Source organism: Streptomyces sp. NPDC101234 (genome assembly GCF_044767525.1).
GTDB classification, from domain to species: domain Bacteria; phylum Actinomycetota; class Actinomycetes; order Streptomycetales; family Streptomycetaceae; genus Streptomyces; species Streptomyces sasae.
In genome coordinates, this window is record NZ_JBIWOA010000019.1 from 176,050 (window position 1) to 217,547 (window position 41,498).

Consider the following 41,498-nt stretch of genomic DNA (forward strand, 5'->3'; position numbering starts at 1 on the left):
CGACAGCTTCCAGGCCCGCCGGCTGTCCGTGCGGATGCGGGACGGCAAGAAGGTGCAGCCGCTCGCGACGCTCAACGGCACGCTGTGCGCCGTACCGCGCACGATCGTGGCGATCCTGGAGAACCACCAGCTGGCCGACGGCTCGGTGCGCGTGCCCGAGGTGCTGCGTCCGTACCTGGGCGGCCGGGAGGTCCTGGAGCCGGTGTCCCGGTGACCTTCCCCTACGGGCTCATCGCCACCGACCTCGACGGGACGCTGCTGCGCTCCGACGAGTCGATCTCCGGGCGCACCCGTGACGCGCTCGCCGCGGCCACCGCGGCGGGCGCCGCGCACATCGTCGTCACCGGCCGCGGGGCCCCCTGGACCCGGCACATCCTCGACGACCTCGGCTACGACGGCCTCGCCGTCTGCGCCCAGGGGGCGCAGGTGTACGACGCCGGGTCGCACCGGCTGCTGACGTCGGTGACGCTCGACCGGAAACTGGCCGGGATCGCCCTGGCCAAGATCGAGGCGGAGACCGGCCCGCTGCACCTCGCGGCGAGCCGCGACGGCCTCGACGGCGAGGTGCTGGTAGGTCCGGGATACGCGGTGACGGGGGCGCTTCCGGCGACCCCGTTCACGGACGTGGCGGACCTGTGGGCGGCGCCGCTGAACAAGATCTACATCCAGCACCCCGAGCTGTCCGACGACGAGCTGGCGCAGGTCGCCCGGCAGACGGCCGGTGGCTTCGTCACCGTCGTCATGGCGGGCAAGGGCATCGTGGAACTGCTCCCGCTCGGCCTGTCGAAGGCGACGGGCCTGTCACTGGCCGCGCGCCGGCTGGGGCTGAAGGCGGCCGACACGATCGCCTTCGGCGACATGCCGAACGACATCCCGATGTTCGCCTGGGCGGCTCGGGGGGTGGCCATGGCCAATGCCCACGAGGAGCTTCGCGCGGTGGCCGACGAGGTGACGTCCTCCAACGAGGAGGACGGCATCGCGGTGATCGTGGAGCGTCTGCTCGGCTGAGGTAGTGCGGTAACCGCGGGCCGGTGGGGGCTGGTCGCACCCACGCGGCGGAGCCGCATATCGACACAGCCCCGCGCCCCTTCGGGGCGCTGCAGCCGGGGCGTTCTGAAGGTTGCGGAGGATGCACGAATCGAACGTGCGCGGGCTTTTCAGACCCGACCATGGCTTAGCAAGCCAGTGCCTTACCACTCGGCCAATCCTCCGGGTGGGCGGCCCACGCGAGAGCGACCATCGCGTGCTCGAAGCGGCCGCCCCGGGCAGCTACACGGCGATCCGCCGCGGGCTGCCCTGACGGGAGCGGGACGTACTGTCGTGCATGGACATCGTCCGGCTCCTCTCCCAGACGGTGGGCTGACACAACAACTGTGCCTTCGGGCCGAGTTGGACGCTACTGATTTTCCGAGAGGCGAACCGCCTACCGGCGCCACCACTTGCGCCGCGCCTTGCTGAAGAACCACCCCGCCGGCGCCTCGTCCGACCGCCACGGCTGCGGCTCCGGTTCCTCGGCCTTCCAGCGTGCTGCGAGCATCCGCGCCCGCGCGGACGGCTCCGACGTCTCCGCGGACCGTATGAACTCCTCGTCCAGGACGAGGTCGTTCCAGTCGTCAGCCATCCCCGCGCCTCCTACGCAGTGCATCCCCTCTGACCCAGTGTGACCTGACGGGGGTGAAGCCCCCGTCAACAAGCCGGCCGTCTACTCCTCGCCCGCCAGCGTCAGCGAGCGCAGCTTCTGTCCCGCGTACCAGGTCGCCAGTACGGTCACCGCGATCAGCAGCACCGTGGCCGTCGTCAGCGACACGTCGGACGTCACCAGCTCGCCGCCGGTCACCTTGTGGGCGACCGCCAGGGACCACTGCTGGACGCTGAGCGTGCGCGCACCCGGGACCAGGGAGCCGAACAGGGCCTCCCAGACGAGGGCGTAGACGAGCCCGAACACGACCGCGTGCCGGGACACCGTGCCGAGGAGCAGGAAGAGCGCGGCGTAGGCGATCGAGGCGACGAGTGCGGCCACCGTGTAGGCGACGGCGATCTGCTGGCCGTTGCCGTTGAGGATGAAGCCCGCGATCAGGGTCGGCAGGGCGGAGAACACCATCGTCACGGCGATCGCCACGATCAGCTTGGTGAAGATGATCGTCGGTCGTTTGATCGGCTTGGACAGCAGGTACACCACCGAGCCGTCGTCGATCTCCGGGCCGATCGCGCCGGTGCCCGCGATGACGCCGATGATCGGCACCATGGTGGCGAGCCCGAGGCCGCCGAGCAGGTCGGCGGCGGTCTGGTCGTCGGCACCGGCCAGGGCACGGACGGCCACCGAGATCACGATCAACAGCAGGGGCAGGATGCCCAGGATGAGGGCCCGGCGGCGGCCGAGCAGGGCCCGGTAGGTGAGTCGGGCGACTGTGGGGTCGTACATCTTCGGCCTCCTACGCCGCGACCAGGTACGAGAACACGGATTCCAGGGACTCGTCGGACGGCGAGACCGTGAGCAGCCGGATGCCGTGGTCGCGGGCGACCTTCGGCAGCAGGGCGGTGAAGCGGCCGAAGTCGACGGCCTGGATGCGCAACGCGCCCTCGGTGACGTCCACTTCGATGCCCGAGGTGGAGGGGTCCGCGATGAGGGCGGCGGCGAGCGCGCGGTCGTCGCTGGAGCGGACCAGGTAGCGGTGCGGGCGGTCGGTCATCAGGCGGCGGATCTTGCGGAAGTCGCCGCTGGCCGCGTGCCGGCCTGCGACCACGACCTCGATGTGCCAGGCGAGTTGCTCGACCTCTTCGAGGATGTGGGAGGAGAAGAGGACCGTGCGGCCCTCGTCGCCCATCCTGCGCAGCAGGTCCATCAGCTGCATCCGCTGGCGTGGGTCCATGCCGTTGAAGGGTTCGTCGAGCAGGAGCAGCGACGGGTCGTGGACCAGGGCGGACGCCATCTTCACGCGCTGGCGCATGCCCTTGGAGTACGTCTGGATCTTGCGGTCCTGTGCGTACTCCATCTCGACCGTGGCGAGCGCCTTCTGGGCCGCCTTGGCGCCGAGGCCGTGCAGTTCGGCGTTGGCGACGACGAATTCGCGGCCGGTGAGGAAGTCGTACATCGCCTCGCGCTCGGGGACGATGCCGATGTGCTTGTAGATGGCCTCGTTGCGCCAGGTCGGCTGCCCGTCGAGGGTGACCGTGCCGGTGGAGGGAGCGAGGAAGCCGCCCATCATGTTGATGAGGGTGGACTTTCCGGCGCCGTTGGGGCCGAGCAGGCCCGTGACCCCGGGGCCGATGGTCATGGTGACGTCGTTGACGGCGACCACGTTGCCGAACCAGCGGGAGACATGGTCGATGGAGAGCGTGGTCACAGTCCCACCTTCTTGTAGCGGCGCAGCAGAAGGCCGTAGGCCGCGGCGATGACGCCGAGGACGACGAGCAGGTACACCGCGCCCTGGGCATGGGAGGGCCCGTCACCGGGGAAGGTGTTGGTGCCGCCGAGGAGGCCGGCGCTCAGGCCGCCGATCAGGGTGACCGGCGAGAACAGGCCGATCCACGGGACGGCACCGGCGCTGCCCCGGGAGTCCGCGATGGCCTGGAGGGTGGAGACGGCGCCGTAGGAGATGATCAGTACGGCGATCACGGCGGCGATGCCGAAGCCGCGGCGCGGGGTGATCGACGCGATGACCAGGCCGATGCCGGCGAAGAGCAGGGACAGCAGGGCCACCGAGACGAGCCCCTGGCCGAACCCCTTGGACTGGTGGGCGAAGTCCATCTTGGCGAGCAGGGCGCCCAGGTAGAGCACGAGCAGCGGAGCTCCGGTGAGGATGAACATCGCCGAGGCCAGGGCCGCGAACTTGGCCTGGACGTAGTCGGCGGTCTCGATGGGCCGCGAGAAGTACAGCGGGATGGTCTTGAAGCGCAGGTCGCGGGAGACCGCCTGGGGTGCCTGCGAGGCGACGTACAGGCTGATGACGGCCTGCATGATGATCGCGTACCGCGTGTAGGACACCGGCAGGTCGTGCGCCTTGGTGGCGACGGCGACGGCGACCATGATGGCCGCCGGCACGCACATCACCGCGAACAGCAGCATCGGCAGCACCTTGGACTTCACCGAACGGCCGAGGCCGTAGGAGCCGCGCAGGGTCTGCGAGTAGAGGGAGAGACGGGCGTAGCCACGGCCGAGGCGCGGGCCGTCGTAGCCGCGGTAGCCGATGTCGTGGATTCGGGACTGGTCACCCGCGGGGGTGGTCAGGGGCTGCTCAACCGCCATGGACGGCCGCCTCCTTCCGCTGCTCGTCGCTGTCGGTGAACACCTCGGAGATGTGGTGTCTGCGCTGCTCCATGCGCACCAGGCCGAGGCCGAGGTCGGCGACGACGTCACGGACGAGGTCGTACGTCTCCTCGCCCTGCGCGGTGAGCAGCAGGATGTGGCCGGCACCGGGCAGGCCGCCGCCGTCGTTGTCGGTGTCCACCCCGCGCGCGGTGAGCGCCTCGCGCACCGCGCGGGTGCCGTCGGGGTGCTCGTCGCTGTCGGTGACCTCGATCGCGAGGGTGGTCGTGCTCTGTGTGAAGTCCGTGGTGGAGCTGGAGCGCAGCAGCTTGCCGCCGTCGACGACGACCACGTGGTCGCAGGTGCGTTCGAGTTCGCCGAGGAGGTGCGAGGTGACCAGGACCGAGATGCCGAAGTCCGTGTGGATGCGGCGGATCAGGCCGAGCATCTCGTCGCGGCCGACCGGGTCGAGGCCGTTGGTCGGCTCGTCGAGGAAGACCAGCTGCGGGTCGTGCACCAGGGCCTGGGCGAGCTTCACGCGCTGCTTCATGCCGGTCGAGTAGCCGCCGATGGGGCGGTACCGCTCCTCGTAGAGGCCGACGTGGCGCAGGGTGTCCGCGGTGCGCTCGCGGGCCGCGGTGGGCGGCAGGCCGGACATGCGGGCCATGTGCACGACGAACTCGGTGGCCGAGACGTCGGGCGGCAGGCAGTCGTGCTCCGGCATGTAGCCCACGCGCTCGCGGATGGCGGCGCCCTTGGTCGCGACGTCGAGGCCGAGCACCTCGGCGCTGCCCTCGGTCGCGGGGGACAGACCCAGCAGGATCTTGATCAGGGTGGACTTGCCGGCGCCGTTGGCTCCGACGAGTCCGGTCACACCGGCTCCGATGTCCACGGACAGCCGGTCGAGCGCGGTCACCCGGGGGAACCGCTTGCTCAGGCTTTCGGTCGCGATCACAGTCACGTCGTCGAAGGTAGTGACCTGGACCACGCCCGGTCGTCAGACCCTGGAGCCGTCTTCACCTCACTCTGGAGTATTACGGGGCCCTAGGGGATCCCCTGCCTGAGAGCTACACGGGGTTGTCCACAGGTCGCGGCCCTCCTATTGACGCCGCCTCTAACAACTGTCACATTCACCAGTGTCAAGTTACGGACACGTACCGCAGTCGATGGGGACGGGGCGGATGACGACGGCACTGAGGGAAGAACGCGCCACGGAGCTGCAGGGTTTCCGGCGGGTCCAACGGCTCGCGTACGAGTGCGCGGAGGCGGTCGCCGCGCGGCTGGAGCCGGGCATCACCGAGCGTGAGGCGGCGCGGATGCAGCGCGAGTGGCTGCGGGCGCGGGGCGTGCGGGACTGGTTCCACCTCCCCTTCGCCTGGTTCGGCGACCGCACCGCGTTCGCGGACTTCCGGATACCGCTGCAGTTCTTCCCGAGCGACCGCCGGCTCGAGCCCGGGATGCCCTTCATCCTGGACATGGCCCCGGTGCACGAGGGCTACACGGCCGACATCGGCTACTCGGGCTTCCTCGGGATCAACCCCGTGCAGGACCGGCTGATGACCGACCTGGAGGCACACCGCGAGCTGATCCTGCGCGAGGTGCGCGAGCGGCGCCCGCTGCGTGAGATCTACGAGGACGTGGACCGTCTGATGGTCCGCCAGGGCTACGCCAACCGGCACCGCGCCTACCCCTTCGGCGTGATCGCCCACAAGGTGCACCGGGTGAGACAGCGCCGCTGGTCACCGCATCTCTTCGGCTTCGGCACCCAGTCCCTCAAGGGCCTCGCGGCCGACGCCCTGCACGGTCACCGGGAGGGCTGGTCACCCCTGTGGTCGCCGCACCGCTTCTCCGACCACCCGCCCCGGCCGGGCCTGTGGGCGGTCGAACCGCACCTCGGCTTCCGCGGCACGGGAGCCAAGTTCGAGGAGATCCTCGTGGTCACCGACTCCCGGGACCCCGAGCAGAGCGCCTTCTGGCTGGACGACGATCTGCCGCACGTGCGGCGCTGGGCGGAGGACAAGTGACGGCACTGGAGGGCGCGCGCGAGCGCCGGGTGCGGACCGGCGGCATCGAACTGTGCGTGGCGGAACTGGGCGACCCGGCACAGCCGACGGTCGTCCTCGTCCACGGCTACCCGGACAGCAAGGAGGTCTGGTCCGAGGTCGCGGGCCGCCTCGCCGACCGCTTCCACGTCGTCCTGTACGACGTCCGCGGCCACGGCCGCTCGACCGCGCCGAAGCCGCTGCGCGGCGGCTTCACCCTCGCCAAGCTCACGGACGACTTCCTGGCGGTGATCGACGAGGTCAGCCCGGACCGACCGGTGCACCTGGTCGGCCACGACTGGGGCTCGGTGCAGTCCTGGGAGTTCGCGACGGTGGGGCGCACCGAGGGCCGTATCGCCTCCTTCACCTCGATGTCCGGGCCGTCCCTGGACCACTTCGGGCACTGGATCAACGCGCGCGTGAAGCGCCCGACGCCGCGCAGGGTGGGCCAACTCCTCGGCCAGGGCGCCAAGTCCTGGTACGTGTACCTGCTGCACACGCCGGTCGTCCCCGAACTCGCCTGGCGCGGCCCGCTCGGCAAGCAGTGGCCGAGGATCCTGCAGCGGGTCGAGAAGCTCCCGTCCGGCAACTACCCGACCGCCTCCCTCCCCTCCGACGCGGCACACGGCGCCTGGCTGTACCGCGACAACGTACGGTCCCGGCTGCGCCGCCCGCGCGAGGACGCGTACGCGCACGCGCCCGTGCAGCTCATCACGCCCCTCGGGGACGCGTTCCTCTCCGAGCGGCTCTACGAGGACCTGGAACGCTGGGCTCCCCGGCTGACCCGGCGCACCCTGCCCGACAAGCACTGGATCCCACGCACGCGCCCCGACCAGGTGGCGGCCTGGATCGAGGAGTTCGTGAGGTCGGTCGAGGACGGCCGGGGCGCGGAGCCGAAGCCCGCCGACCGCCATGCCCAGCGGTTCGGCGGCCAGCTGGTCCTGGTCACGGGCGCGGGCAGCGGCATCGGCCGGGCGACGGCGTTCGCGTTCGCGGAGGCGGGCGCGCGCGTGGTCGCCGTGGACCGGGACGCGGAGGCGGCCGCACGCACCGCCGAGTTGTCCCGCCTGGTGGGCGCGGCGGACGCGTGGGCGGAGACGGCCGACGTCTCCGACGAGCAGGCGATGGAGAAGCTCGCGGAGAAGGTCCACCGCGAGTACGGCGTCCTGGACGTCCTCGTCAACAACGCGGGCATCGGTCTGTCGGGCTCGTTCTTCACGACGACGCCGGAGGACTGGCGGCGGGTTCTGGACGTCAACCTGTGGGGTGTGATCCATGGTTGCCGGCTCTTCGGGGCGCGGATGGCGGAGCGCGGCCAGGGCGGCCACATCGTGAACGTCGCGTCGGCCGCCGCGTACCAGCCCTCGCGGGCGCTGCCGGCCTACAGCACGTCCAAGGCGGCGGTGCTGATGCTGTCCGAGTGCCTGCGCGCCGAACTCGCCTCCCAGCGCATCGGCGTGACCGCGATCTGCCCCGGCATCGTCAACACGAACATCACGTCGACAGCCCGCTTCACGGGGGTCGACGAGGAGGAGGAACGGCGGCGGCGGAAGCGGTCCGCCCGGCTGTACGGGATGCGGAACTACCCACCGGAGAAAGTGGCTTCGGCGATCCTGGAGGCGGTGGAGCGGAACAGGGCGGTGGTGCCGGTGACTCCGGAGGCGCGGGGGGCCCGGGTGCTCTCGCGGCTGGCGCCGGGAGTGTTGCGGAGGATCGCGAGGGTGGAGCCGAAGTTGTGACAGGGGTGGCGTGAGGTGCGCATAGAAGACTTGGCCCGCCGCTCCGGGACCTCCGTCCGAACCGTCCGCGCCTACCAGGACAAGGGCCTGCTCCCCCGCCCGGAGCGGCGGGGCCGCGCCAACCTCTACTCCGCCATCCATCTGACCCGCCTCCACCAGATCGCCGACCTCCTCGCCCGCGGCTACACCCTCGCCTCCATCAAGGAGTTGCTCGACGCCTGGGACACCGGCCGCGGCCTCGGCGGCGTCCTCGGTCTCGTCACCGAGGCCGAGGGCCCCTGGACCGACGAGGAACCGGCCCGTCTCTCCCGCGCCGACCTCGACGCCCGTTTCGGCGGCACCCCGGACGAGGGGGCCGTTGCCGAGGCCCTGCAACTCGGCGTACTGGAACCGGTGGACGGCGACCCCGACTCGTTCCTCGTGCCGAGCCCCCAAGAGCTGGCTGTGGCCGTCGAGTTGCACGCGGCCGGGGTCCCGCTCACCGCGATCGCGGACCACCTGCGGGAGTTGAGGGTCCAGGTCGAGCACATAGCCGCCCGTTTCCTGGAGTTCACCACCGAGCACGTCTTCGCCCGCTACCTCGACGACCCGGACCACCGCACCGACGCGAAGGCGGCCGAGGCGGCCTCTCTCGTACGGCGTCTGCGGCCCCTCGCCCAGCAGACCGTGGACGCCGAACTGGCGCGGGCCATGCGCCTGTTCGCGACCCGGGAGGTGCGTCGGCACCTCGCGACGGGGGAGCGGCCGAAAACCTGGGACGAGACGCGTACCGTGGCCCTCCCGGCCGACACGATCCAGGCCGTACAGCGCCTCGTTGGCCCGGACCGCACTGCCGAGTTCATCGCGCTCGCCGCCGAACGAGAGGTACGGGCCCGCCATTTGGACGTCCTGACCGCACATCACCGCCCTGTTAACGATCTTGACGAAACACCGTGAATCGCCCAGCAGTTGTCCACAGCACGGCCAATTCCCCTGTGGATAACCTGACTTGGTTGTGGATCAAACCTCGGGCGAAAAATAAGTGCGTGATCCGCGTCTCTCCCGGCACCCTGGTGACATGAACGAGAGACACAACGAAGGAGGGTGGGACGAGCGGCGCACCGTGAAGGTGTCGAAGTACCTCTCGAAGCACCTTCGCCACCAGCCCGAACGCATCGGTCTCAGCCTCGACGAGGCCGGCTGGGTGGAGATCGACACACTGCTCGCGGCGACGGCGGCGCACGGCTTCCCGGTCACCCGCGAGGAGCTGGACCATGTGGTCGCCGCCAATGACAAGCAGCGGTTCGCGATCGAGGGCACCCGGATCCGCGCCAGCCAGGGCCACAGCATCGACGTCGAGCTCGGACTGCCCCCGGCGACCCCTCCGCCGTACCTCTACCACGGCACCGTGGCGCGGAACCTGGACGCGATCCGGACCGAGGGCCTCAGGCCCATGAACAGGCATGATGTGCATCTTTCTGCGGACCGGGAGACCGCGACGCGGGTCGGTGCCCGGCGCGGCCGTCCGGTCGTGCTGTCGGTCGACGCGGGCGCGATGCACCGGGACGGCCATGTCTTCCACATCAGCGCGAACGGGGTGTGGCTGACACAGGCCGTACCGCCGAAGTACCTGCGCTTCCCCGATCCGCACTGACCCCTGCATCATGACTGGTATGGACCATTCGGAGTACCAGGAGCGCCAGGAGCACCTTCCGACCACCGAGGCGGCCGTCACCGCGCTCCGCGCGATCGCCGCCGAGTACGGCCGCGCGATCGAGGTGACACACGACATCGGCGCCGACCAGACCTCGCGCCGCAGCGCGGCGGGCTTCGGCGTCACCCTGGACCCGGACGGCTCGCTGCCGCACGAGGCGTACGCCGAGTTCGGCGGGCGGCCCCGGGTGAGCGTGCGGCTCTACCCCGATGACGACGCGCTGATCACCGTCGACGGCGTCGAGTGTCACGACGTCCCGCGCGACGACGTGCCCGCGTTCCTGCGCTCCGTCTTCGGCGGTCTGGCCCATGTCCGGTCCCGCCGCTTCCCGCCCGCGGCCTGGCTGGTCGTGCCGCTGCCCGGGGACCGGACGTACAAGGAGTACCTCACCGTCGGCCTGCTCACGCCGTGGCTGAACAGCCGCATACGGTGACCGTTTCGTCCATCGCGGACGGGTCCCCTTAGTCTCGGACGCATGAGTCTGCGCCTGAGCACCGTGATCCTCCCGTACCGCCGCTGGAGCGAGGGCGGCGGTTCCGCCTGGACTCGGGCCGAGGAACTGGGCTTCCACACCGCCTACACCTACGACCACCTGTCCTGGCGCACCTTCCGCGACGGCCCGTGGTTCGGTGCGATTCCGACGCTGACGGCCGCCGCGTCCGTCACCGACCGGCTGCGTCTGGGCACACTCGTCACCTCGCCGAACTTCCGGCATCCGGTACCCCTCGCCAAGGAGCTGATCTCCCTGGACGACATCTCCGGCGGCCGCATCACCCTCGGCATCGGCGCGGGCGGCAACGGCTTCGACGCCACCGCGCTGGGCCAGGAGCCGTGGACCCCGCGCGAGCGCGCCGACCGGTTCGCCGAGTTCGTGCCGCTGCTCGACCGGCTGCTCACCGAGGACTCGGTGACGTACGAGGGCGAGTTCTACTCGGCCCACGAGGCGCGCAACATCCCGGGCTGTGTGCAGCGGCCCCGGCTGCCCTTCGCGGTCGCGGCCACCGGCCCCCGCGGGCTGAAGCTCGCCGCGCGCCACGGCCAGGCCTGGGTGACCACCGGCGACCCGAAGCTGTACGAGAACGGCACTCCCGAGGAGTCGGTCCAGGCGCTGCGCGGTCAGCTGGAAAAGCTCGGCGAGGCCTGCGCGGCGATCGGCCGGGACGCGGCGGAACTGGACAAGGTCCTGCTCACCGGCTTCACTCCGGACCGCGGCCGCCCGCTGGAGTCCCTGGACGCCTTCGTGGACTTCGCCGGCCGCCATCAGGAGCTGGGCTTCACCGAGCTGGTGATCCACTGGCCCATCCCCGACTCGGACTTCGCGGCCGAGCAGAAGGTCTTCGAGCAGATCGCCATGGAGGCCCCGGCCCAGCTGGGCTGAGCGCGGGTCCGAGCCGGTGGCCAGGACGGGGCTTCCAGGGCCCTTCGGAGTCGTCTGTGTCTCATCTGTGCACTGTGCCGCACTGCCGTGCGGGCATATGCGCGAGAATGGCGCGGTGACCTCAGCGACCCGACAGCCCGAGACCCCTGCCTTCGCGACCCCGCCCCGGCTGATCGCCACCGATCTCGACGGCACCCTGCTGCGCGACGACAAGTCGGTCTCCCCGAGGACGGTGGCCGCGCTGGCCGCCGCCGAGGAGGCGGGCATCGCGGTCTTCTTCGTCACCGGCCGCCCGGCCCGCTGGATGGACGTCGTCAGCGACCATGTGCACGGCCACGGCCTGGCGATCTGCGGCAACGGCGCCGCCGTGGTCGACCTGCACGGCGGCCCCGGCGCCCACCGCTTCGTCAAGGTGCGCGAACTGGCCCGGGAGAACGCGCTGGACGCCGTGGGGCTGCTGCGCGACGCCGTGCCGGGCACGGTGTACGCGATCGAGCAGACGTACGGCTTCCACCAGGAGCCGGCCTATCCCAAGCTGCACATGGAGATACCGGACCATCTGCTGGCCGCCGAGGAGATCCTCGCGGTCGACGGTCCGAGCGCCGGCGAGCCCGTGCTCAAGATCCTCGCCTACCACTTCGATCTCGACCCCGATGTCTTCCTCACCCGCGCCCGCCTCGCCATCGGCGACCGTGCCACCGTCACCCGGTCCAGCCCCAGCGCCCTGCTGGAGATCAGCGGTCCGGGCGTCTCCAAGGCCAGCACCCTCGCCCTGGAGTGCGCCGAGCGCGGTATCTCGCAGGAGGAGGTCGTCGCCTTCGGTGACATGCCCAACGACGTCGAGATGCTGACCTGGGCCGGGCAGTCGTACGCGATGGGCAACGCCCACCCCGACGTCGTCGCCGCTGCCTCGGGCCGCACCGTCGCCAACAACGAGGACGGGGTCGCGGTCGTGATCGAGCGGATGCTGGCCGCCCGCATCTGAACCCGACTGTCCGGGGCTAGGCCGCTCCCACCAGCGACTGTCCGGGGCTAGGCCGCTCCCACCAGCGACTCCGTCGCCGCCTCCCGCTCCGCCATCGCCCGCAGCGGCCCGGCCGCGGCGGCCAGCTCCGCGTAGGGTCCACGCTGCACCACCCGGCCCTCGCCGAGCACGATCACCTCGTCCACGGCGTCGAGCCCCGCCAACCGGTGCGTGATGAGGAGGGTCGTCCGGCCCTCGGTGGCGGCCAGCAGATCCGCGGTGAGCGCATCCGCCGTGGGCAGGTCCAGATGCTCGGCGGGCTCGTCCAGGACGAGCACCGGGAAGTCCGCGAGCAGCGCCCGGGCGAGCGCCAGCCGCTGCCGCTGCCCGCCGGAGAGCCGGGCCCCGTGCTCGCCGACGAGGGTGTCCAGCCCGTCGGGCAACCCGTCCACCCAGTCGAGCAGCCGGGCCCGGCCCAGCGCGTCCCGCAGGTCGTCCTCGGTGGCGTCCTTCCGGGCGAGCAGCAGGTTCTCGCGGACCGAACTGTCAAAGAGGTGCGCATCCTGGGCACACAGCCCGACCAGCCGCCGTACGTCGTCGCCGTCCATGCCGAACGCGTCCACACCGGCGAGTGTGTAGGAGCCCGCGTCCGGGTCGAGGAACCGCAGCAGGACCTGCGCGAGGGTCGTCTTGCCGGAGCCTGAGGGGCCGACCACCGCGACCCTGTGCCCCTCGGGGAGGGTGAGGTCGAGCCCGGCGAGGGCCTCCCGTCCCTGGCCCTCGTACCGGGCGGACAGGCCCTTCAGTACGACGGGGAAGGGCGTCGCGGGGGCCTGGCGCGGCCGCTCCGGCTCGTGCACGGGCTCGGGGGCGTCCAGCACTTCGTAGATGCGCTCGGCGCTCCTGTGGACCCGCTGCCGGTGCCGCGCGGCGAGCGGCAGCCCCAGTACGGCCTCGAAGGCGGCCAGCGGAGTGAGGACCACGACCGCCATCGCCACTCCACTCAGCCGGCCGTCGGCGACCCCCTGGGCGCCCAGCAGCGCGGTGGCCGCGACGGTGAGCCCCGTCAGCAGTGCGGTCAGCCCGTCACCGAGCGCGGTGGCGGTGGCGCCCCGCGAGGCGATCCGGGTGAGCGTGTGGTCGGCCCGCCGGGCTTCCTCCGTGCGAACGGGCAGCGCACCGGCGACCGTCAGCTCGGCGGTGCCGGTGAGCAGGTCGGTCACCCGGGTGGCCAGCAACCCGCGGGCGGGCGCCAGCCGGTGCTCGGCGCGCCGGGCCACGGCGGAGGTCACCAGCGGAACACCGACTCCGGCCGCCAGCAGCCCCACCGCGAGCGCGGCCCCGGCTTCGGGCAGGAGCCAGGCCGTGAACCCCACGGTCCCCGCGGAGACGGCAACCGCGACCCCGGCCGGCAGCAGCCAGCGCAGCCAGTAGTCCTGCAGGGTGTCGACGTCGGCGACCAGCCGGCTGAGCAGATCGCCCCGCCTGGCCGCCCGAAGCCCGGCGGGGGCGAGCCGCTCAAGGCGTCGGTACACGGCGACCCGCGTGTCGGCCAGCATCCGCAGCACGGCATCGTGCGACACGAGCCGCTCGCCGTACCGGAACACGGCCCGCCCGATCCCGAAGGCCCGCGTGGCCGTGACGGCCACCATCAGATACAGCACCGGCGGCTCCTGCGAGGCCCGCGAGATCAACCACCCGGAGGTCGCCATCAGCCCGACGGCACTACCGAGCGCAAGCCCCCCGAGCAACAGAGCAAGCAACAACCGCCCCCGCCGTGCCCCGGACGCAGCACGGACACGAGCGAGCACACTCCGGCGACGCACAGACGCGGACGCCACAGAGCCATACGCCACCCGCCCGGACAGCTCCACCGACCCACTGTCCAACCCACCGAGTCGCTCGGCCGCCACGCCTTCCAACCCACCGAGACGGTCGGCCGCCTCGCCTTCCAATTGACCGAGTCGGTCGGCCGCCACGCCTTCCAATCGACCAAGACGGTCAGCCGCCACGCCTTCCAACCCACCGAGACGGTCGGCCGCCTCGCCTTCCAATTGACCGAGTCGGTCAGCCGCCACGCCTTCCAATTGACCGAGACGGTCGATCGCCTCGCTTTCCAGCCCACCGAGACGGTCGATCGCCTCGCTTTCCAATTGACCGAGTCGGGTGGTGGGTGGGCGGAGGTTTTGGGGGTTCAGGGGGCGGAGCCCCCTGGGGGCCTCGCTGCCGGAGAGCCGCACCACGCGGTCCGCCGCCGAGAGCAACGCCGGCCGGTGCACCACCAGCAACACAGTCCGCCCCTCGGAGAGCCGTCGTACCGCCGCCACAACCTCCGCCTCGGTCGCCCCGTCCAGCGCAGCAGTCGGCTCGTCCAGCAACAGCACAGGCCGGTCGGCGAGAAACGCCCGCGCCAGCGCCAGCCGCTGCCGCTGCCCGGCGGACAACCCGGCGCCGTCCTCACCGAGCACGGTCCCGGCACCCTCGGGCAGCGCGTCCACGAACTCCAGCGCCCCCGCGTCCCGCAACGCCCGCCGCACGGCGTCGTCGTCCGCGTCGGGGCGCGCGAGCCGTACGTTCTCGGCGATCGTCCCGGCGTACAGATGCGGCCGCTGCGGCACCCACGCGATCCGCGACCGCCACTCCTCCAGGTCGACGTCGGCGAGATCGACTCCCCCGACCCCTCCGCTCCCTCCAGCCCCTCCGACCCGTACCCGGCCTTCCGTCGGCCGTACGAACCCCAGCAGCACGTTCAACAGCGTCGACTTGCCCACCCCGCTGGGTCCGACCAGCGCGACGGTCTCGCCCGGTTCGACGGTGAAAGAGACATCGGTGACCGCATCCGCCGACCGGTCCGGATAGCGGACCATCACCCCTTCGAAGGCCAGAGAGGCATCCGAGGGGACCGCACCCGCGCCGGACGCCGGCACCGGAGTCTCCAGCACCGCGAAGATCTCCTCCGCCGCCGCGAGCCCTTCCGCCGCCGCGTGGAACTGGGCGCCCACCTGGCGCAGCGGCAGATACGCCTCGGGTGCCAGCACCAGGATGACCAGTCCGGTGTACAGGTCCATGTCGCCATGGACGAGCCGCATTCCGATGGTCACGGCGACCAGCGCCACCGACAGCGTGGCGAGCAGTTCCAGCGCGAAGGAGGAGAGGAAGGCGATCCGCAGCGTCCGCATGGTCGCCTGCCGGTACTCGCCGGTGATCCGGCGGATGGACTCGGCCTGGGCCTTGGCCCGGCCGAACACCTTCAGCGTGGGCAGCCCGGCGACCACATCCAGGAAGTGGCCGGAGAGCCGGGACAGCAGCCGCCACTGCCGGTCGGTCCGGGACTGCGTGGCCCAGCCGATCAGCACCATGAAGAGCGGGATGAGCGGCAGGGTCCCGACGATGATCGCCGCGGAGACCCAGTCCTCCGTGACGATCCGCGCCAGCACCGCGACCGGCACGACCACCGCAAGCCCCAACTGCGGCAGATAGCGCGAGAAGTAGTCGTCGAGGGCATCGACACCGCGCGTGGCGAGGGTGACCAGCGATCCGGTCCGCTGCCCGCTCAGCCAGCCTGGACCGAGCGCCACCGCCCGGTCCAGGAGCCGCCCACGCAGTTCGGACTTGACCGCCGCGCTCGCCCGGTGCGCGGCGAGCTCGGTGAGCCAGGAGACCAGCGCCCGGCCGACGGCGACGCCCGCCAACAGCGCCAGGGGAGTGCGGAGTTCCGAGACCGAGTGGCCGTGCTGGAAGGCCCCGACCACCACTTCGGCGATGAGCATCGCCTGGGCGATGACCAGTCCGGCGCCGACGGCACCGAGACCGACGACGGCCACCAGGAAGAGGCGGGTGGCACGGGCGTAGCGCAGCAGACGCGGATCAATTGGTTTCACGTGAAACATGCCCTTCGGCCCAGGGAGGGTGTTTCACGTGAAACAGTGCGGATCATCGTGAATCACCCTGCCCGTCGGACTCAGTGCGCGGCTTCGGTCGCTATGTGCTGCGTGCCGATCCGCTTGCGGAACACCCAGTACGTCCACCCCTGGTAGAGCATGACGAGCGGCGTGGCGATCGCCGCCAGCCAGGTCATGATCTTCAGGGTGTACGGACTCGACGAGGCGTTGGTGACCGTGAGGTTCCAGTCCCCGTTGAGCGACGACGGCATGACGTTCGGGAAGAGCGACAGGAAGAGCATCGCCACGGCCGCCACGATGGTCACGCCGGACAGGGCGAACGCCCACCCTTCACGGCCGCGCAGGTTCGCCCCGAGGGCCGCCAGCAGCGCGACGACCGCCACGACCAGGGCCACCAGGCTCTTGGCGTCACCGCTGTCGGCCTGGGTCCACAGCAGGAAGGCCAGCGCCACCACGGCGGCGAGAAGACCGACCTTGGTCGCCAGCTTCCGTGCCCGTACCCGGATGTCACCGACGGTCTTGAGCGCGGTGAACACCGTGCCGTGGAAGGTGAACAGGGTCAGGGTCACCACTCCGCCGAGCAGGGCATACGGGTTGAGCAGGTCCCAGACGGTGCCGACGTACTCGAAGTGCCGGTCGATCTTCACACCGTGGACGATGTTCCCGAAGGCCACACCCCACAGGAACGCCGGGATCAGCGAGGTCCAGAAGATCGCGGTCTCCCAGTTGCGCTGCCAGCTCTCCTCGGGCCGCTTGGCCCGGTACTCGAAGGCAACACCGCGGACGATCAGGCAGACCAGGATGACCAGCAGGGGCAGATAGAAGCCGGAGAAGAGCGTGGCGTACCACTCGGGGAAGGCGGCGAAGGTGGCGCCGCCCGCGGTGAGCAGCCACACCTCGTTGCCGTCCCAGACGGGGCCGATCGTGTTGATCAGCACCCGCTTCTCCAGCCGGTCACGGGCCAGCAGCTTGGTGAGGATGCCGACCCCGAAGTCGAAGCCCTCCAGGAAGAAGTAGCCGGTCCACAGGACGGCGATCAGGACGAACCAGACGTCGTGAAGTTCCATGACTGCGTCTCCCTCGGCCTAGTACGAGAAGGCCATCGGCTTGTCGGCGTCACGGGCCTCGCCGCCGATCTTCGTGGGCGGGTTGAGGTCGTCCTCGGTGAGCTCCGGCGGGCCTGCCTTGATGTACTTCACGAGCAGCTTGACCTCGATGACGGCGAGGATGGCGTACAGCGTGGTGAAGGTGATCATCGAGATGAGGATCTCGGCCTGGGAGACACCGGGGGAGACCGCGTCACGGGTCTGCAGAACGCCGTAGACGACCCACGGCTGGCGGCCCATCTCGGTGAAGATCCAGCCCCAGGAGTTGGCGATCAGCGGGAAGCCGAGGGTCCAGATCGCCACCAGCCAGTACAGCCTGCCGAGCTTGGGGCTGAGGGCCTTGTTCCTGAAGAGGACCAGGTTCGGCACCTCGTCCTCGCCGACCCGCAGATGCTGCGGCAACATGAACTTCTTACGGGTCAGCCAGAGTCCGACGATGCCGATGGCGAAGGACGCCATACCGAAGCCGATCATCCAGCGGAACGCCCAGAAGGTGACCGGGACGATGGGCCGGTAGTCGCCGGCGCCGTACTTCTGCTGCTCGGCCTTGTTGGTGTCGTTGATGCCGGGCACGTACGAGTTGAAGCTGTCGTCGGCCAGGAACGAGAGCAGGCCGGGGACGGACAGTTCGACGGTGTTGTGGCCCTTGCTGACGTCGCCGTAGGCGAAGATCGAGAAGGGCGCCGGCTTCTGGCCGTCCCACAGGGCCTCGGCGGCGGCCATCTTCATCGGCTGCTGCTTGAACATGACCTTGCCGAGGGTGTCACCGCTGATCGCGGTGAGCATGCCGGCGATGACGACGGTGACCAGACCGAGCCGCAGCGAGGTCTTCATCACGGTGATGTGCTTCTTGCGGAACAGGTGGAAGGCGGCGATGCCGACCATGAACGCGCCACCGGTCAGGAAGGACGCGGTCAGCGTGTGGAAGGCCTGGGCCAGCGCGGTGTTCTGGGTGAGGACCGCCAGGAAGTCGGTGAGCTCGGCCCGCCCCTTCGCCTTGTCGATCTTGTAGCCGACGGGGTGCTGCATCCACGAGTTGGCCGCGAGGATGAAGTATGCGGACAGGATCGTGCCGATGGAGACCATCCAGATGCAGGCCAGGTGGATCTTCTTGGGCAGCTTGTCCCAGCCGAAGATCCACAGCCCGATGAAGGTGGACTCGAAGAAGAACGCGATCAGTGCCTCGAAGGCGAGCGGGGCGCCGAAGATGTCACCGACGAACCGTGAGTAGTCCGACCAGTTCATGCCGAACTGGAACTCCTGCACGATGCCGGTGACGACCCCCATCGCGATGTTGATCAGGAAGAGCTTGCCCCAGAACTTGGTCGCCCTGAGGTACTTCTCCTTCTCCGTGCGCACCCAGGCGGTCTGCAGACCGGCCGTGAGCGCGGCCAGCGAGATCGTCAGCGGAACGAACAGGAAGTGGTAGACGGTGGTGATGCCGAACTGCCAGCGCGCCAGTGTCTCCGGCGCCAGAGCCAGGTCCACGTCGTCAGTCTCCTTACGTCGCCGTAGTACAGCGGCAGGTGCCCCTTTTGTCACGTACATCACGGACCAAACGGGACGCGCTTGTGAATGCATTCACATTCACAAGCCATTATGACGCACTGATTATCGAAGGACGAAGGGGGGTCGCACTTGAGCCGTTCGGCCCTCTCCGGACACAGCCGTACGGGGCCGCCCGGCCTCGGAACACCGGCCGTGCGACCCCGTACGTGTGGACCTGCCAGGGCTAGAACTCCTTGCGGAACGCCTCCGCCACCTTCAGGAAGATGTCGTTCGCCTCGGTCTCGCCGACCGTCACCCGCACGCCCTCGCCCGGGAACGGCCGGACGACCACACCGTGCTCCTCACAGAGCCCCGCGAAGGCCGCCGTACGCTCCCCCAGCCGCAGCCACACGAAGTTGGCCTGGGTCTCGGGCACCGTCCAGCCCTGGGCGCGCAGCGCCTCGACCACACGCTGCCGCTGGCACACCAGCGAGCCCACCCGGCCGAGCAGTTCGTCCTCGGCCTGCAGGGAGGCGATCGCCGCGTCCTGGGCGATCTGGCTCACGCCGAACGGCACCGCCGTCTTGCGCAGCGCCGCCGCCACCGGCTCATGGGCGATGGCGAAGCCGACCCGCAGCCCGGCGAGACCGTACGCCTTGGAGAAGGTCCGCAGGACGCAGACGTTCGGCCGCTCACGGTAGAGCTCGACACCGTCCGGCACCTCGGGGTCGCGGACGAACTCGCGGTAGGCCTCGTCAAGGACCACCAGCACATCGCCCGGCACCCGGTCGAGGAACCGTTCGAGCTCGGCCCGCTTCACGACCGTGCCGGTCGGGTTGTTCGGGTTGCAGACGAAGATCAGACGGGTGCGGTCGGTGATCGCGTCCGCCATCGCGTCCAGGTCGTGCACATCGCCGGGCGTGAGCGGCACCTGGACCGAGCGGGCGCCGCTGATCTGCGTGATGATCGGGTACGCCTCGAAGGACCGCCAGGCGTAGATCACCTCGTCGCCGGGTCCGCTGGTGGCCTGGATCAGCTGCTGGGCGACACCGACCGAGCCGGTGCCGGTGGCGAGGTGGGAGAGCGGGACGCCGAAACGGTCCGACAACTCGTTCATCAGACCGGCGCAGGCCATGTCCGGGTAGCGGTTGAAGGCGGCAGCCGCCGCGGTGACGGACTCCATCACACCGGGCAGCGGGGGATAGGGGTTCTCGTTGGAGGACAGCTTGTAGGCGACCGGACCGTCAGCCGCGGCGGGCTTGCCCGGCTTGTAGGTGGGGATACCCTCCAGCTCGGCGCGCAGCTTGGGGCTCGTCTCGCTCACCGCAGTCCTCCTCGCGACCTCCGGCGGACCGTCCGCGCCGCCGGCATCCAATACTGCTCACCTTATGAGGATTCGGCCCCGCTGCGTACAGCTGCGGAGCCGGCGAGAAGCCGGGCCACCTGACCTCATCCGCCCCACAGGCATCACGGGCATCACCGTACGAAGGCGCATTTATCGGGGGCGCGCCCTACATATATCTACGCGCCGGTGGCTCACGCCGTGGCGCGCATCACCCGTGAAGGTGAGTTGAGACCTCTTCGAAACATCGAGCACTTGGCAGGCCCATCCGTGCCGACAAGTCACGTCTCACCATTGGATCGTTCAACTGACTTTCTTTCTAAGGTAGTTGACCCTATTTGACCTTGCAGAAACGTGCCTGTCAACGCGTGCATATGCGTCCGCACTACCCCACCGCATGAGCCCTACTATCGGCTCGCCATGACAGCAGCAGGGAAGCACCAGGTGAGCCGCGCGGAAACCTCTCGGCGAGGCAGCCGGCCGGGCCGGGCCGGCATCAGAGACGTGGCCGCCGCCGCCGGAGTCTCCATCACGACCGTCTCCGACGCCCTGAACGGCAAGGGCCGGCTCCCGGATGCCACCAGGCGCCACGTCCGCGAGGTCGCCGACCGGCTGGGGTACCGCCCCTCGGCCGCCGCCCGCACCCTCCGTACCGGCAAGTCGGGACTCATCGGCCTGACCGTGACGACGTACGGGGATGAACCTTTCACCTTCACCGAGTTCGCCTACTTCGCCGAGATGGCGCGGGCGGCCACCTCGGCCGCGCTCGCCCGCGGCTACGCCCTGGTCATCCTGCCCGCGACCTCGCGCCACGACGTGTGGTCGAACGTGGCCCTGGACGGCACGGTCGTCATCGACCCCTCCGACCAGGACCCGGTCGTCAGCGAGCTGGTCCGGCAGGGCCTGCCGGTGGTCTCCGACGGCCGCCCGGCCGGCTCGCTCCCGGTGACCGCCTGGGTGGACAACGACCACGAGGCCGCCGTCCTCGGCATCCTCGACCATCTCGCCGACGCGGGCGCCCGCCGGATCGGCCTGCTCACGGGCACGACGACGGACACGTACACCCATCTGTCGACCACCGCCTACCTGCGCTGGTGCGAACGCGTCGGCCAGGACCCGGTCTACGAGGCCTACCCGGCGCACGACCCGTGCGCGGGCGCCGTCGCCGCCGACCGGCTGCTCGCCCGCCCGGACCGCCCCGACGCCGTGTACGGCCTGTTCGACCCCAACGGCACCGATCTGCTCGCCGCCGCCCGCCGCTACGGGCTGCGCGTCCCCGACGACCTGCTGCTGGTCTGCTGCAGCGAGTCGACCGTGTACGCCAACACCGAGCCGCCCATCACCACGCTCTCCCTGAAGCCGCGCCGCATCGGCACGGCGGTCGTACAACTGCTCATCGACGCGATCGAGGGGGTCGATTCGGACCAGCCCGTCGAGCAGGTGATACCGACCGAACTGATCGTGCGTACCTCCTCCCAGCGACGGCCGCAGCGCACGACGGTGAGCCCGCCGCGGGCACCGGAGGAGGGGTAGCACGGGCACGCCGAGAGCCGGACGGCGCACCCGCCGGGCGTCGTCGGATGGCGGCCGGCAGGTGAACGGCGGATGGACGAACCCCTGCCCAACCGGGGCGAAAGCCGCGCCGAACCGGAGTCCCGCCCGGATTCACCACCCCTGGGTCATCACACGGCGCGACGGGCATTCCTATGATGGGCCCACGACACCGCGGGCCGCTGCGACCAGGCAGTCCGATGCGGTGCAGATGCGGCGTGATGGTGGAGGGGTCTGATGACTCAGGGGGCCGGTCAGGGACCCGAGACGGAGCGAACGGCGACGTTGCGCGACTTCCGGGTGCCCGCGTACGTCAACGAGACCGGTCCGTACGTCGACAGCACGCATCCCGGCGACGTCGTCCCGCCGCTCGACGAGGCGTACCCGGAGGGCTATCCGGACGGGTACACGCCCACCCAGCGCGACCTGCCGGTCATCAACCGCGGCGACACGCTCCAGATGCCCGTCGAACCGGCCGCCGCCCCGGTCGCGCAGGCTGCGGCCGGCCCCGGCCCGCTGTACGTCGTCGGTGACGTGCACGGCTACTTCGACGAGCTGATCAGCGCCCTGCGGGAGCAGGGGCTGATCGACGCGGACGGGCACTGGTGCGCGGGCACCGCACGGCTGTGGTTCCTCGGCGACTTCACCGACCGAGGTCCGGACGGCATCGGCGTCATCGACCTGGTGATGCGGCTGTCGGCCGAAGCGGCCGCCGCGGGCGGCTACTGCAAGGCGCTGATGGGCAACCACGAGCTGCTGCTGCTCGGCGCCAAGCGGTTCGGCGACACCCCCGTCAACTCCGGCGCGGGCACCGCCACCTTCCAGGCGGGCTGGCTGCTCAACGGCGGCCAGAAGACCGACATGGACCGGCTCCAGGACCACCACCTCCAGTGGATGGCCCGCCTGGACGCGGTCGAGGAGGTCGACGGATATCTGCTGGTGCACTCGGACACCACCGCCTACCTCGACTACGGCGACTCGATCGAGGCGGTCAACGACACCGTCCGCGAGACCATCACCCGTAACGACGCGGATGAGGTCTGGGATCTCTTCCGCAAGTTCACCAAGCGCTTCTCCTTCCGTGACGAAGGGGGTGCAGACGCCGTCCGTTCCCTTCTCGATACGTACGGCGGCACCCGAATCGTTCACGGACACAGCCCGATTCCCTATCTGCTGGGGGAAGTCGGCTCCGAGGACGACGAAGAGGGCACCGGCCCCGTGGTGACGGGGCCGCACGTCTACGCCGACGGGCTCGCCATCGCCATGGACGGCGGAGTGACCATGGCCGGAAAGCTGCTGGTTAGGCAACTTCCTCTGGACAACTGAGGGTTCGGCAGGCTGTTCTGTCCCTCCGGCGTCGCACGCGGGTCACCCCCAATTTCCGGCAACCCCCTGTCACCGCGTGCCTTAACGGCTCTACCATCGGTTTATCCGTAGCAGGCTCCCCTCCGTTTCTGCCCGACGGCTCGCCGGCGTGCGAGCCCCAAGCCCTACGGAGCATCGGGGGATGCACATGAACAGCGTTCCGCAGCACCTGCTCAGTGAGGACCGCCAGGAATACGAGCGGATCCTCGATGAGGCGCTGCGCTCCGCCCGTTACCGTCCCGAACTGGCCGGTATAGGCCAGCGTTTGAATACCGAACAGCTGCGCACCATGGCGCTCAACGCCACCGCACTGATCACGGCGGCCGCGGCGACCGAGTACCAGCACTATGTGAAGGTCCGCGAGGAACTGCGCAATCCGGCGCGGTCCACCCCGGCCACCGTCCAGGAGTCCGGCTCGGCAGAGTCGGGCACGGGCGGTGCACTGGGGCTCGCCACCACCCTCGGCGAGGCAGCCGAGACCACCGGCGCGGGCGCTGTCGCCGTCGTCGCGGTCCTGGCCCCCGTCCTCGCCGGCACTGCCGCGGCGATCTTCCTGCTCGTCGGCTACGTCCTGAAGATGCTGGACCCGTCTCGCACCTTCGCCCGGACCATGCTCACCGCCGGCTGGGTGTTCGGTGCCGTGACCGCGGCCGCCATCCTGCTGGCAGGTGTGGGGCTGCTGCTCACCGCACTGCGCAACAGCCCCTCGCTGGAGGCCGGAGCCTATGGCGAGCCCGGCGGGGAGGTGGCCAAGGCCCGGGAGGCCTGGCGGGACGCCCTGCTGGAGCGCGGCATCCTGCCCTTCCTGCGAGAAGCGCTGGCCACCGACCCCGGCACGGCCGGACTGCGCCGTACGACGCCGTCGGGCCCGGCGGGCCGGATGCCACGCCTCGGCTACGACCGCCCGGGCTTCAGCACCGACGACGGCACCGCGCCCGCCACCCGCCCGAGCTTCACCAGCCCGGACTACACCAGCCCGGACTACGGAGGCCCGGAGCACCAGCCGGAATAACCCGGCTTGCGCCCCCGGACGGGGGCGCAGGCCGGACACCCGGTCTACGCGGTGGCACCGGGGAGTTGACGGGCGGTGCGCTCGTCGAACTCCTCCCGTGCCGCCCGGACGGCGGCGCTGTTCGCCTGCGCCCAGTCGGTGATGCCCTGCACAAGCCCGCCCACCTCCTGGCCCAGCCGGGTCAGCCGGTACTCCACACACGGCGGCACCGTCGGATACAGCGTGCGGGTCAGCAGTCCCTCCCGCTCCAGCGCGCGCAGGGTCTGCGTCAGCACCTTCGGTGTCACGCCGTCCAGCCGTCTGCGCAGTTCGGCGAAGCGCATGGGCCGGCCGTCCGCAAGGGCCACCAGCACCAGCATGGTCCACTTTCCGGCGATCAGGTCCAGCACGGCGCGGGTGGGGCAGTCCCGCAGAAACACGTCCACGCCACCGTGTTCTCTCAGGTCGAAGCCGGTATCCATGAGGAACCTCAATATCAGACAAGTGCCTTCTTCCGTACGGGTGTTGCCCGGACCGAGCATGGACGGCACCACGATCCGCTGCCGAGGAGTCCTGATGTCCGCCCGTATGCATGCCGTCGTCCAATCCGTGTTCGGTGGTCCCGAGACGCTCGAGTACGCCGAGACCGGCGTACCGGAGCCGGGCCCCGGGCAGGTGCTGCTGCGGGTCGCCGGTGCCGGGATCAACCCCGGCGACGCGGTGCTCCGCTCCGGCCGGGTGCCGGAACTGGTCGAACTGCCGTGGACCCCGGGCAACGATGTCGCCGGCGTCGTCGAGCGGGTCGGCGAGGGCGTCACACGGTTCGCGCCGGGCGACGAGGTGTACGGCTTGATGCCCGTCTCCCGACGGGGCGCGTACGCCGAGTTCACCGCCGCACCGGCCGAGGCGCTGGCCTTCGCTCCCAAGAACCTCGACCTGGTGCACGCGGGCGCCGTGCCCCTGGTGGCGTCGACCGCCTGGCAGGCGCTGACCGTGCTGGCACGGGTCCGGCCCGGCGACCGGGTGCTGATCCACGCGGCCGCCGGCGGTGTCGGCCATGTCGCGGTGCAACTGGCCAAGGAGCTGGGGGCGCATGTGATCGGGACCGCGCGGGCCGCCAACCATGACCTGCTGCGCGGGCTGGGCGCCGACGAGGCGATCGACCACACCACCACCGACTTCCGGACCGCAGTGGCTCCGGTCGACATGGTCCTGGACCTGGTGGGCGGCGCCTACGGACCGCGCTCCTTGGACGTCCTCCGTCCGGGCGGGCTGCTCGTCGGCGCTTCGATCGCCCCGGGTACGGACGAACGCCGGGCCGCCGAGCGCGGGCTGCGTTATGTCTGGGTCACTGCCGCTCCTTCGGGTGAGGTGCTGGACCGGATCACGGAACGCATCGAGGCCGGCCGACTGCGAGTACTGGTCCAGGACACCTACCCGCTGTCGGAAGCCGCCGAGGCCCACCGCGCGATCGAGGCCAGGCGCACCACCGGCAAGCTGGTCCTCGTACCGTGAGGGAGGCGGCGCGCTGTCGTCACGGAGATGAAGGTCCGTCACAAAGTGCGTGTGGTCCTCCTCGACGGCGACCAGCACCCGGGAGGGGTTCAGTCCGCCAGCGGCAGATACACCCGGTTCCCGCTCGCCGCGAACTCCTTCGACTTCTGGAGCATCCCCTCCGCGACCTCCTCCGCAGACGCCCCCTCGGCCGCCGCGCCGCCGAACCGCTCCGTGATGCTCTGACTGATCTTCATCGAGCAGAACTTCGGGCCGCACATCGAACAGAAATGGGCCGTCTTGGCGGGCTCCGCCGGGAGCGTCTCGTCATGGAACTCGCGGGCCGTGTCCGGGTCCAGGGCGAGGTTGAACTGGTCCTCCCACCGGAACTCGAAGCGGGCGTCGGACAGCGCGTCGTCCCACTCCTGCGCGCCCGGATGGCCCTTGGCGAGGTCGGCCGCATGAGCGGCGATCTTGTAGGTGATGACGCCGGTCTTGACGTCGTCCCGGTTGGGCAGGCCCAGGTGCTCCTTGGGCGTGACGTAGCAGAGCATCGCCGTGCCCCACCAGGCGATCATCGCGGCACCGATACCGGAGGTGATGTGGTCGTACGCCGGCGCGACGTCCGTGGTCAGCGGGCCGAGCGTATAGAACGGAGCTTCATCGCAGATCTCCTGCTGAAGGTCGATGTTCTCCTTGATCTTGTGCATCGGGACATGGCCCGGGCCCTCGATCATGGTCTGTACATTGAAACGCCTGGCGATCCGGTTGAGTTCCCCGAGAGTGCGGAGCTCCGCGAACTGCGCTTCGTCATTGGCGTCCGCGATGGAGCCGGGACGCAGACCGTCGCCCAGGGAGTACGTGACGTCGTAGGCGGCGAGGATCTCGCAGAGTTCCTCGAAGTTCTCGTACAGGAACGACTCCTTGTGGTGCGCGAGGCACCAGGCCGCCATGATCGACCCGCCGCGCGAGACGATGCCGGTCTTGCGGTTGGCGGTGAGCGGCACGTACGGCAGGCGCACGCCCGCGTGGACGGTCATGTAGTCCACGCCCTGCTCGGCCTGTTCGACGACCGTGTCCTTGTAGATCTCCCAGGTCAGCTCCTCGGCCCTGCCGTCCACCTTCTCCAGGGCCTGGTAGAGCGGCACCGTGCCGATGGGGACGGGGGAGTTGCGCAGCACCCACTCGCGGGTGGTGTGGATGTTGCGTCCGGTGGACAGGTCCATGACCGTGTCGGCGCCCCAGCGGGTCGCCCAGGTCATCTTCTCGACCTCCTCCTCGATGGAGGAGGTCACCGCCGAGTTGCCGATGTTGGCGTTGACCTTCACCAGGAACCGCTTGCCGATGATCATCGGCTCGATCTCCGGGTGGTTGACGTTGGCGGGCAGTACGGCCCTGCCCGCCGCGATCTCCTCACGGACCACCTCGGGAGAGACGTTCTCGCGGATGGCCACGTACTCCATCTCCGGGGTGATCTCGCCCCGGCGGGCGTACGCGAGTTGCGTGACCGCCTCGCCGTCCCGGCCACGGCGGGGCTGGCGCGGGCGGCCCGGGAAGACCGCGTCCAGGTTGCGCAGACCGCCACGCGGCGAGGTGTGCTTGATCCCGTCGTCCTCGGGACGGACGGGCCGGCCCGCGTATTCGGCGGTGTCACCGCGGGCGACGATCCAGTTCTCCCGCAGCGGAGGAAGGCCCCTGCGGACGTCGGTCTCGACGAGCGGATCGGTGTACGGGCCGGAGGTGTCGTAGAGCGTGACCGACTGCCCGTTGGTGAGATGCACCTGACGGACCGGCACCCGCAGGTCGGGGCGCGAGCCCTCGACATACCCCTTGTGCCAGCCGATGGACTTCCCGGCCTCCTGGGACGATTCGCCCGCAATGGGCGCTTCGTCCTGACGGAAGGCAGGCGTGCGTGCGTCCTTGTTGGTCATGAGACCTACTCCCTACGCCGGCATTACCCGGTAACAGGTTCGGCGGTCGACGCAGCGGCTTCCGTCGGGCGGCGTTTCATGTGAAACATCACTCGTTCCACGTGAAACATCGCGAATACGGAGGTCAGCGCCCTCTCAGCCCGGTGCTCCGAGCTCCCGCGTGTGCAAAGGTGCCTCCACGCTAGCGTCAATTCGGGCGCGGTGAACAGAGGGCTCCTGCCGTTCTTGCGATGATCGGGCGGTGACCTCGACACAACAGCACCCCTATCCACCCCCCGAACCAAGACAGGGCGGTGGATCCGGCCACGGGGGCCACGGTGCCGGTGACGGACACAACCACGGGCAGGGGCAGCAGCACAGCCACGAGCCCTCCCACGGCCACGACAACGACCATGCCCACCACCACGGCACCGGCCATGACCACGGCCGCCCGCCCGGTCAGAACACCGGCCAGGGCGGCTCCGTGTCCGGCGGCGGGCACGGTCACTCGCACAGCCACAGTCACGGTCCCGCCGCACCGGTCTCCAAGCATCTGCGCAAGGTCATCGCGGCGATCCTCATCCCCTTCACCGCCGCGGTCGTGGCCGGCATGGTGGTGCTGTGGCCCGGCGGAGCACCGGCGCACGAGCGCACCGGCGTCGGCTTCGACCGCCAGACACAGTCGGCCACGGTCACCAAGGTCGTCTCGGTCGACTGCAAGTCGGTCAACGCCTCCGGGAGTGGTTCGATCGGCGACACCTCCACCAGCGGGGACGGTTCCGCGAAGGAGGGGTCCGGCGGCACCTGCAAGAAGGCGACGGTCCGCGTCGACACCGGCAAGGACAAGGGCCGTACGTTCACCGAGATCGTGCAGCCCGACCAGTCACGGCAGTTGCACCAGGGCGAGCAGGTCGTGGCCGCCTACGAGCCCTCGGCGCCGAAGGACCTGCAGTACTCGGTCACCGATGTGAACCGGAAGTTCCCGATGGCGCTGCTGGCCGGGATCTTCGCGCTCGCCGTCGTGGTGGTGGGGCGGCTGCGCGGTGTCATGGCGCTGGTCGCACTGGCCGTCAGCTTCCTGGTGCTGACCCTGTTCATCCTGCCGGCGGTGCTGCAGGGCTCGAACCCGCTGCTGGTGGCGGTGGTCGGGTCGAGTGCCATCATGCTGATCGCCCTGTACATGTGCCACGGGCTGTCGGCCCGGACCTCGGTGGCGGTGCTCGGCACGCTGGTCTCACTGTGCCTGATCGGCGTCCTCGGCTCGGAGTTCATCGACTGGGCCGCGCTCACCGGCAACACCGACGACAGCACCGGTCTGATCCACGGCCTGTACCCGTCGATCGACATGAGCGGTCTGCTGCTGGCCGGCGTCATCATCGGTTCGCTGGGCGTCCTGGACGATGTGACGGTGACCCAGACATCGGCGGTCTGGGAGCTGCACGAGGCCAATCCGACGATGGGCTGGCGCGGGCTGTACCGGGCGGGCATCCGCATCGGACGCGACCACATCGCCTCCGTCGTCAACACCCTCGTCCTGGCCTATGCGGGCGCCGCGCTGCCGTTGCTGCTGCTCTTCTCGATCGCGCAGAGCAGCGTGGCAACGGTCGCCAACAGCGAGCTGGTGGCCGAGGAGATCGTGCGCACGCTGGTCGGCTCGATCGGCCTGGTCGCCTCGGTACCGGTCACCACGCTGCTCGCGGCCCTGGTGGTGTCGGCCGACCGGCCGGGCGAGAAGGCGGTCCTCCCCGTGGAGGCCGCGTCCGCTCCGCCGCGCGGCGGGCGGGGGCGGCGCCGGAAGCGGTGAGAGGGCCGTGGACGGGCCTGCGGGAGGGCGTGGGCGGCCGGTGAGGGCGGAACGTCAGGCACTGGCCCGAGGATGCGCAGAAGCGTTCCTGCGCATCCTCGGGCGGCTCGGCGGAGCGGCCTCGCGCCCCCTGCCGTAACGCTTCAGCCGGCGCTCTGTTCCTCGGCCAGGATGCGGTCCAGAGCCTCGTCGAGGTGGGCGTCGAAGTCGGCGAGCGCACCTTCCTGGCCGAGCGGGACCAGCTTGTCCGTGCGGTCGAGGAAGGCCACCAGCGGGGGCGCCGAGGACCGGAACACCGCTTGGTCACCGCCGACCTGAAGCCGGATCAGCACCTCGCCCAGCACCTCGGAGTCGGCGGGCGCGATATGCACATCGCCCTCCCCGCACGGCCTGCCCACCCCGTCGATCAGCAGCTCACGGCCGAAGGCCCAGGTGACCGGTGCGTCCCCGGGCAGATGGAAGGTGAGCCGCACGGCATACGGATCACAGGTCTCGTAACACAACTCCACGGGGATGCGGAAGGAGAGCTCCTCCGAGACGAGAAAGCTCATCATGACTTCTGCTTGTACGGACTCGCGCATCGCCTACCCCGTCATATGACACCGACTGGCCGGGATTTACCCCTGTAATGGTGGTCAAATCTTGCTGAACGTACACAGCAGATCACAAGGAGTGAGTTTTCAGATACTGATAGCGATCGCCAGAGAGCCCAGATGCCGTCCCACCTCGGCCTGCAACTGCCGGGCGGCGGGCAGCAGCCGGTCGGCCTGGTGGAGGGGGAGCGAGATGGCCATCGTGGCGGCCGTGGTGCCGACCGTGATGGGAATCGCCGCGCACACCGTGCCCAGCGCGTACTCCTGGCGCTCCACCACCGGCTCCATCCGCCGCGTCCGCTCCAGACGCCGCAGCAGCGCATGGCCGTCACGGACGGTGTACGGGGTGATCGCCTGTACGGGGTAGCGGTCGAGGTGGTCACGGCGGACGTTGTCGTCCAGCTGGGAGAGCAGACACTGGCCGATGGCGTGCGCGTGCCCGGTCTCGCGGAAGTCCGCCCACTCCTCGACCGCCGGGACACCCGGTGAGTCGGAGACGCAGACGACCTCGATCTCGCCGTCCCGATACATCGCGTAGTACACCGGCGCACCGATCGAATCCCGCCAGTGGGCGAGGGTGTCGACGACCGCGCTGCGACGTTTCTGCTGCGCTCCACTGCTGCTCAGCCGCTCTGCCGCTTCGCCGAGGAAGAACAACCCCTTGTCACGGCGCAGATAGCCCTCGTGGACCAGGGTGCGCAGCAGGTGGTAGGCGGTGGGCAGCGCGAGGCCGGTCTCGCGGGCCAGTTGTTTGGCGGGGGCGCCGTGTTCGTGTCCGGCGACGCATTCCAGCAGGCGCATCGCACGCTGCACGGAGCCGATGAGCGTGGCCGAGTGCGGCTGTGCGGGGTCGGCCGGTCCGGCCGGCCGCTGCACGGGGGGTGTGCTGGAACATCGTTGGGCGGGGGGTGCGGGATGGTCCGTGGGTGCGGGGGTGGCGTCAAGCGTGGCCAAGGGTCACTCCCGGAGCGCGAGGGGGTCAGCGACTCTAACCGTCTGTCGCCGCTCCTGGTCGGCCCGTGCGCGAAACTTCCCTCCCCCGAGGGAACCGGTGATTCCTGTTACCGGACACCGATTCCCACGGTCGTCACCAGTCGCTCTTCGACGAGGAGTTCGACATGAACTTCCGCACGATGTAGATCAGTCCGCCGACCAGCGCCACGAAGATCAGCGCCTTGAAGAGCAGGTAGGCCAGGAAGCCGACGACGGCGCCGATCAGACCGCCGAACACCGCCAGCGCGATGACCGGCACCGCGATCCACTTCACCCACCACGGCAGACCTGTGAAGATCTCTCGCATTGCCCTGTCCTCCGCTTTCTCGTGCGCTCCGGCACGTAGGTCTCGTGCGTCCCGCACGATGCGATGTCCTGCACCCGATGCTAGAGCCGCGAGGGGGTCGTTCGGGGGCCTGCGATCCCTTGTCCTCCCCTGACCCTTCCCCTAGGGAACCCGGGGGTCCGGGGTCAGGCCTCGGGCGGAGAGAAGACCACCAGAACCCTCAGATCCTCGCTGATGTGATGGAACTTGTGGGCCACCCCGGCGGGCACGTACACGACGCTGCCCCGCGCCACCTGCGTGGTCTCCATGCCGACGGTGATCGAGGCGCGGCCGCTGACGACGAAGTAGACCTCGTCCTGCTTGTGCGGCTGTTGCGGGTCGTGCGAGCCCGCGTCCAGGGCGTAGAGGCCGACGGACATGTTCCGTTCCCGCAGGAACTGCAGGTAGGCCCCTTCGTTGGCGGCGCGCTCCGCCTCCAGTTCGTCCAGCCGGAATGCCTTCATCGCAGTTGTCGCCCTCGCCTCACTATTTGCATCCGATCTCGTCTGTCACGATCAGACACATGAAGAATTTCGTAGTCAAGACGATCGCCAACGCGGGCGCCCTGGCGGTCGCCGTGTGGCTGCTCGACAAGATCACCCTGACCGGCGACAGCACGCCCAAGAAGGTCTGGACGCTGATCCTGGTCGCCCTGGTCTTCGGCCTGGTGAACTTCCTGGTCAAGCCGATCGTGAAGGTCCTGACCTTCCCTCTGTTCATCCTCACGCTCGGCCTGATCACCCTGGTGGTCAACGCGCTGATGCTGCTGCTGACGTCCTGGGTGTGCGACAAGCTGAACCTGAGCTTCCACGTGGAGGGGTTCTGGACCGCCGTCCTTGGCGGACTGATCATCTCGATCGTGTCCTGGGCCCTGAACATGATCCTTCCCGACTCGGACTGAGAATCCGATGACCTACCGCGTCTGCTTCGTCTGCACGGGCAACATCTGCCGTTCCCCGATGGCCGAGTCCGTCTTCCGCGCCCGCGTGGCCGAGGCCGGGCTGGACGACCGCGTCGAGGTCGACAGCGCCGGCACCGGCGGCTGGCACGAGGGCGACGGCGCCGACCCGCGCACCGTCCGCGTCCTCGAGGAGCACGGCTACGACAGCGACCACACCGCCCGCCAGTTCCGGGCGTCCTGGTTCGCCCGCCTCGACCTCGTGATCGCCCTCGACTCGGGCCACCTCAAGGCCCTGCGCCGCCTCGCCTCCACCGAGGAGGACGCCCGCAAGGTGCGGCTGCTGCGCTCCTATGACACGGCCGCCGGAGACGACCTCGACGTACCGGATCCGTACTACGGCGGTCTGGACGGCTTCGAGGAGTGTCTTGAGATGGTGGAGGCGGCGAGCGAGGGCCTGCTCACCGCGGTACGGGACGAAGTGGAGGCAACGGCGTCATGAGCGAGGCGGCCATGGGCGAGGGCACACGCGCGGTGCGCGCAGGGCTGCCCGAGCCGGTCAAGAACGAGCCGACCCTGCCCGGGCCGGTGTTCGCCGCACACTTCCATCTGCCGGGCGAGGTGAGCGGGCCGTACGCCTACGGGCGGGACGAGAACCCGACCTGGACCCATCTGGAGCGTGCCGTCGGTGAGTTGGAGGCGCCCGGCGAAGACGTCGAGACGCTGGTGTTCGCCTCCGGCGTGGCCGCCGTCTCGGCGGTGCTCTTCTCCCAGCTGCGCGCCGGGGACGCGGTCGTGCTGCCGTCCGACGGCTACCAGGTACTCCCCCTGGTCCGCGCCCAGCTGGAGGCGTACGGCATCGAGGTGCGCACCGCGCCGACCGCGGGCGGCGCCCAGCTCGACGTCCTGGACGGGGCGAAGCTGCTGCTGATCGAGTCGCCGTGCAACCCCGGGCTCGACGTGTGTGACATCCGCCGGCTCGCCGAGGCGGCACACGCGCGTGGCGCGCTCGTCGCCGTCGACAACACCCTCGCCACCCCGCTCGGCCAGCGGCCGCTGGCGCTGGGCGCCGACTTCTCCGTGGCCAGCGGCACCAAACAGCTCACCGGGCACGGGGACGTCCTGCTGGGCTACGTCGTCGGACGCGACGCGGCGGCCATGGCCGCCGTGCGCCGCTGGCGCAAGATCATCGGGGCGATCTCCGGGCCGATGGAAGCCTGGCTGGCCCACCGCTCCCTGGCCACCCTCCAGTTGCGGGTGGACCGGCAGAACGCGACCGCACTGCTGCTCGCGGAGGCGCTGCGCGAGCGGCCCGAGGTGACCGGGTTGCGCTACCCGGGGCTGCCCGACGACCCGGCGCACAAGATCGCCTCGCAGCAGATGCGCCGCTACGGCTCGGTGATCTCCTTCACGCTGCCCACGCGCGCGCGTGCCGAGCGCTTTCTCGGGCTGCTGCGGCTGGTCGACGACGCGACGAGCTTCGGCGGGGTGCGCTCCACGGCCGAGCGGCGGCGCCGCTGGGGCGGGGACGACGTACCGGAGGGCTTCATCCGGCTGTCGGTCGGGGCGGAGGATCCAGAGGACCTGGTGGCCGATGTGCTCCGCGCACTCGACGAGTCGGATCGGTGACCGGATTACGGACGCCGTCGCGGGCCCGACTACGTATAACGGACGGTCCGAGCCTCCCCCCTCGTGGCTCGGACCGTCCCGGTTCCCGCGCGCCAAGAACCGCGCGACCAAGGCTAGTTGACTCTGCGTCAGTGTCCAATCACTGTAGCGGCAGAGACCTATCGACTTATTTATACTTAGGGACCTGTCCGGGGGTCGGCGCAAGGACAGGGGGAAGGGGAGGGCGTGCCATGGATCTGGCCTTGCTGCGCACCTTCGTGACCGTGCACCGGGCAGGCTCCTTCACCCGCGCCGCCGCCCTGCTCGGGCTCTCGCAGCCGGCCGTGACGTCCCAGATCCGGACCCTGGAACGGCAGTTGGGCCGCCCTCTCTTCCTGCGGCAGGCCCGTGGGGTGACCCCCACGACCATCGGCGACGAACTCGCCCACAAGGCCGCCCCGCATCTCGACGCCCTCGTGGAGATAGCGGAGCGCGGCCTCGACGACGAATCCTCGGTGCGCACCCTGCACCTCGCGGGTCCGCCCGAGTTCACCGCCGAACGCGCCCTGCCCGCCCTCACCGAACTCGCCGGCGACGACGGCCAGGGTTTCGCACTGCGCGCCTCGTTCGGGAACGCCGAGGAGACTCTGGAGGGGCTGTCCGCCGGACACCATGACCTGGCCATCAGTACGGCCCGGCCGCGCGGCGCCCTGCTCACCGCCACCGCGCTCTGCGACGAGGAGCACGTACTGGTCGCCGCTCCGCGCTGGGCGGAGGAGATCGGCACCGGGACGGTGCGCGACAAGGGCGCGCCCGCTCTGGAGAACCTGCCCGTCGTCGAGGTGCATGAGTCGCTGCCGTTCGTCTCGCGCTATTGGGGCTCCGTGTTCGACACCCGCCCGGCCGCCTCCGGCACGGTCGTGGTGCCCGATCTGCGCGCGGTCCTCGCCTGTACGGTCGCCGGCGCCGGCCTCGCGGTACTGCCCCGCTATCTGTGCGCCATCGCTCTGGAACGCGGTGAGGTCATGGCGCTGCACGAACCCGCGGTGCCGCCGCTGCGGACGTACTTCCTGGTCGTGCGTACCGGCACGCTCGCCATGCCGCATGTGGCGCGGGCGCACGAGTGGCTCCACCACGCGGCCGTGGACTGGGGCTGAGCGGGTTGTCCAGGTTCACACGGTGCGGCCGCCCGGTGGCGCTTCGCGATGTTTCACGTGGAACCAGCTGGGCCACATTTCTCCCATGACCGTCCGACCCGTGGTCAAGCGCACCGCACGCGCCGTTCTCCTGGACGGCGACGACCTGATCCTGATCAAGCGCACCAAGCCAGGTGTCGATCCCTACTGGGTCACGCCCGGTGGCGGGGTCGAACCGGAGGACACCACCGTCGTCGACGCCCTGCACCGCGAGGTGCACGAGGAACTCGGCGCCAAGATCACCGATGTCGTGCCCTGCTTCGTGGACACCGTGGAGCACATCGGCGACAACGGCAGCGCGACCGGTGTGAAGGTGCAGCACTTCTTCGTCTGCCGACTGGAGTCCATGGACCCGGCGCTACGGCACGGTCCCGAGGTCGACGAGCCCACGGGCGAGTACGAGATCGTGCGTGTCCCCTTCACCCGCGTCGGGATCGCCTCCGTGCACCTCGTACCGCTGTCCCTGCGGCACTATCTGGACGGCAACATCGAGGGCGTACGGGCCATGCACGCTCCCGACCTCGGCTGACGGCTCAGTCGCCGACGACGACCAGTTCCTCGACCGAGTCGTGCCGGATGCGGTGCCCGGGGATGCCCACGTCCCGCAGCGCGTGCACCCCGTTGCGGATCATGCCGGGCGGTCCCGAGAGATAGCCGTCGTACTCGGTCCACGGGCCGTAGGCACGGATGGCGTCAGGGAGCTGGAGGTGCGCGTGCTGGTCGACGATCGCGCGCACCGCGAGCCAGGGATGGTTCTGCTGGAGCCGGAGCAGGGTGCCGATGTCGTACAGGTCGTGGTCGGTGCGGGCGCCGTAGAACAACTCGACCGGGCGGCGCGAGCCACGTTCGGCGATGTCCTCGACCAGTGCCTTGATGGGGGCGATACCGGTGCCTCCGCCCAGGCAGAGCAGTCCGTTGTCCCTCGTGTGGTCGACCGTCATCGATCCGCCGGGCGGGCCGAGGCGGACGATGTCGCCGGGACGGGCACGGTGCACCAGCGCGTTGGAGACCCAGCCCGCCGGAACGGCCTTCACATGGAACGTGAGCAGACCGTCCGAACGGGGCGCCGAGGCGAAGGAGTAGTGCCGCCAGACCCGCGGCCACCAGGGCGTCTCCATGCTCGCGTACTGCCCCGCGAGAAAGGGGTACGGCTGGTTTGGGCGGACCGTGAGAACCGCGACGTCCGCGGTCCTGAGGTCGTGCGCGACGACCTCCGCGTGCCACCAGGCCGGTGCGCGCAGCTCGTCCGCCGCGGCAGCGTCGATCATGACCTGGGACATCGTCGTGTACGCCCGTACCCAGGCCGCCTCCGTCTCCGGGTCCCAGATGGCGGAGGCGTACTTGCTCAGCGCGCCGATGAGGCATTCACCGACGGCCGGGTAGTGCCCGGCGTGGGTGCCGTACTTGCGATGGCCGCGCCCCAGGTTCCGGAGGTACTCGACCAGGACGGGCGTGTTGTCGATGTGCTCGGCGGCGGTGAGCAGCGCCTTCAGCAGCCGGTCGCGCTGGGTGTCCATCGCGGCCGGGAACAACGAGCGCAGTTCGGGGTGACGGACGAAGAGCAGTGCGTAGAAGTACGAGGTGACCTTGTCGGCGATGGGACCGACCTCGGCCATGGTGCCGCGGATGCGGACCGCGTCCGGGGAGGCGGCCGGCGGCGCCTGCACGCTGCGCTGAGGGGGGACGCGCTGCCCGCTGTACGGGGCCTGGGCGGCTTCCTGGGGGCGTCCCGGCGCCGGCGTCGGCCGTATTCGCTCCTGGGGCTCCGTGGGAGCGGGACGGCCGCCCTGAGGCGTCTCCTGCCAGCCGGCCGGCGACACGACCGGAGGCTCGGCGGCGGGCTCGACCGGAGGCTGGAAGGGGGGCGGCGTGAACCAGTTGCCCCCCTCGTTGCCCGCCGACGTGGTGGTCGGAGCGTCCATGGTGTGCCTCGCCTCGAACATCTTTCGGTCGGTCTGCGTGCTTCCTCGCTCGGAAGGTGCTTGCTTTCCCCCGCTGGCGGCCAGCTCTTCCCGGTCCGGCCCGTGGCCGACGGCCACATTGAACCCATGCTCCCCTCGCGTACGGACAAGTAAGGCGAGAGTGTGACAAGGGCCGCAGTCACTCCAGCCGGAGCGGCACGCCCCGGACGGGAACCGGAGTCGACCCTACCGGCCGCCGCTCCGCACACAAGTCCGCCTTGCCGCCTCCGTGAATCCAACAACGGGCGAACCATCGATTCCCTCAATTACCGGGCGGCGCGCGCCAATTCATAGGCATCTCATAGATCCCGGCCCGTGTAGGAGTGCGTCGCGAGTCCGGCGAGATGTCCGTCCGCATTGACCGCGACAGACACCGGAACCGCGGCGAACAAATCCCTGTCCGACATCGAATCGCCGTAGGCGACACAGTCCGCTCGAACGACCCCGAGCCGCTCGCACAAGCGGTCCGCGATGGTCACCTTGGCCGCGGCGCTGAGCACTCCGGCCGGATCCACCGGCTCGGCGAACGGCACCGCCGGAAAGCGTGATCCGAAAGCGGCATGGGCTCCCCAGTCCAGCAGTCGTTCCACGAAGAACGAGGGCGAGAGCGAGATCACCGCGCAGTAGTCCCCCGATTCCCTGATCTCGGCCCAGACGTCCCGAATGCGGGCCAGCCACGGCGCACCGTCGAATGCCGCCGCCACATGTGCTTCGGTCAGCTCCGACCAGAGGTCGTACACCCGTGCCGCATACTCCGGCGGATCTATCCGTCCCGCCGAAATCGCCCGATCAAGCTCCATCGTCTGGGTTTCCAGGCCGAGTTGACGGGAGATCTCCACAGGTGCGGTCGAGCCGTGGAGCAATGTGCCGTCAAGATCGAAGAAATGAAGTCTCGCCATGAGCCAGAGGCTAGTGGCGAGCGGTCACCGCTCCTCGTGGAGGTCTCGGATCGGACGGTGGCCGTCGGGCGATGTTTCACGTGAAACGTCCCTCGTCTGTCCAGGGGCTGTGCTCAGGGCTACGGCATGGCCAAAAGCACGTGTGTCCACCTCGAAACAGGTGGACGCCAGGGGTGCCGGTCGGACAGCCTGACCTGCGTGCCCACTCCTTCCGTCGCCGCTCTGCCCATTCGCCGACTGACGCCACGCGATCTCACCGCCTGCGCCGACTTGTCCGAGGATCGGGGGTGGCCGCGTGAGGAACACAAGTGGCGTTTCCTTCTCACGGCCGGGAAGGGGTACGGCATCGACGACCCCGCCGGGGGTCTGGTCGCCGCCTGTGTCCTCACGGAGTACGGCCCGGGGGAACGCCCGGATCTCGGCGCGATCGGCATGGTCCTGGTCGCCGAACGGCATGCCCGGCAGGGCATCGGACGCCGGCTGATGCGGCACATCGCCTCAGCGACGGGGACGACTCCCCTGACTCTGTACGCGACGCCGTACGGCCGTCCGCTCTACGAGGAGCTGGGGTTCAAGACCACGGGACGCTCGGAGATGCTGTCCGGGCCCTTCACACCGGGCGGGCCCGAGCCCCGGGTGGCTACACGAGCGGCCACCGCGGAGGACCTCGGCTCCATCATCAGGCTGGACGAGGAGGTGTTCGGAGCCGACCGCACCCCGCTCATCACCCGGCTGCCCGCGTTCTCGGACCGGCTGCGTGTGGCCGTGGACGACGGCCGGATCGTCGGATACGCGGCCGCCTGGCCCAACATGGACACCCATGTCGTCGGTCCGCTGATCGCCCGCGACACGGAGACCGCGAAGTCCCTCATCGCCTCGCTCGCCGCCCACACCGACCGCCCGCTCCGTACCGACATCGACGTCCGGCACGAGGAACTGCTGGCGTGGGCGAAGGAGCGCGGCCTGGCCTCCGTCGCCGTGAACTCCGTCATGGTGTACGGCATCACGGAGCTGCCGGGTGACTGGACACGGCGGTTCGCGCCGCTGACCGTGGCGGCGGGCTGAAGACTCCTCGGTACCCAAAACGCCGGCTCCCTCGGGGGAGCCGGCGTTCCGTGTTGAGCGGGGTGCTGTCAGACGAGTGCCTGTACGGCGACGGTGGCGAAGCCGTGGTCCTGGTCGGGCGCGCCGCCGCCGATACCGACCGCCCCGATCAGCCGACCGTCGCGGTGGACGGGGACACCGCCCGCGATGAACAGCAGCGGCCGGTCGAGCGCCGTGGGCAGGGTGTGGAAGAGGCCCCCGGGCTGGACGGCGTCGACGAGGTCGGCGGTGGGGGCGTCGAGCTGGAGCGCCGTGTAGGCCTTGCGGGTGCTGGTCTCACCCGAGATCAGCACGGCGCGGTCGTCACGCCGGAAGGCCAGCAGATGGCCTCCGGCGTCCAGGACGGTGACGCTGACGGTGACCCCGGCGGCCTCGGCGGCGATCCGGGCCGCGGTGACCAGGAGTTCGGCGTCCTGGGTGGTGAGGGGGGCTACGGCGGTGGTGCTCATGGTTCTCCTTGGACGGTGCTGAGGTGCGGTGAGCGGCTTGGGCGGGTCAGTGGTGGACCGGCGCCGGCTGCCCGGCGGGGGTGCCGCCCGTGACCACGGCGCTCGGGGCGCTGTCACGGCGCTCCAGCGCGGCCGACAGGACGGCGAGGACGAGGGCGGCCGCGGCGAGGGCGGCGCCGACCCAGTTGGGGGAGGTGTAGCCGAAGCCGGCGGTGATCACGATGCCGCCGAGCCAGGCGGACAGGGCGTTACCGAGGTTGAAGGCGCCGATGTTCACGGCCGAGGCCAGGGTGGGAGCGCCGTGCGCCTGGTCGAGGACGCGCTTCTGGAGCGGCGGGACGGTCGCGAAGCCCAGGGCGCCGATCAGGGCGACGGTCACGGCGGCCGCGATCTTGTTGTGTGCGGTGAACGTGAAGAGGGCGAGTACGACGGCCAGGGCGCCGAGCGACACGTACAGCATGGGCATCAGGGCGCGGTCGGCGAACTTGCCGCCGATGAGGTTGCCGCCGACCATGCCGAGGCCGAAGAGGACCAGCAGCCAGGTGACGGAGCCGTCGGCGAAGCCGGCGACGTGGGTCATCATCGGCGCGATGTAGGTGATGGCGGCGAAGACCCCGCCGAAGCCGAGGACGGTCATCGCCATGGCGAGCAGGACCTGGGCGTTCCTGAACGCGGCCAGCTCGTGCCGCAGGTGCACGCCTTCCGGCTTGGGCAGCTCGGGGACCAGTTTGGCGATACCGGCCAGGCCGACGACACCGAGGGCGGCGACGACGGCGAAGGTGACACGCCAGCCGACGTGCTGGCCGACCAGGGTGCCGAGCGGGACGCCGACGACGTTGGCGACGGTGAGGCCGGTGAACATCATCGCGATGGCCCCGGCCTTCTTGCTCGGGGCGACCAGCTCGGCCGCCACGACCGAGCCGATGCCGAAGAAGGCACCGTGCGCGAGGGAGGCGACCACACGGCCGATCAGCATGACGGCGAAGGTGGGGGCCACGGCGGACAGCAGGTTGCCGGCGATGAACAGGCCCATCAGCAGCATCAGCATCCGCTTGCGCGGGATCTTCGTGCCCAGGGCGGTCATCAGCGGGGCGCCGGCCACCACGCCGAGCGCGTAGCCGGTCACAAGGAGGCCGGCGGTGGGGATGGAGACCCCGAAGTCACCCGCGACCTCGGGCAGCAAGCCCATGATCACGAACTCGGTGGTGCCGATTCCGAAGGCCCCGATCGCGAGGGCCAGAAGCGCGAGAGGCATGGGGGACAACCTTCCCAGACGATTGCAGGTGCGCTTAACGTGCGTCCACAATAGTTGCAGACGCGGGATATATGCAACCGAGGGATATTGCGAACCTGCCCTATCCTGGATCCAGCCGCTCCGGGACGGAGGAAAACGCCAATGACAGCGACTGACCCCGCGCTCACCGCCCTCGCCCAGGGCTGGTGCGCCCTCTCCCTGCTGCACGGGAGGATCGAGGCGCACATCGAGCGCGCCCTGCAGGCGAAGCACGACCTCAGCGTCCGCGAGTACTCCCTGCTCGACGTCCTCAGCAGGCAGCACGACGACGAAGGGGGCCATCTGCAGATGAAGCAGGTCGCCGACGCGGTCGTCCTCAGCCAGAGCGCCACCACCCGACTGGTGACCCGCCTTGAGGACCGAGGCCTCCTGGAGCGCTACCTCTGCCCGACCGACCGGCGGGGCATCTACACGAACGTCACCGAGGACGGGCTGCGACTGCTCGAAGAGGCACGCCCCACCAATGACTCGGCACTGCGCGAGGCGCTCGACGAGGCGGCCAGAAACCCCGAGCTCGCTCCCCTTGTCCGGGTCGTGGAGTCGCTCAACGTGCCCGCATAGGCTGCGAGCATGGGAGATCTCGAAATCCGTGCTGCTGTCGCCGCCGACATACCGGCCATCGTCGGCATGCTCGCCGACGACCCGCTCGGCGCCCGGCGCGAGTCACCGGACGACCTCGCGCCCTACCTGGACGCCTTGGAGCGGCTCAGCGCCGATCCCAACCAGCGACTCGTCGTCGCCGTACGCGAGGGCCGTGTCGTGGGCACGCTCCAGCTCACGGTCATCCCCGGGCTCTCCAGGCGCGGCGCCACCCGGTCGATCATCGAAGGGGTACGGATCCACGCCGATGAGCGCGGCAGCGGGCTGGGCACCCGGTTCATCAAGTGGGCGATCGACGAATCCCGCCGCCAGGGCTGCCAGTTGGTGCAACTGACATCGGACAAGTCACGTACCGATGCCCACCGTTTCTACGAGCGGCTCGGCTTCACCGCCTCACACACGGGCTTCAAGCTCGAAATCTGAACAGCGTGGGGTGGCGGTGTTTCACGTGAAACACCGCCACCCCCCCCCCCGCGGCCGGCAGCCCATACCCCCCCACCCCACCGGGGCCACCCCCCCCGGCCCCCGAGCCCTCTCGGCGTTCCGCGGGCCCGGGAACACCA

At 70.0% G+C, this 41,498-nt stretch carries 41 protein-coding genes, 1 tRNA gene and 1 riboswitch (1 of these 43 running past the window's edge); of the genes, 22 read left to right on the plus strand and 20 right to left on the minus strand.

Annotated elements, in window-relative coordinates:
* Window positions 1-214: the end of a serine--tRNA ligase gene (gene serS, locus ACIRR9_RS31810; RefSeq protein ID WP_403758840.1), read on the plus strand. The gene continues 1,064 nt to the left of window position 1, outside the view; 214 of the gene's 1,278 nt are visible here — the last part of the coding sequence; the start codon falls outside the window, past its left edge; the stop codon is at window positions 212-214.
* Entirely contained in the window at window positions 211-1,008 is a 798-nt protein-coding gene (locus ACIRR9_RS31815; RefSeq protein ID WP_403758843.1) for an HAD family hydrolase, read from the plus strand. The genes serS and ACIRR9_RS31815 overlap by 4 nt, the downstream gene beginning before the upstream one ends.
* A 115-nt stretch (window positions 1,009-1,123) precedes the next feature.
* Here the strand turns inward: ACIRR9_RS31815 and ACIRR9_RS31820 are convergent.
* The 6 genes from ACIRR9_RS31820 to ACIRR9_RS31845 all read right to left on the minus strand — a co-directional run bounded on the left by ACIRR9_RS31820 (window position 1,124) and on the right by ACIRR9_RS31845 (window position 5,201).
* Window positions 1,124-1,211 (minus strand) — tRNA-Ser (locus ACIRR9_RS31820).
* 212 nt (window positions 1,212-1,423) lie between these two features.
* Complete coding sequence (locus ACIRR9_RS31825) at window positions 1,424-1,621, minus strand: hypothetical protein (RefSeq protein WP_123975779.1); 198 nt, start codon at window positions 1,619-1,621, stop codon at window positions 1,424-1,426.
* Window positions 1,622-1,702: 81 nt separating this feature from the next.
* Window positions 1,703-2,422: an ABC transporter permease subunit gene (locus tag ACIRR9_RS31830; protein WP_123975778.1), complete on the minus strand. Its 720-nt coding sequence runs from the start codon at window positions 2,420-2,422 to the stop codon at window positions 1,703-1,705.
* A gap of 10 nt (window positions 2,423-2,432) precedes the next feature.
* Window positions 2,433-3,344: an ABC transporter ATP-binding protein gene (locus tag ACIRR9_RS31835; RefSeq protein WP_403758846.1), complete on the minus strand. Its 912-nt coding sequence runs from the start codon at window positions 3,342-3,344 to the stop codon at window positions 2,433-2,435.
* Window positions 3,341-4,246, minus strand: a complete 906-nt coding sequence (locus ACIRR9_RS31840; RefSeq protein WP_403758849.1) for an ABC transporter permease — start codon at window positions 4,244-4,246, stop codon at window positions 3,341-3,343. Before ACIRR9_RS31840 ends, ACIRR9_RS31835 begins: the two co-directional genes overlap by 4 nt.
* The gene (locus tag ACIRR9_RS31845; protein ID WP_365339306.1) at window positions 4,236-5,201 is read right to left on the minus strand and encodes an ABC transporter ATP-binding protein; all 966 of its coding nucleotides are present in this window, start codon (window positions 5,199-5,201) and stop codon (window positions 4,236-4,238) included. The genes ACIRR9_RS31840 and ACIRR9_RS31845 overlap by 11 nt, the downstream gene beginning before the upstream one ends.
* Before the next feature lie 226 nt (window positions 5,202-5,427).
* Between ACIRR9_RS31845 and ACIRR9_RS31850 the strand changes: the two genes are divergently transcribed.
* The 7 genes from ACIRR9_RS31850 to ACIRR9_RS31880 all read left to right on the plus strand — a co-directional run bounded on the left by ACIRR9_RS31850 (window position 5,428) and on the right by ACIRR9_RS31880 (window position 12,083).
* Entirely contained in the window at window positions 5,428-6,270 is an 843-nt protein-coding gene (locus ACIRR9_RS31850; RefSeq protein WP_403758852.1) for a M24 family metallopeptidase, read from the plus strand.
* A complete protein-coding gene (locus ACIRR9_RS31855; RefSeq protein WP_403758855.1) occupies window positions 6,267-8,027 on the plus strand; it encodes an SDR family oxidoreductase in 1,761 nt (586 codons plus the stop codon). Before ACIRR9_RS31850 ends, ACIRR9_RS31855 begins: the two co-directional genes overlap by 4 nt.
* 15 nt (window positions 8,028-8,042) lie before the next feature.
* Window positions 8,043-8,963, plus strand: coding sequence for a MerR family transcriptional regulator (locus ACIRR9_RS31860; protein WP_403758857.1), 921 nt, complete (start codon window positions 8,043-8,045; stop codon window positions 8,961-8,963).
* A gap of 121 nt (window positions 8,964-9,084) precedes the next feature.
* Window positions 9,085-9,660, plus strand: coding sequence for an RNA 2'-phosphotransferase (locus ACIRR9_RS31865; protein WP_384560737.1), 576 nt, complete (start codon window positions 9,085-9,087; stop codon window positions 9,658-9,660).
* Between the two features lie 19 nt (window positions 9,661-9,679).
* Window positions 9,680-10,153 carry a hypothetical protein gene (locus tag ACIRR9_RS31870; protein WP_365339184.1) on the plus strand — a complete coding sequence of 158 codons (474 nt, stop codon included), beginning with the start codon at window positions 9,680-9,682 and terminating at the stop codon, window positions 10,151-10,153.
* 42 nt (window positions 10,154-10,195) lie between these two features.
* Complete coding sequence (locus ACIRR9_RS31875; protein ID WP_403758861.1) at window positions 10,196-11,098, plus strand: LLM class flavin-dependent oxidoreductase; 903 nt, start codon at window positions 10,196-10,198, stop codon at window positions 11,096-11,098.
* A gap of 97 nt (window positions 11,099-11,195) precedes the next feature.
* The gene (locus ACIRR9_RS31880) at window positions 11,196-12,083 is read left to right on the plus strand and encodes an HAD-IIB family hydrolase (RefSeq protein WP_403758864.1); all 888 of its coding nucleotides are present in this window, start codon (window positions 11,196-11,198) and stop codon (window positions 12,081-12,083) included.
* Between the two features lie 47 nt (window positions 12,084-12,130).
* On the opposite strand, the gene cydD is transcribed toward ACIRR9_RS31880, so the two are convergent.
* From cydD to hisC, 4 genes are all read right to left on the minus strand, one after another.
* Complete coding sequence (cydD, locus tag ACIRR9_RS31885) at window positions 12,131-15,943, minus strand: thiol reductant ABC exporter subunit CydD (protein WP_403758866.1); 3,813 nt, start codon at window positions 15,941-15,943, stop codon at window positions 12,131-12,133.
* A gap of 80 nt (window positions 15,944-16,023) precedes the next feature.
* Window positions 16,024-17,031 (minus strand): cytochrome d ubiquinol oxidase subunit II, encoded by a 1,008-nt coding sequence (gene cydB / locus ACIRR9_RS31890; protein ID WP_403758869.1) that lies wholly within the window; start codon window positions 17,029-17,031, stop codon window positions 16,024-16,026.
* Between the two features lie 18 nt (window positions 17,032-17,049).
* Window positions 17,050-18,558, minus strand: a complete 1,509-nt coding sequence (locus ACIRR9_RS31895) for a cytochrome ubiquinol oxidase subunit I (RefSeq protein ID WP_365339195.1) — start codon at window positions 18,556-18,558, stop codon at window positions 17,050-17,052.
* 244 nt (window positions 18,559-18,802) lie between these two features.
* On the minus strand, window positions 18,803-19,882 hold the full coding sequence (gene hisC, locus ACIRR9_RS31900) for a histidinol-phosphate transaminase (RefSeq protein WP_403758872.1): 1,080 nt from the start codon (window positions 19,880-19,882) through the stop codon (window positions 18,803-18,805).
* Between the two features lie 438 nt (window positions 19,883-20,320).
* On the opposite strand from hisC, the gene ACIRR9_RS31905 reads away from it, so the two are divergent.
* The 3 genes from ACIRR9_RS31905 to ACIRR9_RS31915 all read left to right on the plus strand — a co-directional run bounded on the left by ACIRR9_RS31905 (window position 20,321) and on the right by ACIRR9_RS31915 (window position 23,828).
* Complete coding sequence (locus ACIRR9_RS31905) at window positions 20,321-21,433, plus strand: LacI family DNA-binding transcriptional regulator (RefSeq protein ID WP_365339199.1); 1,113 nt, start codon at window positions 20,321-20,323, stop codon at window positions 21,431-21,433.
* 255 nt (window positions 21,434-21,688) lie between these two features.
* Window positions 21,689-22,777 (plus strand): metallophosphoesterase, encoded by a 1,089-nt coding sequence (locus tag ACIRR9_RS31910; protein WP_403758875.1) that lies wholly within the window; start codon window positions 21,689-21,691, stop codon window positions 22,775-22,777.
* Window positions 22,778-22,958: 181 nt separating this feature from the next.
* Complete coding sequence (locus tag ACIRR9_RS31915; RefSeq protein ID WP_403758878.1) at window positions 22,959-23,828, plus strand: hypothetical protein; 870 nt, start codon at window positions 22,959-22,961, stop codon at window positions 23,826-23,828.
* Between the two features lie 44 nt (window positions 23,829-23,872).
* Here the strand turns inward: ACIRR9_RS31915 and ACIRR9_RS31920 are convergent, their stop codons facing one another.
* Window positions 23,873-24,289 carry a winged helix-turn-helix transcriptional regulator gene (locus ACIRR9_RS31920; RefSeq protein ID WP_384560754.1) on the minus strand — a complete coding sequence of 139 codons (417 nt, stop codon included), beginning with the start codon at window positions 24,287-24,289 and terminating at the stop codon, window positions 23,873-23,875.
* Between the two features lie 94 nt (window positions 24,290-24,383).
* Between ACIRR9_RS31920 and ACIRR9_RS31925 the strand changes: the two genes are divergently transcribed.
* Window positions 24,384-25,322: an NADP-dependent oxidoreductase gene (locus tag ACIRR9_RS31925; RefSeq protein WP_403758881.1), complete on the plus strand. Its 939-nt coding sequence runs from the start codon at window positions 24,384-24,386 to the stop codon at window positions 25,320-25,322.
* 89 nt (window positions 25,323-25,411) lie between these two features.
* On the opposite strand, the gene thiC is transcribed toward ACIRR9_RS31925, so the two are convergent.
* Entirely contained in the window at window positions 25,412-27,232 is a 1,821-nt protein-coding gene (gene thiC, locus ACIRR9_RS31930; protein ID WP_403758884.1) for a phosphomethylpyrimidine synthase ThiC, read from the minus strand.
* A riboswitch (TPP riboswitch) is annotated at window positions 27,225-27,402 on the minus strand. Its footprint overlaps the gene before it by 8 nt.
* A gap of 71 nt (window positions 27,403-27,473) precedes the next feature.
* Here thiC and ACIRR9_RS31935 point away from each other — a divergent pair.
* Window positions 27,474-29,015 (plus strand): YibE/F family protein, encoded by a 1,542-nt coding sequence (locus tag ACIRR9_RS31935; RefSeq protein ID WP_403758887.1) that lies wholly within the window; start codon window positions 27,474-27,476, stop codon window positions 29,013-29,015.
* 143 nt (window positions 29,016-29,158) lie between these two features.
* Here ACIRR9_RS31935 and ACIRR9_RS31940 read toward each other — a convergent pair whose 3' ends face one another.
* From ACIRR9_RS31940 to ACIRR9_RS31955, 4 genes are all read right to left on the minus strand, one after another.
* Complete coding sequence (locus tag ACIRR9_RS31940; protein WP_123975759.1) at window positions 29,159-29,596, minus strand: SsgA family sporulation/cell division regulator; 438 nt, start codon at window positions 29,594-29,596, stop codon at window positions 29,159-29,161.
* A gap of 99 nt (window positions 29,597-29,695) precedes the next feature.
* Complete coding sequence (locus ACIRR9_RS31945) at window positions 29,696-30,484, minus strand: helix-turn-helix domain-containing protein (protein ID WP_365339308.1); 789 nt, start codon at window positions 30,482-30,484, stop codon at window positions 29,696-29,698.
* Between the two features lie 211 nt (window positions 30,485-30,695).
* Complete coding sequence (locus ACIRR9_RS31950; protein WP_365339215.1) at window positions 30,696-30,908, minus strand: DUF5326 family protein; 213 nt, start codon at window positions 30,906-30,908, stop codon at window positions 30,696-30,698.
* 164 nt (window positions 30,909-31,072) lie between these two features.
* Window positions 31,073-31,390, minus strand: coding sequence for a cupin domain-containing protein (locus tag ACIRR9_RS31955; protein WP_123975757.1), 318 nt, complete (start codon window positions 31,388-31,390; stop codon window positions 31,073-31,075).
* Between the two features lie 59 nt (window positions 31,391-31,449).
* Here ACIRR9_RS31955 and ACIRR9_RS31960 point away from each other — a divergent pair, with 59 nt between their 5' ends.
* The 5 genes from ACIRR9_RS31960 (at window position 31,450) to ACIRR9_RS31980 (ending at window position 35,157) form a co-directional block, all read left to right on the plus strand.
* Window positions 31,450-31,827, plus strand: coding sequence for a phage holin family protein (locus ACIRR9_RS31960; protein ID WP_403758891.1), 378 nt, complete (start codon window positions 31,450-31,452; stop codon window positions 31,825-31,827).
* 7 nt (window positions 31,828-31,834) lie between these two features.
* Window positions 31,835-32,326: a low molecular weight protein-tyrosine-phosphatase gene (locus ACIRR9_RS31965; protein ID WP_403758894.1), complete on the plus strand. Its 492-nt coding sequence runs from the start codon at window positions 31,835-31,837 to the stop codon at window positions 32,324-32,326.
* Window positions 32,323-33,453 carry a cystathionine gamma-lyase gene (locus ACIRR9_RS31970; protein WP_403758897.1) on the plus strand — a complete coding sequence of 377 codons (1,131 nt, stop codon included), beginning with the start codon at window positions 32,323-32,325 and terminating at the stop codon, window positions 33,451-33,453. Before ACIRR9_RS31965 ends, ACIRR9_RS31970 begins: the two co-directional genes overlap by 4 nt.
* A 230-nt stretch (window positions 33,454-33,683) precedes the next feature.
* Complete coding sequence (locus ACIRR9_RS31975) at window positions 33,684-34,589, plus strand: LysR family transcriptional regulator (RefSeq protein WP_316771499.1); 906 nt, start codon at window positions 33,684-33,686, stop codon at window positions 34,587-34,589.
* Window positions 34,590-34,674: 85 nt separating this feature from the next.
* Window positions 34,675-35,157 (plus strand): NUDIX domain-containing protein, encoded by a 483-nt coding sequence (locus ACIRR9_RS31980; protein ID WP_123975752.1) that lies wholly within the window; start codon window positions 34,675-34,677, stop codon window positions 35,155-35,157.
* A 4-nt stretch (window positions 35,158-35,161) separates the two neighbouring features.
* Here the strand turns inward: ACIRR9_RS31980 and ACIRR9_RS31985 are convergent, their stop codons facing one another.
* Window positions 35,162-36,571 (minus strand): globin domain-containing protein, encoded by a 1,410-nt coding sequence (locus ACIRR9_RS31985; RefSeq protein WP_403758900.1) that lies wholly within the window; start codon window positions 36,569-36,571, stop codon window positions 35,162-35,164.
* A 317-nt stretch (window positions 36,572-36,888) separates the two neighbouring features.
* The gene (locus ACIRR9_RS31990) at window positions 36,889-37,488 is read right to left on the minus strand and encodes an HAD family hydrolase (RefSeq protein ID WP_403758903.1); all 600 of its coding nucleotides are present in this window, start codon (window positions 37,486-37,488) and stop codon (window positions 36,889-36,891) included.
* 198 nt (window positions 37,489-37,686) lie between these two features.
* Here ACIRR9_RS31990 and ACIRR9_RS31995 point away from each other — a divergent pair, with 198 nt between their 5' ends.
* Complete coding sequence (locus tag ACIRR9_RS31995) at window positions 37,687-38,553, plus strand: GNAT family N-acetyltransferase (protein WP_403758905.1); 867 nt, start codon at window positions 37,687-37,689, stop codon at window positions 38,551-38,553.
* A gap of 68 nt (window positions 38,554-38,621) precedes the next feature.
* Here the strand turns inward: ACIRR9_RS31995 and ACIRR9_RS32000 are convergent, their stop codons facing one another.
* Both ACIRR9_RS32000 and ACIRR9_RS32005 read right to left on the minus strand, forming a co-directional pair.
* A complete protein-coding gene (locus tag ACIRR9_RS32000; RefSeq protein ID WP_403758908.1) occupies window positions 38,622-39,041 on the minus strand; it encodes a heme-binding protein in 420 nt (139 codons plus the stop codon).
* A gap of 46 nt (window positions 39,042-39,087) precedes the next feature.
* On the minus strand, window positions 39,088-40,296 hold the full coding sequence (locus tag ACIRR9_RS32005) for an MFS transporter (RefSeq protein WP_365339232.1): 1,209 nt from the start codon (window positions 40,294-40,296) through the stop codon (window positions 39,088-39,090).
* A 141-nt stretch (window positions 40,297-40,437) separates the two neighbouring features.
* On the opposite strand from ACIRR9_RS32005, the gene ACIRR9_RS32010 reads away from it, so the two are divergent.
* Window positions 40,438-40,896 (plus strand): MarR family winged helix-turn-helix transcriptional regulator, encoded by a 459-nt coding sequence (locus ACIRR9_RS32010; protein WP_384560778.1) that lies wholly within the window; start codon window positions 40,438-40,440, stop codon window positions 40,894-40,896.
* Window positions 40,897-40,905: 9 nt separating this feature from the next.
* Window positions 40,906-41,358, plus strand: a complete 453-nt coding sequence (locus ACIRR9_RS32015) for a GNAT family N-acetyltransferase (protein WP_403758912.1) — start codon at window positions 40,906-40,908, stop codon at window positions 41,356-41,358.
* Window positions 41,359-41,498 lie beyond the last annotated feature (140 nt).

What these genes read in the sequence shown, in the direction of transcription:
- ACIRR9_RS31825 (WP_123975779.1), bottom strand. Translation starts at nt 1,621, where the DNA reads ATGGCTGACGACTGGAACGACCTCGTCCTGGACGAGGAGTTCATACGG.
- cydB (WP_403758869.1), bottom strand. Translation starts at nt 17,031, where the DNA reads ATGGAACTTCACGACGTCTGGTTCGTCCTGATCGCCGTCCTGTGGACC.
- ACIRR9_RS32010 (WP_384560778.1), top strand. Translation starts at nt 40,438, where the DNA reads ATGACAGCGACTGACCCCGCGCTCACCGCCCTCGCCCAGGGCTGGTGC.
- ACIRR9_RS31840 (WP_403758849.1), bottom strand. Translation starts at nt 4,246, where the DNA reads ATGGCGGTTGAGCAGCCCCTGACCACCCCCGCGGGTGACCAGTCCCGA.
- ACIRR9_RS31870 (WP_365339184.1), top strand. Translation starts at nt 9,680, where the DNA reads ATGGACCATTCGGAGTACCAGGAGCGCCAGGAGCACCTTCCGACCACC.
- ACIRR9_RS32015 (WP_403758912.1), top strand. Translation starts at nt 40,906, where the DNA reads ATGGGAGATCTCGAAATCCGTGCTGCTGTCGCCGCCGACATACCGGCC.
- ACIRR9_RS31830 (WP_123975778.1), bottom strand. Translation starts at nt 2,422, where the DNA reads ATGTACGACCCCACAGTCGCCCGACTCACCTACCGGGCCCTGCTCGGC.
- ACIRR9_RS31975 (WP_316771499.1), top strand. Translation starts at nt 33,684, where the DNA reads ATGGATCTGGCCTTGCTGCGCACCTTCGTGACCGTGCACCGGGCAGGC.
- ACIRR9_RS31990 (WP_403758903.1), bottom strand. Translation starts at nt 37,488, where the DNA reads ATGGCGAGACTTCATTTCTTCGATCTTGACGGCACATTGCTCCACGGC.
- ACIRR9_RS31950 (WP_365339215.1), bottom strand. Translation starts at nt 30,908, where the DNA reads ATGCGAGAGATCTTCACAGGTCTGCCGTGGTGGGTGAAGTGGATCGCG.
- ACIRR9_RS31980 (WP_123975752.1), top strand. Translation starts at nt 34,675, where the DNA reads ATGACCGTCCGACCCGTGGTCAAGCGCACCGCACGCGCCGTTCTCCTG.
- ACIRR9_RS31920 (WP_384560754.1), bottom strand. Translation starts at nt 24,289, where the DNA reads ATGGATACCGGCTTCGACCTGAGAGAACACGGTGGCGTGGACGTGTTT.
- ACIRR9_RS31850 (WP_403758852.1), top strand. Translation starts at nt 5,428, where the DNA reads ATGACGACGGCACTGAGGGAAGAACGCGCCACGGAGCTGCAGGGTTTC.
- ACIRR9_RS31970 (WP_403758897.1), top strand. Translation starts at nt 32,323, where the DNA reads ATGAGCGAGGCGGCCATGGGCGAGGGCACACGCGCGGTGCGCGCAGGG.
- ACIRR9_RS31875 (WP_403758861.1), top strand. Translation starts at nt 10,196, where the DNA reads ATGAGTCTGCGCCTGAGCACCGTGATCCTCCCGTACCGCCGCTGGAGC.
- ACIRR9_RS31910 (WP_403758875.1), top strand. Translation starts at nt 21,689, where the DNA reads ATGACTCAGGGGGCCGGTCAGGGACCCGAGACGGAGCGAACGGCGACG.
- ACIRR9_RS31915 (WP_403758878.1), top strand. Translation starts at nt 22,959, where the DNA reads ATGCACATGAACAGCGTTCCGCAGCACCTGCTCAGTGAGGACCGCCAG.
- ACIRR9_RS31940 (WP_123975759.1), bottom strand. Translation starts at nt 29,596, where the DNA reads ATGCGCGAGTCCGTACAAGCAGAAGTCATGATGAGCTTTCTCGTCTCG.
- ACIRR9_RS31880 (WP_403758864.1), top strand. Translation starts at nt 11,196, where the DNA reads ATGCGCGAGAATGGCGCGGTGACCTCAGCGACCCGACAGCCCGAGACC.
- ACIRR9_RS31865 (WP_384560737.1), top strand. Translation starts at nt 9,085, where the DNA reads ATGAACGAGAGACACAACGAAGGAGGGTGGGACGAGCGGCGCACCGTG.
- ACIRR9_RS31965 (WP_403758894.1), top strand. Translation starts at nt 31,835, where the DNA reads ATGACCTACCGCGTCTGCTTCGTCTGCACGGGCAACATCTGCCGTTCC.
- thiC (WP_403758884.1), bottom strand. Translation starts at nt 27,232, where the DNA reads ATGACCAACAAGGACGCACGCACGCCTGCCTTCCGTCAGGACGAAGCG.
- ACIRR9_RS32005 (WP_365339232.1), bottom strand. Translation starts at nt 40,296, where the DNA reads ATGCCTCTCGCGCTTCTGGCCCTCGCGATCGGGGCCTTCGGAATCGGC.
- ACIRR9_RS31960 (WP_403758891.1), top strand. Translation starts at nt 31,450, where the DNA reads ATGAAGAATTTCGTAGTCAAGACGATCGCCAACGCGGGCGCCCTGGCG.
- ACIRR9_RS31985 (WP_403758900.1), bottom strand. Translation starts at nt 36,571, where the DNA reads ATGTTCGAGGCGAGGCACACCATGGACGCTCCGACCACCACGTCGGCG.
- ACIRR9_RS31925 (WP_403758881.1), top strand. Translation starts at nt 24,384, where the DNA reads ATGTCCGCCCGTATGCATGCCGTCGTCCAATCCGTGTTCGGTGGTCCC.
- ACIRR9_RS31955 (WP_123975757.1), bottom strand. Translation starts at nt 31,390, where the DNA reads ATGAAGGCATTCCGGCTGGACGAACTGGAGGCGGAGCGCGCCGCCAAC.
- ACIRR9_RS32000 (WP_403758908.1), bottom strand. Translation starts at nt 39,041, where the DNA reads ATGAGCACCACCGCCGTAGCCCCCCTCACCACCCAGGACGCCGAACTC.
- ACIRR9_RS31905 (WP_365339199.1), top strand. Translation starts at nt 20,321, where the DNA reads ATGACAGCAGCAGGGAAGCACCAGGTGAGCCGCGCGGAAACCTCTCGG.